We start from the raw sequence: 57,671 nt of genomic DNA, 5'->3' as shown, positions 1-57,671 counted from the left end.
GGCGGAAGCCTTTGCCGAACGCATGCACGAGCGGGTGCGAAAGGAGTTCTGGGGTTATGCAACCGATGAGAACATGGCGAACGAAGACCTGATCCGCGAACGTTATCGCGGTATTCGCCCTGCCCCCGGCTATCCTGCTTGCCCTGATCACACCGAAAAGGCCACACTGTTCAGTCTGCTGCAAGCGACAGAGAGCACCGGCATAGAGCTGACTGAAAGCTTCGCGATGTTCCCCACCGCGGCAGTATCCGGCTGGTATTTTGCTCACCCGGAGGCGAAGTATTTTGCGGTCGGGAAGATTGGCGTAGACCAGGTTGAGGACTATGCTGAGCGCAAGGGTATTTCGAAGGCAGAAGCGGAGCGCTGGCTGGCGCCAAGTCTTGCCTACGATCCGGCGGAGTGATCTAAGCCGCCGGACAAACTGAAGCGGGGAATGAAATGGCAACCGAGAACCGGCAGGATCAGAAACCCAAGAGCCCGGGCGTGCTTAAGATCATGCAAAGTATTCTCGCCGGCGCCTTCGGCGTGCAGTCCGACAAGCGCCGGCAGGAGGATTTTTCGAGCCACAGCCCGCTTCCCTATATCGTCGCGGGCCTGCTGTTCACCGCGGGCTTCGTAATCACCCTGGTGATTGTTGTGAACGTGGTGCTGTCAGGGCAGTGACTACTGCCCGCTAACCCAGACCACGGCAAACACCACCACCAATGCCACCAGCAGAACCGATGCGATGGCGTCAACACTGCTGTCAGAGTGTGTGGTCTTCTTCATTACAGCTTCCTCCTGTCCGGTTTTTATTATTCAGACCTCGGCGGCTTACCCAAGCCGGGAACGTCTGCCCTCTATAGTTAAGCACGAAATTGTCCGGCGTCCAGTCTGATTGTCATTTCTTTATCGCCCTAATCGATAAACATATTTGGAAATAATCATTTTAAGAATATATGCACGGTGATATTCTGGCCGCCTCAAAAAGGCCTCCGTGCCTGTTACCACGCGTTATTGCAGGACGTTTTACTATGTACGTATACGACGAACACGATCGGCAGATAGCGGCCGAACGGGTTGCCCAGTTCCGAGACCAGACCGAGCGCGCCCTTGCCGGTGAACTGAGCGAGGACGAGTTTCTTCCGCTCCGCCTCCAGAATGGCCTTTACGTTCAGCGTCTTGCTCCCATGCTGAGGATCTGTGTTCCCTACGGCATGCTGCGGTCTGACCAGCTGCGTCGTCTGGCGCGCATCACGCGGGACTACGACAAAGGCTACGCTCACTTTACAACGCGACAGAACGTGCAATTGAACTGGCCGGCGTTGGAAGACGTTCCGGATATTCTGGCCGAGCTGGCGGAAGTGGAAATGCACGCCAACCAGACCAGCGGCAACTGCATCCGCAATACCACCACGGATCAGTTCTCCGGCGTGCAGGTCGATGAAGTGGTCGACCCGCGTCCATATTGTGAAATCATTCGCCAGTGGTCCACCTTTCACCCTGAGTTCGCGTTCCTGCCCCGTAAATTCAAGGTCGCGGTCAACGCCTCGGAGAAAACGGACCGGGCGGCCATTCAGGTTCACGATATCGGCCTGCAAATGGTCCGCAATGATCAGGGCGAACTGGGCTTTCGGGTGCACGTGGGCGGCGGCCTCGGCCGTACGCCGATGGTCGGCCCGGTCATTCGCGATTTCCTCCCTGAGTTTGATCTGCTCACCTACCTGGAAGCCGTGCTGCGGGTATACAACCGCTACGGACGCCGTGACAACAAGTTCAAGGCGAGGATCAAGATCCTGGTCAAGGCACTGACGCCGGAAGGGTTTGCCGAAAAGGTGGAAGCGGAGTGGTCGCACATCAAAGACTCCCCCACCCGCCTGACCCGCGATGCCATCGAGCGTATTCAGGGCTACTTTACCGAGCCTGCGTATGAAGCACTGGATAACGCCTCCGAACTGCTGGCCACCCAGCGCTTCGAGAACCGGCGCTTCGACCAGTGGCTGAGCCACAACATCGACAGCCACAAGAAGCCTGGCTATGCGATTGTCACGCTCACCATGAAGGAAACCGGCACACCGCCGGGTGATGTGTCTGACACCCAGCTCGAACAGATTGCCGAGCTGGCCGATGCCTACAGCTTTGGCGAGGTTCGGGTAACCCACCAGCAGAACGTGGTGCTGGCAGACGTGCGCCAGGATCAGCTGTTTGAACTGTGGCAGCGTATTGAGCCGATGGGCTTTGCTACCGCCAACCTGAACACGCTGACCGACGTTATCTGCTGCCCCGGTGGTGATTACTGCGCGCTGGCCAATGCCAAGTCCATTCCGGTCGCTGAATCCATCCAGCGCCGCTTCGATGACATGGATTTCCTCTACGATCTGGGCGAAATCGACCTCAACATTTCCGGCTGCATGAACGCCTGCGGTCATCACCACGTCGGCAACATCGGCGTTCTGGGGGTCGACAAGAAGGGCGAGGAGTTCTATCAGGTGAGCCTGGGCGGTTCGTCACACCACGATGCCACCATCGGCAAGATCCTGGGCCCCTCCTTCGCACAGGATGACATGCCGGAGGTGATTGCCAAGATCATCGACGTGTACGTCAACAACCGGAAAGAGGAAGAGCCTTTCCTCGAAACCTATCGTCGAATTGGAATTGAGCCTTTCAAGGAGCGGGTCTATGCCTGACATTATTAGCAAAGACGGGGCGATCACCTCTGACGCCTGGGTAGTGGTTCCCCGCCCTGCGGATGGTGAGTCTCTCGACATTCCGGATCAGCCCGCCCTGATTCCCGCGGATTTGTGGCTGGCCGGCAAAGAACACTTTGAGGGCCGTGACGACATTGGCGTCTGGTTTGACAGCCACGACGAACCGGAACTTCTGGAAGGCCTAGTGAATGAGCTGAAGCTGATTGCGGTAAACTTTCCTAAATTCAGCGATGGGCGCGGTTACAGCATTGGCCGCCTGTTGCGGGAGCGCTTCGGATACCAGAACGAGTTGCGTGCCATTGGCGATGTGCTGCTGGATCAACTGCAGTTCATGAAACGCTGTGGGTTTGACAGCTATGCCTTGCGGGAAGACAAGGATGCTTCCAAAGCTGCCCGCTCTCTGACGTTTTTCAGCCAGGGCTATCAGGCCGCTACCGACACCGACGTGCCGCTGTTTCGTCGTCGGGCTTCCTGAGCGAGGCTTCTACGCAGTCGATAAAAAAGGGGAACCGGTTCGGTTCCCCTTTTTTTTCTGGCTGACTTCTGCCCTGCTACGACTGAACAGGTCTGCTAGAGCGCGTGGTCCAGAACAATCTTGCCCGATGACTCTCCCTTAAGGAACGCTTTAAGGGCACCGTCCAGTTGGCCCCGCCCGATGTCACGGGCAGTGCCTTCGGTTTTCGGGCAGGCCCATTCCCCGGCAAATTTTTCCCAGACCGCCGCTTTTTCCGCCAGCGGAATTTCCACGGAGTCGACACCGAGCAGGTTGACTCCGCGAAGGATGAACGGCAACACCGTCGTTTCCAGCTGCGGACCGGCGACCAGGCCACAGCAGGATACCGAGCCGCCCGGACGGATCTGCTTCAGCAGCTCAGCCAGCGGCTGCCCGCCCACCGTATCCACCGCGTTGGCGAAAACCGGCTTGAGCATTGGCTTTTTACCGGCAGCCAGCGCATCGCGGCCAACCACGTCGGAAGCGCCGAGGACTTTTAGATCATCGGCGTGATCCTGTTTACCACTGATGGCGACCACCTCAAAGCCAAGTTTCGCCAGCAGCTCTACCGCCACACTCCCTACGGCGCCGCTGGCGCCAGACACCGCCACCGGGCCCTGATCCGGGCTCGCACCCATTCTGAGGAGCTTCTGCACACACAGACCGGCCGTCAGGCCGGCGGTACCATAGATCATCGCCGTGCGGGCATCCCAACCCTTGGGCATGGCGACGCACCAGGATGCCGGTACACGGATGAACTGACCAAAACCACCCGCAGTGTTCATGCCCAGGTCGTAACCGGTGACGATCACGAGGCTGCCCACGGCGGGCTCTCCAGTCTGGGACTCCACAACTTCGCCCACCGCATCAATACCCGGTGTATGGGGAAACTCCCGGGTTACGCCTTTGTTCCCGGACGCAGACAGTGCATCCTTGTAGTTCAGGGACGAATAATGAACCCTGATCAGCACTTCATTTGGCGGGAGATCTGCAGTGGTCAACGTCTGCTCGCTACCCTGATAGTCCCCGTTGTGTTCTTCAACTCGCCAGGCTTTGAATTCCGTTGCAGTTGTCATGGTTGGGTTCCATATTTACCTGTCAGCTACTGGATTTTCTGGTTCCTGAACGCGCTCAACACCCGCCATACGGTATGTTCGAGAGCCGCGCTGGTTGCCAGACCTAGTTTTTCCGGCAGTGTTCGCTTGCGCTGGAATGCTACCGAGATTACGTCGGCATTGTCGCAGGCTTCAATGAGATATTCGTCGGAGGTCTGGATCTGGTCGATCAACTTGACCTCCAGGGCACGGCGGCCAAACCAGATGTCGCCATTGGCGACCGCTGCGATATCGAGGCCCGGGCGACGCTCGCTGACGTACTCCTTGAACAGCACGTGGGTGTCTTCAAGGTCCTCCAGGAACTTCTGACGACCTTTTTCGGTGTTCTCTCCGAAAACCGTCAGCGTTCGCTTGTGTTCGCCCGCAGTCAGCACCTCAAAATCCACATTGTTCTTTTTCAGCAACCGATGAAAGTTCGGCAGCTGGGCCACAACGCCAATAGACCCCAGAACGGCGAAGGGCGATGCCACGATCCTGTCCGCCACGCAGGCCATCATGTAACCACCGCTGGCCGCTACTTTATCGACACAGGCGGTCAGATGGATGCCCTTGCTGCGTATGCGGTCGAGCTGCGCGGCGGCGAGGCCATAGGAATGCACCAGCCCTCCGCCGCTTTCCAGGCGAATCACCACTTCATCCTGATCAGGCCGCGCGAGACTCAGAACGGCGGTGATAGCACGGCGCAAGGGATCGGTGTCACTCGCCTTGATATCCCCGTCAAAATCGAGAACAAAAACCCGTTTTTTAGCTTCTTCTGGCGTGTCCGCTGCCTTGTGCTTCGTTTTTTCAGCTTTGGTGCGGGCTTTGTCTTCTTTCTTGCGCTGTTTGGCCCAGACCTTACGTTCGTGCTCGGAAAGCAGGCGTGCCTGCAACGACTCCCGCAGCTTGCGGTACTTGTCATTCAGTTTTCGTGCCCGAAGTTCACCATCACTATGATCTTCGCCCTTTTCCTTCTGAGCAGCCGACAGCATGACCGAGATAACGACGATCAAGGCGATAACCAGTGTCACGGCTTTCGCGACGAACAAACCGAACTCTGTCAGAAATTCCAAAATGCTTCTCCAGGCAGATTTTTGAGACGGTGATTGTAACTTACCGGATTGGTCGTAGTAAGCGAACCGGATTTTTAAACAAGCGTTCGATAGAGGTTGACACTGTCGATATGTCACCCTAAAGTCGGATTGCTAGGTCGGCTCTCCTTCGGTCCGGAACAGGCTCAAACCGGACATCTCACAGCCGCCGACAAGCCAAGACAATCATCAAAAAGGGTAAAATAATGTCTGTAGCTCAGGTATTTGAAAAGCTCGAACAGAATTTCAACGCAGACGCAGCCGAAGGCCTGGATCTGGTGTTTCAGTTCGACATCGAAGATGACAAAACCTATCACCTGGTCATCAAGGATGGCACCTGCAAGCTTCACGAAGGTGCGCATGACGATCCTTCCGTCACCCTGATCATGAACTCAGAAACCCTGCAGGGCATTGTTTCCGGTGAAACTGACGGTATGCAGGCATTCATGGCCGGACAGCTGCGCGCCGAAGGCGACATGATGCTGGCGACCAAACTGGGCGAGCTGTTCAAGATGGGCTGATCCTGCCCCGAGGACATCGTTCCGAAGAAACCCTGCCCCGCGGCAGGGTTTTTTTTCGCCTAGAGCCCCACGTCATCCAGCGAGGATTCGGCAAGGCGCAGCAGATCCGCGTTCCGCTCTTCCCGCTTGCCAATGCTTTCGATGTAATACTCCAGCGAGGTCAACGCATCCGCCAGCGCTTCCAGCACCTGGGATGCCGGTGCTTCCCGGGCATCAAGCAGGCGATCCTGGATCGATGCAGCGACCCTGGCCAGCACATCCGCCGCCGCAGGGTCATTCACCATCTGCAGTCCGCCCCAGATGCTGTGGAGGGTCGCAGGCAGGTTGGCCAGATGTAGCTTGTCGTAATCGGATTCGATGAATGCGGTTATCGCACGCTTCGCGAGGGTCAGTGCCCCCCGGGCTTCGTCGGCGACAACATATAGGGCTTCCTGGAGGTACAGGGATTCTTCCTGTTTCCGATCCCCGGTTGCCATGGCGTCGGTTTCCGAGGTTATACCGCGGGTGACGATCTGCAACACCGCATCCTCGATACCCAGAACAGAATCTGCCAACGCGTAAAGCTCGTCGTCCGCCGGAAGCCGCGACTCGGACTCCCAGGCCCGCAGTCGGTCAGCTTCTTCACGACAGCGGCCCGCCAGCTTATTCAGATCCAGCATCAGCAAGGTGTTGCCAAGGCGTTCAAGGGTATCAGCGATCGAAGCCAGCTCCGCAAGATCCGGTTCGATCCCGCGCTCGATGATATCCAGCTTGTCCTTGAGCTGATTCAGCTCGTCCTGCAGCGCGTCGGAGAGCGATTTCAGAACATCCGAGCCCGGGCCGTAGAGACGGCGCGCGTGGGCCGCCATCATGGAATCAGGGTATTCCGTCGGCGCCAACCGATAGGTGGCCAACAGGTTGGTCACTTCGGGGTTGCCGGAGCCGCTGCGGTAAAGCAGATAGACCAGGTCACGGATCAGCGAATCAGGAGCATCCTTGGCGGTCGCAACCTTGCCTACATACACCACTTCCCTGGCGTACTTCTCTACCCGCATGAACATCCGCTTGCGCGCTTTGGTGAACGGCATGGCCCGGTCAAGCATGGTGTCGGCGACGATGGCGACGAGACACCACATCTGCCCCATGGGTGCGCCATGGCAAAGGCGCGCCAGACCACGGGCTGCGCGTCCGAAGAGTTTTTTGCTGACCACTTCATTACGTTCACGCAGAATTCCCAGAAGCGCGACCTGAAAGGTCAGCCGCATGCGACGCCCAAAAATTTCGTACTCCGCCTCATTACCTTCGAATGGCTCCAGAGAGAGGTTGGCGCAGAAATCTGGCCGCTCCTTCAGATCGATTTCAAAGAAACAGGATTCGGGGTAAGGCTTTTCCTTGCGGGCTTCGCGCAGTTCGTTAATGACCGGCAACAGCAATTCGGGATGGTCCGCGCGCTGTTGGTGGTAATACTCCACGTAGCGACGGAGGATAAACAGTGCACTGTTCAGGGTGGTGAGAAGGATGTTCTTGTCATCATTGGCGCCGACAGGAACGTCGTTGGCCATGCTGACCGCTTCCTGGCAAAGGAGGGTTCCGCCCCGCAGCTCGACAAGAATGAATATGCCGCGCAGCTGGTTCAGGAAGTCGAGGCAGTTTTGAAGATCTTCCCCGCTCTCACGGTTTTCCTGGAAGCGTTCGAGGCTCGATTCTGCCTGCTTTATGGTCTGCTCAATTTCACTTTTGACCAGATCAAAAGACTGCGATTTCGTCGCCAGAGACGATTGAACCATAAACGCTTCCTGTTAATGTTGCGGAGACTACCGCGTCCTGTTCTTGTTGCTGTTCCAGTTGCTGCTCGCAAAAAACTGGCGAACTTATCATTACTTATAACACAAAACTCAAGCTGCTCAAGAAACCCGGAATGTAACAAATGGTACAGAAAGATCCAGTTCTCACTTCCGCTTCCAGCGGTGTCGGGCCGCCCTCAGCTCCCCGGGTTCTGGATACGATCCCAAACCGTGCCGCCTGCCTGCTTCGCCAGGGCTTCCATGAACTCATCATGGGCGCTGTTCTCGTCTGACGTGGCCCTCAGCACTCTCAATGACGGCCTCTCAGCCGCCAATCGGCGAATGCCGCCGGACTCGCCACCCTCTTCACTGCCGGCATCAAGAGACAACGCGGTCTGTCCGCCCGTGAGCAGCAGATACACGTCGGCAAGGATCTCCGCATCCAGCAATGCACCGTGGAGTTCCCGGTTGCTGTTGTCAACGCCATAGCGTTTACACAGTGCATCCAGATTGTTTTTCTGGCCCGGGTGTTTTTTGCGGGCAATGGCCAGAGAATCGACAACGCCACAATGATCAGCGGTTTTGCGGACCGGCTTGAGGCGAGCGAATTCGGAATCCATGAATCCGATGTCGAATGCCGCGTTGTGGATGACCAGCTCGGCGCCTTTGATGAACTCGAAAAATTCGTCGGCGATTTCAGAGAACACCGGCTTGTCCGCCAGGAACTCGTTGGTAATACCGTGAACGGTAATCGCCTCGGCTTCCACTTCCCGCTCAGGGTTGATATAGACATGGTAATTGCGGCCGGTAAGCTGGCGCTCGACCATTTCAACACACCCGATTTCGATGATCCGGTGGCCTTCGTTCGGGTCAATGCCCGTGGTTTCTGTGTCCAGTACGATCTGTCTCATGCCCTGCCTTCTGCTGACTAAGCGTTCGCCAATTCTTCCACGCCCCGGTTCGCCAGCTCATCCGCCAGCTCGTTGTCGGGTACGCCGGAGTGTCCTTTTACCCAGTGCCAGTTCACACTGTGCCGGGCAACCTCCTCATCCAGTTCCCGCCAGAGGTCCTCGTTCTTGACGGGCTTTTTGGCGGCCGTTTTCCAGCCGTTGCGCTTCCATCCCGCCATCCACTCGGTGATGCCTTTTCGGACGTACTGCGAATCGGTGTAGAGCTCGACGTTGCAGGGTCGCTTCAGTGCTTCAAGGCCACGGATCGCAGCCATCAGCTCCATTCGGTTATTGGTGGTTTGCGATTCGCCACCATGGAGCGTTTTTCTGACATCGCCATAGCGAAGCACGACGCCCCATCCGCCGGGCCCGGGGTTGCCTTTGCAGGCACCGTCAGTATAAAGAACGACCTTACCGGCCATGACCACTCCCATGATTTGATGTTTCAATGCAGGTCCGGCTGACACTTCCACGGGAGGCGCTCACAGCGCCGGTTCCAGGTAATGGAATGACTTTCTGCTGCCGCCAGACCGGCCGCCGGGGTATGCGTGAACATACGCGTTTTTTGGCAAGGATACAGTAATAGGCGCCAACAGGCAGAATTCCATTGCCGCTGAGCGAGTCCATAAAGGCCACGCTTCGGTCGCTCACGGGCCGTTGCAACGGCAACCGGTTGAAGCAGGAGCGGGAGTACTCCACAGAGAAATCCAGCAGCCGCAGCCAATCCTCCATTCGGCTTCTCATCAGAAACCGACCGCCCCATGGCCCGCTTCGAGATCGCGAAATAGCCCGTCGAAGCCCCCACAAACTGAGCGGGTTGAAGCCAATCAACAGTATTGACCCCTCTCCCCTTAGCACCCGCGACGCCTCCCGCAGCACCTGGTGAGGGTGCGGCGAAAAGTCAGCCGTGTGGTGCAGAATGACCAGATCCATGGAATCCCCGGGAAACGGAAGTTCATCGGCATCACACACGGTGACCCCATCCGGAATCGCCGGGCTCCAGTGGGGCGTAGTGACGATTTTCTGGGAGAAGTCGGTGCCGCTGGCCAGCGGGAAGCGGTGGCTGATGCCCACCTGCAGCTGGCGTGCGCCCGTCAGGTTGCTCAGATGCGTGTCGACACAGGCACGTTGATCTGCCAGCAAAGCCCGGCCCAGAGGCGTCTGGTACCAACGCTCGAAGCTGTCGTGCCGAATTGCGTAATCCACGGGTACATGGGAAGGCATCTTTCTACACCCCTGAGCGTTCTGGGTCACCCTTGGGGGCAACCAGTGTAATGCACTATGATAACAGGGACATTCCATCGCTACATGTGAGGCCCCATGCTGACCATTACGCCGATTCCTGCGTTCAATGACAACTATATCTGGTGCCTTGAGGACCCGCAGTCGGGCAAAGCCCTGATTGTCGACCCGGGCCAGGCTGAACCGGTGCGGGAGCACCTGAGCCAGAAAGGTCTCACTCTCGATATTATCCTGGTTACCCACCACCATCCTGATCACGTTGGTGGGGTCAGCAGTCTCGCTGCCGACGCCGGTGACTGCCGGATCGTCGGCCCTGCCGGGTCGCCCTTCAAGGGGATTACCAATCCCGTTCACCCGGGCGATGAAGTTGTCTGGAATTCGCTCACCTTCAGTGTGTTGGCGGTACCCGGCCACACCCTGGACCATATCGCGTTCTTCTCCGAGACCCCGGTTGCCGGGCATCCACTGCTGTTCTGCGGAGACACCCTCTTTGTCTGCGGTTGCGGCCGGCTTTTCGAAGGTTCCCCGGCACAGATGCGGGAGTCGCTCGAAAATCTGCGGCAATTACCTGACGATACCCGGGTGTACTGTGCCCACGAATATACCCTGGCAAACCTTCGCTTCGCCCGTCACTGGTTACCGGAAGATGAGGCCCTGAGACAATTCGAGAGTCACTGCCAGAGCCTGCGCGACAACGGCAAACCTACAGTGCCCTCGGTGCTGGGCGAGGAAAAGCAAATGAACCCGTTTCTGCGCTGGGACGACCCGGAGGTCATCGCGGCAGCGGAAACCTACTGTGCCGACAACGGCTTGCCAGCGAACTCCGCGAACGATGTGTTCGCAGCGGTGCGTCATGGCAAAGATAACTTCCGGAGTGGTTAACAAATCCTCTCAATGACGTAACGAGAGGTTTCTTGACCCTTTTCGAACGCTTCCCATAGAATCCGTTCGAATTCAGCGCCATAACTCACTAAATATGCCGGGCTTTTCTACACACCCCGGCATTGTCAGCCAGCCGGAAGTACAACTATGTCGGTCAGACGCCTTTCCACTCTGTTACTCGCCAGCGCCGTCGTAAGCGCCTGTACAACACTGGAAAACACCACGCCAGACTGGATGAATCCGGCAAGTTATTTCGACGACGAACAGAGCGGATCGGGATCAGACAACCCGCTCGAAAGCCGAACGCTGACGGTGGCCGCCGGTGATGACGAGCTCAAGGAATCGGTGGAATCCGGCAACCCCGACGGCGAAGATGCCCGCACGGAACTTGATGACGCTATTTCGCCGGGCCTCAAGGCCGCAGCGGAAGGCGCCCGCTCCCGGCTCGATCAACCCTCGGATCGCAGCAAGGAGGAAGCAGACGCGACGCCAGACCTGTGGCACCGCCTGCGAGCCGGTTTTGCCCTGGACCATGAGGTGACCGATCCCCGGGTCAAGACGCAACTGGACTGGTACCGCAAGCACCCCCGGTACATCGATCGGGTGGTCGAGCGCGGCAGTCGATATTTGCACTACATCATTACCGAAACCGAAAAACGGGGGCTGCCCACCGAGCTTGCCCTGCTGCCGATTGTCGAGAGCGCGTTTGATCCCTTTGCCTACTCACACGGCCGAGCCGCCGGTTTGTGGCAGTTCATCCCGAGCACAGGCAAGTATTTCGGGCTGACCCAGAGCTGGTGGCACGATGAGCGCCGTGACGTTATTGCGGCGACCGATGCCGCCCTCACCTATCTGGATCGCCTGGCCAACCGTTTCGATGGGGATTACACCCTGGCTCTGGCGGCCTATAACAGTGGTGGCGGAACCGTATCGATTGCCATGCGTCGCAACCGGAATGCTGGCAAACCCACGGATTACTGGTCGCTGAAACTTCCCCGGGAAACCACTCATTACGTTCCCAAGCTGATTGCACTGGCCAAGATATTCGACAATCCCGAAGCCTACGGCATCGACCTCCCACCCTTGAACGACGAGCCCTATTTCGAGGTGGTCGAAACCGGCTCCCAGCTCGATCTGGCGCAGGCGGCCAAGCTCGCCAGTGTGGATGTGGACGAAATCTATCTGCTCAACCCCTCATTCAACCGCTGGGCGACCTCTCCGGACGGCCCCCATCGTCTGCTGGTTCCCAAGGAGAAAGCCGCTATTTTCAGCGAAGCTCTTCGAAACATTCCAGCCAATGAACGGGTGGCCTGGCGAAATTATGAGGTTGAATCCGGAGACAGCCTGAGCACGGTTGCCCGCAAATTTTCCACAACCGCAGCGGTGATCCGCCGCGTCAACAATCTCGACGGTGACATGATCCGGATCGGTCAACGGCTGATGATTCCTTCGGCCAGCAAGGATTCTGAGCAGTATGCCCTGAGCGCCGGCCAGCGCCTGGAACGCAAGCAGTCCCGCAACCGCAGTGGCACCCGCGTGGACTACACCATCAAGCGGGGCGATACCTTCTGGGATATCGCACGGGAGCACCGGGTCTCCGTACGCCAGGTGGCGGCGTGGAACAACATGGCGCCGGGTGATCCGCTGATGCCCGGAAAGCAGATTGTGATCTGGTCCAAGTCCGGACAGGCCACGTCTGTTGCCTCCTCCGGACGGAACAAGGCCATGGTTCGAAAAGTGGGCTACCGCGTGCGCAAGGGCGATTCCCTGTCAGTCATTGCCAATCGCTTTTCCGTGAATGTGAGCGATATCGCAAGCTGGAATGACCTGAACTCAGCACGTTATCTGCAGCCGGGTCAAAGTCTGGTACTCTACGTGGACATCAGGAACAGCCCCTGAGAAATTCGCCTGTGGCGGGAACTCCGGGGAACAAAAACAATCACTGACTCCTGGACGATTCATCAAAACGTGCGAGATCTATGACAAAAACACGGATAGCCTCATACCTTACGTCGTTTTGTTCACTGGCTTTTCTGATGACCGCCGCTCCGGCTACCGTTTCGGCGGCTGACACCGGAGCGGAACCCCGCCACGCCATTGCCATGCATGGCGAGCCGAAATACCCCGAGGGTTTCAGCCATTTTGATTATGTGAATCCCCAGGCGCCCAAGGGCGGGACCTTGCGGATAGCCGTGGTCGAGAATGGCTATGACTCATTCAACCCCTTCGTCATCCGGGGCATTGCTGCCTCGGGTATCAATGGGTACGTTTATGACACGCTACTGGAATCCTCGGATGATGAACCCTTCAGTGCGTATGGACTGATTGCTGAATCTCTGGAGACTCCCGAAGACCGCAGTTTTGTTATCTTCAACCTGCGGCCGGAAGCCCGCTTTCACGATGGCGAGCCGATTACCGCCGAGGACGTCAAATTCTCTTTCGAGATCCTCACCACAGAAGGCCACCCCTTTTACCGCAATTACTACGCCGACGTCAGCAAGGTGACAGTAGAGGACGAACACCGGGTGCGCTTCGATTTCAGCGACACCACCAATCGCGAATTGCCTCTGATCCTCGGCCAGATGCCAATCCTTCCCGCCCATTACTGGCAGGACCGGGAATTCGGTGGCAACGGGCTGACCCCTCCCGTGGGAAGTGGCCCCTACCGTATTGGCGCGTTTGAGGCCGGCCGCTCCATTACTTTTGAGCGTCTGGGGGATTACTGGGCAAAGGATCTGGGGGTCCGCAAAGGGCGCTTCAATTTTGGCAAGGTTCGTTACGACTACTATTCCGATGACACCGTCGCCCTGGAAGCTTTTAAAGCCGGTAACTTCGATTTCCGCGTGGAAGGGTCCGCCAAAAACTGGGCCACGGCCTACGTCGGGGAACGCTTCGATGATGGCACCATCATCACCGAGGCGATTGAGCATCAACGTCCCGCCGGCATGCAGGCGTTTGCCATCAACACCCGCAAACCAATGTTCTCCGACCCCCGTCTGCGCGAGGCGCTAGCCTACGCCTTTGATTTCAAATGGGCCAACAAGAATTTGTTCTATGGTCAATACACGCGAACACAAAGCTACTTCGACAACAGCGAGCTGGCGTCGAACGGTTTGCCAGAAGGTCGCGAATTGGCGATTCTGAACGATTACCGCGACCAGCTACCACCGGCAGTGTTCAATGAAGTCTACCAACCACCCGAGATAGAAGGCGAAGGCGGACTCCGGGAGAACCTGCGCAAGGCCATGGGCCTGTTGAAAGCGGCGGGTTACGAAGTCCGCGATGGCAAGATGGTTCACGGCGAAACGGGCACCCCCCTGGCCTTCGAGGTGTTACTGCATCAGAAGAACTTTGAACGGGTTGTGCTGCCCTGGAAAAACAACCTGGCCCGCCTCGGGATTGAGGTGTCCATCCGGCTGGTCGACACCAATCAATACATACAACGGGTACGCCAGTTTGACTACGACGTAATTACCCAGGTGTTGCCCCAATCCGACTCCCCCGGCAACGAGCAGCGTGAATACTGGCACTCCTCAAACGTGGAAGTAACTGGCTCCCGCAACTACATGGGCGTAAACGATCCGATCGTTGATGAACTCATCGACAAAGTGATCCAGGCACCGGACCGTGAGGAACTAATTTACCGAGTTCGGGCTCTGGACCGGGTCCTGCTGCACGGGCACTATGTTGTACCCCATTGGTACCTCCCCCGTGACCGGGTTGCTTACTGGGCCTTTCTGAGGAAGCCCGAGAACACGCCGAAAAATGGCTTTGATATCGATAACTGGTGGATCCAGCCCTGACCCCCAGGTTGTGGGTAACGCAGTAACGGTGAAGGGAAGCCATTAAATGGGCGTGTACATACTCCGCAGGCTGGCGCTGATCATTCCGACCCTGATCGGCATCATGCTTCTGAATTTTGTCATTGTGCAGGCCGCCCCCGGCGGGCCGGTGGAGCAGCTGATTGCCGAAATGGAGGGCCACGGCGGGGGCGCTCTCGCCCGGGCAACTGGTGGCGGCACCGGCGGTGAGGTCGCCTCTGGCGGCGGTTCCCGTGGCTCCCGTGGCATTCCTGATGAGCTGCTAAAGGAAATCGAGGTCATGTACGGCTTCGACAAGCCCGCCCATGAGCGTTTCCTTCAGATGCTCGGGGATTACGCCACGTTCAATTTTGGCGAATCCTTGCTGCGCGACCGCACCGTACTGGAACTGATCGTCGACAAAATGCCGGTGTCCATTTCCCTGGGTCTCTGGTCAACCCTGATCATCTATCTGATATCCATCCCGCTGGGCATACGCAAGGCAGTAAGCGACGGCTCCCGCTTCGACGTCTGGAGCAGTTCCGCGATCGTGGTCGGCTACGCCATACCGGGTTTCCTCTTTGCGATCCTGCTGATCGTGTTGTTTGCCGGCGGCAGCTATTTCGACTGGTTCCCCCTGCGCGGCCTGACCTCATCCAATTTCGACGAACTGAACTGGTATCAGAAAATCGGCGATTATTTCTGGCATCTGGCGTTACCGGTGACCGCCAACGTCATCGGCGGATTTGCCACCCTGACGCTACTGACCAAGAATTCGTTTCTCGACGAGATCAGCAAACAGTATGTGGTGACGGCCCGTGCCAAAGGGCTGGAAGAGAAGCAGGTGCTCTACGGTCACGTTTTCCGTAACGCCATGCTCATTGTCATCGCCAGCCTGCCCGGGGTTCTGGTGACCCTGTTTTTCACCGGCTCGTTACTGATTGAAGTGATCTTCTCCCTGGATGGGCTCGGCCTGCTGGGATTTGAAGCCGCGCTCAACCGCGATTATCCGGTAATTTTCGGCACGCTCTACATCTTCACCCTGATGGGACTGGTGCTGAAACTGATCAGCGACATCACCTATGTACTGGTGGACCCCCGCATCGACTTTGAAAGCCGGGAGGGTGCCTGAGTCATGGCCACACTCACCCCCATCCAGCGTCGCAGACTGAAGAACTTTCGCAATAACCGGCGGGGCTTCTGGTCACTGTGGATTTTCCTGGCGCTGTTCGGGCTTTCCCTGCTTGCCGAAGTGATAGCCAATGATGCACCACTGGTGGTGTCCTATAAGGGCGATTTTTATTTTCCGGTGGTGGAGGCGGTGCCTGAGGAAACCTTCGGCGGCTTCCTGCCCTCGGAGGCGAACTATCGCGACGCTTTCATCGCCGACGAGATCAACGCCAACGGCTGGATCATCTGGCCGCCGATCAGGTTCAGTTACGACACCATCAACTACGATCTCGATGAGCCCTCGCCTGCTCCGCCGACCCTCGAGAACTGGCTGGGGACAGACGATCAGGGTCGGGACGTCGCCGCGCGCGTCATCTACGGCTTCCGGATCTCGGTGTTGTTCGGGCTCACGCTGACCTTCGCCAGTTGTATCGTCGGCGTTATGGTTGGCGCCATCCAGGGGTTCTATGGCGGAAAGGTGGATTTGCTGGGGCAACGGTTTATCGAGGTGTGGTCAGGCCTTCCGGTGCTGTACCTGCTGATCATCCTGTCCAGCATCGTGCAACCCAACTTCTGGTGGCTGCTGGGCATCATGCTGCTGTTCAGCTGGATGGGGCTGGTCGATGTGGTGCGGGCGGAATTCCTGCGGGCGCGAAACTTCGAATACGTGCGAGCGGCTCGGGCGCTGGGTCTGGGCAATCGCAAGATCATGTTCCGCCATATTCTGCCAAACGCCATGGTCGCAACCCTGACCTTCCTGCCGTTCATCCTTACGGGGGCGATTACCGGGTTGACCTCGCTGGACTTCCTCGGCTTCGGGCTGCCGTCCGGCTCACCCTCCCTCGGCGAGCTGATTGCCCAGGGCAAGGCCAACCTGCACGCGCCCTGGCTTGGCATCTCCGCCTTTGTTTCCCTGTCCGTCATGCTGACCCTGCTGGTGTTCGTTGGCGAAGCCGTGCGGGATGCCTTTGATCCGAGAAAGAACTGATATGGCAACACTGCTGGAAATATCCGACCTGTCCATCAGCTTTGATTGCGGCGATCCGGTCGTCGACGGGTTATCCATCGACATCAGTGCGGGTGAAACTCTGGCGCTGGTTGGCGAAAGTGGCTCCGGCAAATCTGTGTCGGCGCTGTCGATCCTGCGATTGCTCGACGAACGTCACGCCCGCTACCCCGGTGGACGCATTTTGTTCCACGGGGAAGATATGCTGCAGGCCAGCGACAAGCGCCTGCGCCAGATCCGTGGCCGCCGGATCAGCATGATCTTTCAGGAGCCCATGACCTCGCTCAATCCACTGCACACCGTGGAAAAGCAGATCAGCGAAACCCTGTCGCTCCACAAAGGGCTGCGCGGCCCCCAGGCACGCCAGAGGTGTATCGAACTACTGGATCTGGTGGGCATTGCAGCGCCGGAGACCCGGCTGGCCAGTTATCCCCACCAGCTTTCCGGCGGCCAGAAACAGCGGGTGATGATTGCCATGGCGCTGGCCAACGAACCGGAGCTGCTGATTGCCGACGAGCCCACCACCGCACTGGACGTGACGGTGCAGAGGCAGGTCCTGGAATTGCTCCGGGACCTGCAGCACAAACTGGGCATGGCGATTCTGCTGATCACCCACGACCTGTCGATAGTGCACCGTTATGCCGATCGCGTCGCGGTAATGGAGCGGGGCAAGCTGGTGGAACACGCCAACACAGAGCGGCTGTTCAGCGCACCGCAGCATCCCTACACCCGCCGTTTGCTTGACGCCGAACCGCCTGCTGCACCAGAGACGACGCCTGCCTCAGGAAGCCCGCTGCTGGAAGTGCGCGATCTCAACGTGCGCTTCACGACCCGGAAGAGCCTGTTCGGTCGCTCGTCGCGGTTCTTTCAGGCGGTGCGGAACACCAGTTTCAGTCTGGGCCGCGGAGAAACCCTCGGAATCGTTGGCGAAAGCGGCAGTGGCAAGACCACCATCGGCCATGCGCTGCTGAAACTGACAGCCTCTACCGGCAGTATCCGGCTGGATGGCGAGGAAATCGGCAGCCTCGATCAGAAACGTTTCAGACCATATCGCAGCAGAATCCAGATTGTTTTCCAGGATCCGTTTGGCAGCCTCAGTCCGCGCATGTCCGTTGCCGAGATTGTCCGGGAGGGTCTGGAAATCCATAACCCGGGGGATGCCGCCGAACACGATCGCAAAGTCATCAAGGCCCTCACCGACGTCGGCCTCGACCCCGACGCCCGGCATCGCTATCCCCACGAATTTTCCGGGGGCCAGCGACAACGCATCGCGATAGCTCGGGCACTGGTACTGCAACCGGAAGTGATCATTCTGGATGAACCCACCTCCGCCCTGGATCGCACGGTACAAAAACAGGTGATCGGACTGCTGCGGGATATTCAGGCACGTTATCAGCTAAGCTATATCTTTATCAGCCACGACCTGGCAGTGGTCCGGGCGCTGAGCCACAAGCTGCTGGTGCTGCAACACGGCGACGTGGTCGAATACGGTGACGCCGGCGAGGTGTTCCGTTCGCCACAACAGGGCTACACTCAGGAGCTGCTCAACGCCGCCCTTTTCTACCAGAAGCCTACGACCAATTGAGCGTTACCCCCGTTCTGACAGTTCGGGGATAATGACTGGAAATCAAGAACGCAGGGAGAACATCTATGGGATTACTCAGTGGCAAAAAAGCACTGATCGTTGGCGTCGCCAGCAAACACTCCATCGCTTATGGCATTGCCGAGGCGTTTGCCCGCGAAGGCGCCGAACTGGCCTTTACCTTCCAGAACGAAAAACTCCAGTCCCGGGTAGAGAAATTCGCCGAAAGCTGGGGCAGTAAGCTCACCTTTCCCTGTGACGTCGCCAGTGACGAGCAGATCGACAATGTGTTCCGGGATCTGGCCAAGCACTGGGACAAGATCGACATCATCATCCATGCCGTTGGCTACGCACCGGCCCACGAACTTGACGGTAACTACGTCGACGTGACCACCCGGGACGGCTTCCGTATCGCCCATGACATCAGCTCCTACAGCTTCGTTGCGCTTGCCAAAGGCGCCCGCAGCATGATGCACGAGAACAGCTCGCTGCTGACCCTGAGCTACCTCGGCGCCGAGAAAGTCCTGCAGAACTACAACGTAATGGGGCTGGCCAAAGCTTCCCTCGAGGCGAACGTTCGCTATATGGCGGCAAGCCTCGGTCGCGATGGTATTCGCGTGAACGGCATTTCCGCCGGGCCGATCAAGACCCTCGCCGCCTCCGGCATCAAGAGCTTCCGCCGCATGCTGGCCGAGAACGCCAGGCGGGCACCTCTGCGTCGTAACGTCACCACCGCGGAAGTCGGCAATGCGGCCGCATTCCTCAGCTCCGACCTGGCCAGCGGTATTACCGGGGAAATTATGTATGTGGATGCCGGCTTCAACATCACCGGCATGGGCGAACTCGAAGACTGACCGGGACATCCGCCACCGGGTGGCGTAAACAGCCCCGGTGGCGGATGGCCCTAATCCTCGGTCATGACTCTGGCAATGGCTTCCACCCAGTCAACGTAGGAGGTGTCGTCAGAGTCCTGAATTTCCACCCCGACCAGCCAGTGCCCGCGGTCACCTGCCCGACACCATTTCACCTCGACCGCCAGGGAGAACTCTTCCGCCCCGTCATGCAGCGTCACTTTCGCCGGCAACAACGCTTCTGTGGTTAACGGTTGTGGAACAACGAGGCACAACCCCCGCGCGGACAGGTCGCGAATGCGGCACTGTAGCGTACAGGGCCCATCCGCTCCTTCGCCGCTGGCTTCCGGCAAACCGGATTCCAGCTCCAGTGTCACCGATGCCTGGCCCGCGAGCCGGTAATCCTCACGTTTGTTACCGGTCCCGGAATCCCTGTCGTCGCTCCCGGCCGCGCTGCCAAAACTGTAATCCACGTTATTCATACGCTGTCCCGTTCCACTCAATTGCGCCCGACTCTGATGCGCCCCACCACCCGGCTCAGGGTATCATCGAATTCCGCCGAACTGCCGAGGATCCGGACTTTGCCCGCCAAGACTTCCTCGACCAGCTGATCGATCAAAAATTCGCGACGGTTCAGACCAAGGCGATCGACAAAAACCAGTTTGCTGGAGGCATTGATGCGCACCGCGAGCTTCAGCCTCAGCGGATCCACGCCGGCGTCATCACTGGACAGCACGATCCAGCCCCCGAGCTTGATACCGTCCACCAGTCCATAGGCGGCAAGGCGTTTTTCCTCCGCCACCCGCTCCTGTTCTGCCTTCTCATCGGCCTGGCGTTGCTCCCGCTCCTGCTGCTGACGTTTCTCGAACTCCGCCAGCCGTTGCGCCTCCTCGACCCGTCGTCGCTCGGCGGCGGCTTCCTTTTCCTGGCGCAGCGCTTCGGCCCGGGCACGGGCTTCCGCAGCGGCTTTCTGTCGCAATGCTTTCTGGCGATCCAGGACCACTGAGAGCGCGCCCAGGGTGTCTGTCAGTACCCGACCAAACGGGGTCAAGGGGGGGAGTGGCCGGATCGCCCCACTGTCCCTGGCCTGGGTGAACGCCTGCCAGGGCTGAACGCCCAGTTTCACGCCGGCGCCATTGGTCCAGAGGATCTCGGCGCTGTCGACCAGCAAGGCGAAGAAATACCGGCGCTGTTCCTGGGCACCCTCACCTTCAACAAACCACTCACCCTGCAGACCCTGAAGAGCCTCAGGCTCCGGCCCGGCGAATGACAGCCAGGCTGAGTCCCAATCAAATCCGGGAGCGTCAGACAGCGCTGGCGCAAGCTCAGGGGTCTCGCCCCGAAGTCGGGCGACGAGCACCGATTCAATACCTTCAAGCGCGGACGGCTCAAGCGGCTCACCGTGGACACGGCGCCACACATCCAGAATCCGGTCACCGATCTGCTCACCCACGTGGTACAGCCGGTTACGGTCCTGATCCGACAACGACGGATCGCCGATCCACACCAGCCATTCCAGCAGCTTGCTGCCGTGACGACCGTTCTCCGCTTCCAGATCCCCCGCCCAAACCACCTGTTTAAGCAGCGGCATCCAGTAGTTCAGAATGAACCGGGAAATGGGCGGCGGCAGTTGGCGGCCGCTCAGAGCGCGCCCGACCAGCGCCCGTGCCGTCTGATCGGCCCGGCGCTGCCGCGCGGCACCCTGTTCGGTTTCCAGCAGCCGCTGACGGAACCGTGAAACCTGTTGTCGGCGTTTGTCGGAATCCTGCTGCCACTCCCGGCAAAAGGCATTGAACGGTTCGCAGGTATCGCGCTCGAAACAGGCGGAGACAGAGATCACCAGGGAATCCAGCTGATCCAGTAGCACTCTTGCAGAACGCCCCCCGGAATCACTCCAGCCACGAAGCTCCTGCAGTCCGTCAAGCCACCCGAGCAGTTCGTCACTGAAGGCCTCCGCTCCGGACTCATTGAGCCTCCAGGCAAGAAAGAATCGCAGGCGGGCGACCCGCCGGGCGAGCTCCGGATGCAGCCCGCTTGCCTGGAGAAACACATCCATGATGCGGTCGGCAACGTAGGCGGAGTTGATCTGTCGCACTGACCAGGTCAGGGAAACGGACTGGATGAGCTGAATCACCCGCTCATCCCGCTGTTCGGTCCAGCAGGAGAATAATACCGGGTTCCAGTCACTGACCGACTCGTTCCCGGGCTTACCGACCGGGTACGGCAAATCCGGCACGCGGATCCCTGAGAGGACATCGTCCACTCTTGCCATCACCTGTTCCGGGGGCAGCACTGCAGGCTTTTTCTGCCGCTTTTCAGACATCCGTTTTCCGCACGTTAGAAGCGTTGAAATGGTCTATCAAATAACGCAGTATAACCAACTCCCCGGGGATTTCTTGATTAAAACCCCGCCGGGAATCGTTATAACTGGCACGGTCTGCAGGGTATCAGAAACCCGGGGCAGCCGCTGCATCGTTCAGGACCAGGGAAAATAAAAGCATGTCGGGCACCAAACTTGAGAACCTTAATGTGGCGAGTCAGGAACCGCTGATCACCCCCGAAGCGCTGAAACAGGAAATGCCGCTTTCGGGCGCTGCCGCAGAAACCGTCCAGAATGGCCGACAGGCCATCTATGACATTATGGATGGTAAGGATCATCGCCTGTTTGTGGTGGTTGGGCCCTGCTCTATTCACGACGTCGAAGCCGCGCGGGATTATGCCGCGCGCCTCAAGAAACTGGCCGACGAGGTCAGCGATACGCTGCTGATCGTTATGCGGGTTTACTTTGAAAAACCCCGCACCACCGTTGGCTGGAAAGGCCTGATCAACGATCCTCACCTGAACGATACCTTCGATATCGAGCAGGGCCTGCACATTGGCCGCAGACTGCTGCTGGATATCGCTGAGCTGGGCCTGCCGACGGCCACCGAGGCGCTTGACCCGATATCGCCGCAGTATTTGCAGGACACCATCGCATGGTCCGCGATCGGTGCGCGAACAACAGAATCCCAGACCCACCGCGAAATGAGCAGCGGTCTTTCCATGGCAATCGGCTTCAAGAATGGCACCGATGGCAGCCTGGACGTTGCGGTGAACGCCATGAAATCGGTTTCCCACCCACACAGCTTCCTCGGCATTGACCAGAAAGGTCAGGTCGCGGTTATTCGCACCAAGGGCAACCGTTACGGTCACGTGGTGTTGCGTGGCGGCGGGGGAAAGCCGAATTACGATTCCGTCAGTGTCGCCCTGTGCGAACAGGCTCTTGATAAAGCCGGGCTGCGCAAATCCATCATGGTGGACTGCAGCCACGCCAACTCCAGCAAGGACCCGGCTATCCAGCCGCTGGTGATGCAGGATATCTCCCACCAGATTCTGGAAGGCAATCGGTCCATCCAGGGCCTGATGGTGGAAAGCAACATCAACTGGGGCAACCAGTCCATCCCCGAGAATCTCGCCGACCTGCAGTACGGCGTGTCCGTCACAGACGCCTGCATCGACTGGCCAACCACCGAGAAAGCCATCCGCGACATGCGCGACAAACTGAAAGACACCTTGCCGAAACGCCAGGGCTGATTGGGTACTACAAAAAAGGGGAGCCGAAGCTCCCCTTTTTTTATTGCCTGAGTCATGGCGTCGGCACGGCGCCTATCCAGTCAAGGCGGCTTCGCAGGCCCACCACCTGGCCGATGATCACCAGGGTGGGTGGTTGCACCTGCCGCTCGCTCACCCGCTGGACGATGTTCGACAGGTCTCCGCAAATCACTTCCTGATCCGGTGTGGTGCCCTTGGACACCAGGGCGACCGGCATTGAGCTGTCCATCCCGTGGGCGACGAGCTCCCGGCAGATGATCGGCAAGCCGACCAGCCCCATGTAAAAAACCAGGGTCTGATTGTTCTGCACGAAATCCTTCCAGGGCAGATCGCAGGTGTCGTTTTTCAGATGGCCAGTGACAAACCGCACCGATTGCGCATGATCCCGGTGAGTCAGCGGAATACCCGCGTAGGCGGCGCATCCCGAAGCGGCCGTAATGCCGGGCACCACCTGAAAACGGACGCCGGCATCGGCGAGAGTTTCAATTTCCTCGCCGCCGCGACCAAAGATAAACGGATCGCCGCCTTTCAGGCGCACAACCTTTCGCCCCTGCTGCGCCAGCTCCACCAGACGGCTGTTGATCTGGTCCTGGGGCAAGGTGTGATTGGCGCGCTGCTTGCCCACATGGACCAATTCTGCGGTTTCCGGAATGAGTGCCAGAATTTCCGGTGACACCAGGCGATCGTAAAGCACCACCTCGGCCGACTGAATCAGGCGCCATGCCTTTAGCGTCAGTAATTCCGGGTCGCCCGGACCGGCCCCCACCAGGGCCACCTCGCCACTGGAGCTGTTGGGGTTATCGGTAACCGGATTGGCCCTGTACCGAACCGGTGCAGGCCATGCCTTTATGCCCTTCCCTGGTGCACTACTGCGCTCGCTCATTGAATCTTTTCCAAACCTCCCATGTACGGCTTCAATACGTCGGGAACGAGGATACTGCCGTCGGCCTGCTGGTAGTTCTCCATGACCGCAATGAGTGCACGGCCCACCGCAAGGCCGGAGCCATTCAGGGTATGAACGGGCTCGGGCTTCCCTGTTTCCGGGTTACGCCAGCGTGCATGCATGCGGCGTGCCTGAAAATCACGGGTGTTGGAGCATGATGAGATTTCCCGGAATTTATCCTGTCCTGGCAGCCAGACTTCCAGATCATAGGTTTTCGCCGCGGAGAACCCCATATCGCCGCCGCACAGTGCAACCACGCGATAAGGCAGCTCCAGCAACTGCAGTACCTTTTCGGCGTGGCCGGTCAACGCTTCCAGGGCGGCTTCGGATTCCTCCGGACGCACCACCTGAACAAGCTCAACCTTGTCAAACTGGTGCTGGCGAATCATGCCGCGGGTATCCCGCCCGTAGGAGCCGGCTTCACTGCGAAAGCACGGCGTATGGCAGACCATCTTCAGGGGTATTTCCCTGGCGTCCAGGATGGTGTCTGACACCATGTTGGTGGCCGGAACCTCGGCCGTGGGAATCAGGTACAACGGATGATCGCCCCCGGTTTTGAACAGATCCTCTTCGAACTTTGGCAGCTGTCCGGTGCCGTAGAGCGTATCGGCGTTGACCAGATACGGTACGTAGGTTTCCGTGTAACCGTGCTCCGCGGTATGCAGGTCGAGCATGAACTGGGCAAGCGCCCGGTGCAGCCGCGCGACCGGGCCACGCATGACCGCGAAGCGGGAATGAGCCAGGCGGCTCGCGGTTTCAAAATCCAGGCCCTTGAGGTCGTCGCCCAGGGCGACGTGGTCTTTCGGCTCGAAATCGAAGGACTTGGGCGTGCCCCAGGTGCGTACCTCGACGTTATCGTCTTCGCTGTCACCTGCCGGCACGTCCTCATCCGGAAGATTCGGGATGCCCGCCAAAAAGCTGTTCAGTTCTTCCTGAAGTGCGCGCAGTTCTTCCTCCGCTGCGGACCTCTGGGATTTCAGGTTCTCCACCTCATCCAGCAGTGGCTGGATGTCTTCGCCTGCGGCCTTGGCCTTACCGATGGATTTCGAACGTTTGTTCTGCTCGCTTTGCAAAGTTTCCGTACGAACCTGGAGGGCGCGTCGGCGTTCCTCAAGCTGTTCGAAAGTGGCGGTATCGAAGACAAAATTCTTGATGGCCAGCCGACGGGCGATCTCTTCAGTCTGGGTACGGACACGTTTGGGATCGAGCATGGTTATCCTGAATCTTCCGGTTAGCGATGTGTTTCGATTGACTCGCCATTATACCCGCACGGACGCTGCTGGCTACCGTGCGAGGCGGCTCAGGAATAGCGTTTGCGGGAACTCTGGGCATTGAGCGCATCAAGGCGCTGGCGTTTTTCGCCAAGCTTGATTTCAAGACCCCGATTAACGGGCTGATAATAACGGCGGCCATGGACGGCTTCGGGCAGGTACGACTCCCCCGCCGCAAACCCATCGGGCTCATCATGGGCGTAGCGATAGTCATCGCCATGACCCAGGCTTTTCATGAGCTTGGTGGGGGCATTGCGCAAATGCACCGGTACCTCGTAATCGGGATCGTTGCGGATATCGGCCATGCACTGGTTGAAGGCCTTGTAGACGCCATTGCTTTTCGGTGCCAGAGCCAGATAGGTCACTGCCTGCGCCAGTGCCAACTCGCCCTCGGGCGAACCTAGGCGCTCCTGGGCATCCCATGCGTCCATGGACAGCTGCAGGGCACGCGGATCGGCGTTACCAATATCCTCACTGGCAATCCGCACCAGCCGGCGTGCGACATAGAGCGGGTCGCAGCCACCGTCGAGCATGCGACACAGCCAGTACAACGAGCCATCCGGGTCGGAACCCCGCACCGATTTGTGCAATGCGGAGATCTGGTCATAGAACACGTCGCCGCCCTTATCGAATCGGCGCAGACTGGTCTGCAGCACCTGTTCGAGATGCGCCTCGGTGATCCTCGGCTGGCCTTCTCCGCCGTCTTCCGCCAGATCCGACGCCACCTCCAGGATGTTGAGCGCCCGGCGAGCATCACCGCCCGAGGCGGAGGCGATCAATGCCAACACCGAATCGTCCACCACCAGACGGCCATCCAGACCTTCCGACGCCATCAGAGCGCGACTGAGCAGACGCACGACATCGGCTTCTTCAAGATTCTTGAGAACGTAGACACGGGTTCGGGACAGCAGCGCGCTGTTGAGTTCGAAGGAGGGATTCTCGGTGGTGGCGCCAACGAAGATAAAGGTGCCATCCTCGATGTGCGGCAAGAAGGCATCCTGCTGCCCCTTGTTGAAGCGGTGCACCTCATCCACAAACAGCAGAGTGTCGCGGCCTTCCATCTTCTTGCGGTGTTTGGCCCGCTCGACGATCTCGCGGATATCCTTGACGCCGCTGAGCACCGCCGACACGGTCTCAAAGGAAAGGTCACTGAGGTTGGCAAGTAACTGAGCAAACGTGGTCTTGCCTACTCCGGGCGGCCCCCACAGGATCATGGAGTGAAGCTGGCCCTGCTCCACCGCTCTGCGCAGCGGTTTTCCCGGGCCGACCAGGTGAGCCTGGCCGACATAGTCATCCAGGCGAAGAGGCCGCATACGCGCTGCGAGAGGACGAAACCCTTCAGTCGCCTGGAACAGGCTGTCCTGCATCAGGCGCCGTCCCGGATCACATCCACGGTGTCGGGATAATCAAGGGAAAAGGCACTGTCTTCTATGGCCTTGTTCAGCTGGATGTCATCAAAACTCAGAACGCTGATCTGCGACAGGGAGTCTTCCATCCGCATTTCCTGCAGCTCACCCTTATAGAAGGTCAGTCGCAATGACACGAACAGCGAATCGGCATCGCGAGGCTCGAGCTTGAATTCTTTGGTGTGCTCGCCTTTGTGATTCCCGGAGACCTTGTAGGTTTCATTGAGGTTACCCACCTCCCCACTCAACAGGAGTGCCGGGGTTGTCTGGATTTGCTCGTCCAGATTGTGAATCGTCACCTGCTCCAGATCCGGGTCATAGACTTCAACCGTTTCGCCATTACTGACGATAAACTGGGAATGGGGCTGACGAGTCTCCCAGTAAAACAATCCCGGGCGCTTGGCTTTCAGGGATCCGCGCGACTCCTGCACACGACCGCCATCGTCACCGACCACGATCTGGATGAAGTCGGCCTGGTAGGATTGGTAATTTCTCAGGGTGCTGGCGAGTTCCTCAGCATCTTGCTCACTTGCGCTCTGGGCCTGCGCGGCGAATGGCAGCAGCGCCGCCAGCACAAAAGGCACCCACGAGGCACGTACGAAGTGTTTGATCATCAGCAGACTCCTAATCTCTTGGTGGTGGCGGTGCCAGCACTTCACGGGCGCCGTTGTGCCCCGCTGCACTGACCACACCCGATGCTTCCATGGCATCAACCAGATTTGCCGCCCGGTTGTACCCGATCTTGAATTTACGCTGCACTGAGGAGATCGATACCCGACGCCCCTCAGTTACAAAGGCCACAGCCTCATCGAAGAGCGCATCGCCTTCACTGTCACCGCCGCCTTCCGACAGGGTGGGCACACCCGGCAGGTTCTCGCCTTCGGCACCGTTCAGCACATCATCGACATAAACCGGCTCGCCCCTGGCTTTCCAGGCGCTGACCACACGGTGCACCTCATCATCATCCACAAATGCCCCATGTACCCGCACGGGGAGGCCCGAGCCAGGCGGCAGGTACAGCATGTCGCCGTGCCCCAGAAGCTGTTCCGCGCCGCCCTGATCCAGAACCGTCCTGGAATCGATCTTGGACGAAACCTGGAACGACATGCGGGTCGGAATATTGGCCTTGATCAGGCCGGTGATCACATCCACCGATGGCCGCTGCGTGGCCAGAATCAGGTGGATGCCGGCAGCACGCGCCTTCTGGGCGATCCGTGCGATCAGTTCTTCCACTTTTTTGCCGACGATCATCATCATGTCGGCAAACTCGTCAATCACCACGACGATAAAGGGCAATGTTTCCAGCTCCGGACGTTCCTGCTCGTCGTTCGCCAGATACTCATCCGGCTTCCAGAGTGGGTCGAGAATCGGCTCCCCCGCCTCGGCCGCGTCGCGAATCTTGCGGTTATAGCCGGCGATGTTACGCACACCCAGGCTGGCCATCAGCCGGTAGCGGCGTTCCATCTCGGCCACACACCAGCGCAGGGCATTGGCCGCCTCCTTCATGTCAGTGACCACCGGCGCCAGCAGGTGCGGAATACCATCGTAGATGCTCAGCTCCAGCATCTTCGGATCCACCATGATGAAGCGGACTTCTTCCGGAGAGGCCTTGAGCAGCATGCTCAGCAGCATCGCGTTGACACCGACCGACTTACCGGAACCGGTCGTACCCGCCACCAGCAGGTGCGGCATCTTGGCCAGGTTGGCCACCATGGGGTTGCCGCCGATGTCATTGCCCAGAGCAAACGTCAGCGGCGACGAGGATTCTTCGAACACGCGCGCACCCAGCACCTCACTGAGGCGGACGATTTCCCGCTCTTCGTTGGGAATTTCGATGCCCACCACCGATTTGCCGGGAATAACCTCAACCACCCGCACGCTGAGGACCGCGAGAGAGCGTGCCAGGTCCTTCGCCAGGTTCGAGATCTTGCTGACCTTGACGCCGGCTGCGGGCTTGATTTCGAACCGGGTGATGACCGGGCCAGGGTTTACCTCGACAACCTCGACGCTGACCCCGAAATCCGCCAGTTTTTCCTCCAGCAGCCGGGACATGTGTTCCAGCGACTCTTCCGAGTAACCCTTTTCCTTATGCTCTTCAGGGGGATCGAGCAATGAAATCGGCGGTATCGGGCTTTCGACATCTTCCAGCAAGGACGCCTGACTGCCTTTACCCTTGCTCTCGTTCCTCGCGGGTTCATCGCGTTTGAACGGAGAAATCTTCAATGCCCGCGACACCGCGCCCTGGCCAGCCGGCTTTTCCTTCGACTCGCCCTTCATGGCAACCGTGTCGGTCCCGTCCCCGCGATCGTCCCGTGAGCTGAAACTTTCAAGGCGTGCCGGCTCGTCGTCAGACATAGCGGCCAGACCATCCAGGGCCGGCTCCCGGCGTTTACCAGCCGGATCGCTGTCCGGCACGCCCTTCGGCTTAACCTTTTTCGGGCCGAAACCGGGAAGTTTATGCCACCAGCGCTGCGAGTCAGCAGTTCGCGCCTTCGGCGATTCCACCCGGTCTTTGACTACCGGTGGCTCGGCAGGCGCCTTGGCCTTTGGCTCAGGCTTTGCGGGTTTCGCGGGCTTGGGAGCTTTGCCGTCGGAACTGAAGGTATTTTTCAGCCACGCGCCGGCCCGGATGGTTGCCAGCCCAAGTTGATCCATCAGCCAGAACCACGAGAGCCCGGTGGTGACGGTGATTGCAAACAGGAAAATGGCGATCAGCAGCAGGGTGGTGGCCGGCAGGTTGAAAAAACGCACCATGGCTTCGGACACGGCCGAGCCCAGAACGCCTCCTGACGAAACGCCCAGGCCGAACACCGAATACAGCGACAGCAGACTGGTTGCCGACAGCAGAATCAGCAGGAAGCCGCCAAATCGCATGGTCAGCAGTGGCCAGTGCAGGTCCATTGGATCGTTTCGGCGACGGATCAGCATGATGGCGTAACCCGCGATCATCACGGGGAACAGAAAGGCGACGTGGCCAAAAAAGTCCATCAGCAGGCTGGCAATCCACGCCCCGGTGCGCCCCGCATAATTCTGAACGCTGGTGTCATGCCCGATGCTGGCCCACCCCGGGTCCGATGGACTGAAGGTGACCAGAGCCATTGCCAGGTAGATACACAGCGCAATCAGCGCAATAACCGCACCCTCGCGGGTACCTTGCGCAGCAAGACGACGGAACCGCTCTTGTTTCTCAGTCAGTTGCTGTGTTTTTTGTGCTTTTGCCGACTCTGCCATGAATACCCAGACGTTTCCGTGACGGTTATGTTTCCAGAGCGCTGAAACCGCGTTGAAGATCGGTTTTCAAGTCTCCGACTGCCTCAATACCGACTGAGATCCTGATAAGGTTCTCAGTGATCCCGGCCTGGACCTTGTCCTCCGGCGACAGACGACCATGGGTGGTGGTTGCCGGATGGGTGATGGTGGTTTTCACATCCCCAAGGTTTGCGGTGATGGAAATCATCCGTGTTGCATCGATAAATGACCAGGCCTCTTCCCTGCCCCCTTTGACCCGGAACGATAGCACGCCGCCAAAACCGGACTGCTGCCGGCCTGCCAGCTCATGCTGAGGATGGCTCTTGAGCCCGGCATAGAATACCTCGGCAACCGCAGGTTGCTGCTCCAGCCAACGGGCCAACTCTAACGCATTGTCGCAATGGGCTCGCATACGGATTGGTAAGGTTTCCAACCCCTTAAGAAACACCCACGCGTTGAACGGGCTCATGGTCGGGCCTGCCGAGCGCAGGAAACCGTAGACTTCGTCCATCAGGCGCGCAGGCCCAACGGCGACACCACCGACACAACGCCCCTGACCGTCCAGATACTTGGTCGCGGAATGGATCACGATGTCCGCACCATGCTCAAACGGCCGCTGCAAGACGGGCGTGCAGAAGCAGTTGTCCACCACAAACAGGGCATTATTGGTGTGAGCAAGTTCCGCCAGCGCCGCCATATCCGCCACTTCACACAGCGGATTGGACGGTGTTTCGATAAACAGCATTCGGGTTTCCGGGCGCATCGCGCTCTGCCACTGCGCCTGATCCGTCAGATTCACGAAGGTGGTTTCGACCCCGAACTTGGCAAGGTACTTCTGAAACAGCACATTGGTGGTGCCGAATACCCCGCGGGAACAGACCACATGGTCACCAGACTGAAGCAGCGCCATGCAGGTACTGAGGATGGCCGCCATGCCCGAAGCGGTGGCAACGGCCTTTTCGCCCCCTTCCATCGCAGCGATGCGCGCCTCGAACGCCTGCACGGTGGGATTGGTGAAGCGGGAGTAGATGTTCCCGGGCTCCTCCCCCCCGAACCGGGCGGCCGCCTGGGCGGCACTGCCGTAGACGAAACTGGAGGTGGGGAAAATCGGGTCGCTGTGCTCCAGCTGACCGGTCCGTATCTGACCGGCGCGGACCGCCAGCGTGTCAACGGACATGCCTTCAAGGTCCGATTCCGGAATCCAGACCTGCTCGTCACGGCAAAATGTCATGATACGCTCCTGAAACTGGCCACCTGCCGTTTAATCTTCATCGTTGTACAGGTCAATGATGCCGTTGTCGGCCGAGTCCACATTACCACCCTCAAACCGGTTCTCCTCGTTACGCAGGGCCTCCAGCCGGTTGAGGTAGGCCTCGTCCACATCGCCGGTGACGTAGTTGCCGGTAAATACCGAGCATTCCCAGCCTTCAATGTCCGGGTTAACGTCATTGACGCAGGTGATGAGATCCTCCAGATCCTGATAGAGCAGCCAGTCGGCGCCAATCAGATCACGGATCTGCTCCACCGAACGGTCGTGGGCGATCAGTTCGCTGGCCGAGGGCATATCGATGCCATACACGTTGGGGTAGCGAACCGGGGGCGCAGCGGAGGCAAAATAGACTTTGCGGGCGCCGGCATCCCGGGCCATCTGCACGATTTCCTGGCAGGTGGTGCCGCGCACAATGGAGTCATCCACCAGCATGACGTTCTTGCCACGGAACTCCAGATCAATGGGGTTCAGCTTCTGGCGAACCGATTTCTTCCGCATTTTCTGACCCGGCATGATAAACGTCCGGCCGATGTAGCGATTCTTGATGAACCCTTCGCGGAATTTCACACCCAGCAGATGGGCCATCTGCATGGCGGATGTCCGGCTGGTGTCGGGAATCGGCATGACCACATCGATATCGTGGTCCGGCCACTCTCGCAGCACTTTCTCCGCCAGCGTTTCCCCCATCCGCAGCCGCGCCTTGTAGACGGATACCTTGTCAATGATTGAATCAGGACGGGCGAAATACACGTGCTCGAAGATACAGGGGTACAGATGCGGTTTCTCTGAGCATTGCTCGGTGTAAAGCGTGCCGTCGGTTTCGATATAAACGGCTTCGCCCGGCGCAATATCCCGCACCAGAGTAAAGCCGGCCGCGCTCAGGGCAACGCTTTCCGAGGCAATCATGTACTCCTTGCCCTCGTCGGTTTCACGGACGCCGTAACAGGCCGGACGAATGCCATTGGGATCGCGGAAGCCGACGATGCCGTAACCGGTGATCATGGCGATGACCGCGTAGGCGCCACGGCAGCGTTGATGAACCGCCCGCACCGCGGAGAAGATTTCGTCTTTGGTAGGGTCCAGTTTGCCCAGCTTCTGAAGTTCGTGAGCAAACACGTTCAGCAACACTTCTGAATCGGAGTTGGTGTTGATGTGGCGGAGATCGGTGCGGAACAGATCCTTGCTCAGGTCGTCCGCATTGGTCAGGTTGCCGTTGTGAGCGAGCGTGATGCCATAGGGGCTGTTGACGTAAAACGGCTGCGCCTCCGCCGAGCTTGAGCTACCGGCGGTCGGGTAACGCACGTGCCCAATTCCGACATTACCCACCAGACGACGCATGTGCCGGGTACGAAACACGTCCCGCACCAGGCCGTTGTCCTTGCGCAGAAAAAACCGATCATCCTGAAAAGTAACAATACCCGCCGCGTCCTGGCCCCGGTGCTGTAATACGGTCAGCGCATCGTAGAGCGACTGATTTACGTTGGAAGTACTGACTACGCCGACAATGCCACACATGGATACGGTTATCTCCGAAGCGTTAAAACTGAATGTTAGCGGGACACGGAACCGGGTTCCATGCCTTCTTGCTGTTGCGGGTCCGCAGAACCGGCGGGGTTCTCACCTGCCGGTCCCAGAAACCGGGCAAATTCATCCCCCAGGGTGCGTCTGGACCAGTCTTCGACGACTGCCAGCCTGTTGATCATGACCGAGCTCTGCCACCAGGTATCCTGGGCGAGCGGCGTATACCGGGTGAACGCAATCCCGACGATGACGACCACCACGCCGCGGAGCAGCCCGAACCCCATACCCAGCACGCGATCCGTGGCGGAGAGCCCGGTTGCCTTGACCAGGTGACCAATCATGTTGTTGATGATGGCGCCTACAATCAGCGTGCCGAAAAACAGAATGGCGAACGCTGCAATCAGGCGGACCATCGGCGTTTCGACAGTGCTTTCCAGCAACGCCTGCATCTGGGGGTGAAAGGTTCGCGCAATGATGAACGCGCCAACCCAGGTGACCAGAGACAGGGCCTCTCTGACAAAACCCCGTTTGAGGCTGATAAGAGTGGATACAGTGATTAGGGCAATGATGACCCAGTCAATCCAGATCAGCGCTTCCATGAAAAACCCGGTGGTAATATTGAAGCGCGAATTCTAACAGGAAACGCACGCGCACCAAACTGCCGGTTTGGCACAAAGAGAATGACGCGGTGATCTACTTACCGCCACTGGTAACCAGGCTGTTGAGCCCGAACTCCCGATCGAGAGACTTTTTGGCGCGCTCAGCTTCGGCTTTTTCGGCGAACGGGCCGCTGAAGACCCGGGTCAGAGTCGTATCGCCGCGCTGAATTTCCTGCAGATGGGAGCTGTAGCCGGTATCCCGAACCTTGTTGCGAAGATTGCGGGCATTCTCCGCACTGCCGAAGCTGCCAAGCTGCACCACCCAGGCGCCTTCCAGTGCGCCGGTGTACTCAGCGGGATCACTTTCGTCTTCGTCAGCGGCGGTTACTTCCGGTTCATCGCGGGGCTGCGGCTTTTGCTCGGGCTCGGCAACAACTGGCTGAGCTGCCGGCTCGGGCTCTTCGGACGCAGATTCATTCCGGTCCACGGTTGTTTCGGAGGGTGCAGGTTGCGGGGATTCTGACTGCATTGAACTCGAAGAGGTTTGTGGCTCTTCCGGCTCCTCCAGGCGGTAGGCCGGGGCATCGTTCACCTCCGGCGCTGGAGCATCCACTTCGGGAAAAGGCGGCTCCTCGGGAATTTTGATGGAGCTGGAGGTTCGTTCAGAGTGGGGCTCATCAAACAGCATGGGTACAAAAATGACTGCCAGCGACACCAACACCAGTGCACCGATGATTCTCTGTTTCAATCCGTCCACGTTCTGATATCCCCTGTTTTAATACCGTGTGGCCATGATAGTGACAACCAAGCCAGATACTAACTGCCCTCTAGCGAGAACTCAAAGCCCCCGTCGGGCCATGACCAAACTTTAAGCCGGCTCGCCCCCGGCGCCCTGCTTTCCCAGCAGCCGCTGTCGTGCTTCGGCCACGGTAAAAAAGGATCCGAAAGCGATCACCACATCGTCCGGGCTTGCCTGATCAAGGGCCGCCGCCAGCGCTTCCGACACGGTTGGGTATGCCTGGGGCGGTGAGGATGAGACCAGGGACTCCATTCGCTGTTTCAGTTGGTCATTACTCAGCCCCCGGGGAACATCAAGTCCGCCCAGGAACCACTCGTCGACCGTCGGCGCCATTGCGCGGACAACGCCCTCAACGTCCTTGTCGGCCAGTGCGCCGTACACCGCCAGCACACGCCCCTGGCCGGAACGCACGGTTGCCAGCCGTGTAGCCAGCCAGCGTGCGGCATGGGGGTTATGGCCCACATCCACGTAGACTGCCGGGGTACCCCGGACTTTCTCAAACCGGCCTGGAATTCCAACCTCAGCGATGATCTGAGAGATAACCGCCAGAGGAACATCCGGCTCCAGTTCACGAAACGCGACCGCAGCCGCGGCCACGCTATTGAGCGGCAGCGGGGTGGCAGCCGGTATGAAAACGGATCCGCCGTCAGACAACTCCAGCCAATGGTCACCGCCTTCGGGCCTGAGCTGATAATCCTCACCCAGTCGCTTCAGGTGCACCCGCTGAGCATGAACCTGCTGAAGCACCGAACGTGGTGGGTCAATATCCGCGTAGACCGCAAAGATTCCCGGCCGTAGTATCCCGGCCTTTTCGAACCCGATCACTTCGCGGTTATCGCCAAGAAACGCCACGTGATCAATGTCCACCGAGGTGATGATGGCAACGTCCGGATCCAGCACATTCACCGCATCCAGGCGACCACCCAGCCCCACTTCCAGCACCCAGTCTTGCACACCGGCTTTGGCAAGCACCACAAACGCTGCCAGGGTCCCGAACTCGAAATAGGTCAGCGAGGTGTTGCGGCGGGCCGCCTCTACTTCCACGAAGGCCTCGATCAACGCCTCGTCGCCGACATCCCGCCCGTTTACCCGGATCCGCTCGTTGTAATCCTGCAGGTGTGGCGACGTATAGGCCCCGACGGTGCGTCCGTGGGCCCGCAGCAACGCGTCCAGGCACGCCACTGCACTGCCCTTGCCATTGGTGCCGGCAACGGTAATCACCCGGGCTGAGGGTTTGCGTGGAAACAATCGGCGCAACACCAGCAGCACACGGTCCAGGCCGAGGTCAATTTCCGAGGGGTGAATGGATTCCAGGTAAGTCAGCCACTGATCCAGTGTGGCTCCGGCACCCGGGGCTTGCGGGTGCCGGGCAGTGCCTTCAGGTTTCAGAGACATCGCTTTCCGGTCTTTCCGTCACTTCGAACTCGATCGGTGCCTCGGTGGCCGGCTTTTCCTGGCCGGTGAACTTGGCAAGGACATGGGTGATGCGCTCTCGCATCTGATGACGGTGCAGGATCATGTCAATGGCACCATGCTCCAGCAGAAACTCACTGCGCTGAAATCCTTCCGGGAGCTTCTCGCGAACCGTCTGTTCAATAACCCTCGGGCCGGCGAAGCCGATCAGGGCATTCGGCTCGGCAATATTGAGATCACCGAGCATGGCCAGGCTTGCCGACACACCCCCGAATACCGGATCGGTCATCACCGAAATGTAGGGAATGCCTTCCTGCTTCATGCGCTCGAGCACGGCGGCTGTCTTGGACATCTGCATCAGCGAGAGTATCGCTTCCTGCATGCGCGCACCGCCACTGGCAGCAAAGCACACCAGCGGAATCCGCTCTTCGAGACAAACGTTGGCAGCACGCACGAATTTCTCGCCTACCACCTGGCCCATGGAGCCACCCAGAAAGTTGAACTCGAACGCGCAGGCGACCAGCGGAAGGCCCAGCGTGGTGCCTTTCATCGCCACCAGTGCGTCTTTTTCGCCAGTACTCTTCTGCGCGTGGGACAGGCGATCCTTGTAACGCTTGCTGTCCTTGAACTTCAGGCGATCCCAGGGTTCCAGCTCAGCGGCGATTTCCTCGCGACCGTCCTCGTCGAGGAAAATCGCGAGACGCCGCCGGGCATCTACCCTCAGGTGGTGATTGCATTTGGGGCAGACATCCAGGTTTTTCTCAAGCTCCGGCTTGTAGAGAAACGCGCCGCATTTCGGGCACTTCTTCCACAAGCCCTCCGGTACACCAGTACGCTGCTTGGATTCCGAACGAATTTTGCTCGGCATGATTTTGTCCAGCCAGTTACTCATGATCTCATCCTATCCTTTGATGCCTGCCCGCCCGGCCAACCTGTGTTCAGGACGCCAGGCCGTCCAGTGCTTCACGCATTGGGTGGAGCAAATCTGTCAGCGCCCGCTTGAGCTGATCAGAATCTGCCTGATTTCGGGCTATTGTATCGACCAGCACGCTGCCAACAATTACACCATCGGATACCCGGCCTATGGCCGCTGCGGTTTCAGCATCACGAATGCCGAAGCCAACTCCTACCGGGAGTGCCGTGATCTCATGAATATGAGCCACCTTGGCAGCCACTTCATCCACGTTTATCTTGCCAGCCCCCGTAATACCCTTAACTGAAACATAGTACACATAACCGGAAGAGTGCTCGCTAATTGAACGAATCCGGTCATCCGTAGTGGTGGGAGCCAGCAGAAAAATGGCGTCAAGATTGCGGGCGGTGAACAGCGGGGCCACTTCGTCGGCCTCTTCCGGGGGCAGATCGACCGTCAGTATGCCGTCGACACCCGCATCGGCGGCTGCGTCGGCAAACGCCTCATAGCCCATGGCTTCCATCGGGTTCAGGTAGCCCATCAGCACCACTGGCGTGGAATCGTTGGTGCTGCGGAATTCCTTGATCATGGCAATGACCTGGCGCAACGAGGTGCCATGCTTCAGTGCCCGTTCACAGGCCAGCTGGATAACCGGCCCGTCTGCCATTGGGTCCGAGAAAGGTACACCCAGCTCAATGATATCGGCGCCCGCCTCCACCAGAGTGTGCATCAGTTCGACGGTCTGGTCCGGGTGAGGATCACCCGCGGTGATATAGGGTATCAAGGCCTTGCGTCCCTGCCCTTTCAGGGTTTTCAGTACCCCTTCAATTCGACTCATGCCTGCTCCTGTTTCCTGTGCTGCTTACCTGCCATTGATCAGGCCTCAATGCCATCCAGCTGTGCGATGGTATGAATGTCCTTGTCGCCACGGCCGGAGATGTTGATAACAATAACCTGGTCCTTATCCATGGTGGGGGCCAGTTTAAGCGCGTAAGCCACTGCGTGCGCGGTTTCCAGCGCCGGCATGATGCCCTCCACCCGGGTCAGCTTGCGGAACCCGTCCAGCGCTTCGTCATCGGTTACAGACACGTACTGCGCACGACCGATGTCCTTTAACCAGCTATGTTCCGGACCCACGCCCGGGTAATCCAGGCCGGCGCTGACCGAATGGGTTCCGGCAATCTGACCGTTCTCGTCCTCCATCAGGTAGGTCCGGTTGCCGTGGAGTACGCCCGGACGGCCGGCGCACAGGGGCGCCGCATGCTGACCGGAGTCAATACCGAGACCACCAGCCTCAACACCGTACATCTGCACCGATTCATCGGTCAGGAACGGATAGAACATGCCAATGGCGTTGGAGCCTCCCCCCACGCAGGCAACCAGGGCGTCCGGCAGCCGGCCGGCCTGGGCCAGGGACTGCTCCCGGGTTTCACGACCGATCACCGACTGGAAATCGCGAACCAGCAACGGATAGGGATGCGGGCCGGCGACAGTACCAATGATGTAGAAGGTATCATCAACATTCGACACCCAGTCTCGCATGGCATCGTTCATAGCGTCTTTGAGGGTTTTGGTACCACTCTGGACGGCGTGCACTTCCGCACCCAACAGTTTCATCCGATAGACGTTGAGCGACTGACGCTTGACGTCTTCCGCGCCCATGAACACGTGACACTCAAGGCCGAGCCGTGCGCAGACCGTTGCCGTTGCCACACCGTGCTGACCCGCGCCGGTTTCCGCAATCACCCGCTTCTTGCCCAGAAAACTGGCCAGCAATGCCTGGCCAATGGTGTTGTTCACCTTATGGGCGCCGGTGTGGTTGAGATCTTCCCGTTTCAACCAGATCTGCGCTCCGCCGGTTTCGCGGGTCAGTCGCTCAGCGAAATAGAGAGGGCTGGGGCGCCCGACGTAGTGCGCCAGATCTTCATCGAAGGTTCTCTGGAATTCCGGATCCTTTTTCAGCCGGAGGTACTCTTTCTCCAGCGTCATCAGTGAATCCATCAGGGTTTCCGACACGAACCGGCCGCCGTAGGCACCGAAGTGACCCCGTGCATCCGGAAGTGCGCTCAGCATTTCTTCAGTCAGTTTCATCGACACGGTGAACCTCGTTAATAAAGTCGGAAATTTTTGCGCGGTCTTTCACGCCCTTGCTACGTTCAACACCACCACTGACATCAACCGCCCATGGCCTGACCTGCTCTACGGCGCTGGCAACGTTATCAGAAGCCAGGCCGCCGGCCAATATCAGAGGCATCGGCCGCTCAGCGGGAATCAGCGCCCAGTTAAAGGACTTGCCAGTACCACCATAACGCTCGGGATCCCAGGCATCCACAAGCAGACCACTGGCGCCCCGATACTGCTCAAAAGCCTTTTCGATGTCACCCGCCTGACGAACCCTCACTGCCTTGATCCAGCGCTTGCCGAAACTGGCGCAGAAGTCCGCAGTCTCGTCGCCATGGAACTGAAGCAGGTCCAGAGGCACCGTCGCGATCACCTCTTCAACCCAGTCCCGTTCGGGATTGACGAACAACGCCGTTGCCCCCACGAAACAGGGTGTCACCGCCACCAGAGCCGCTGCGTCCCGGGGGGAGACATAGCGCGGGCTCGGCTCGTAGAACACGAAGCCCAGAGCGTCCGCGCCCGCCTCTGCGGCAGCGCGGGCATCTTCCGGGCGAGTGATTCCACAGATTTTGACTCGGGTTCTCATAGGCCTAAAGATCAGTTGGGTCGATGGGTCCAGCTCGGCGGCCTGGGGGCATTACAATCACGTTCAAACCACGGACGGACAAAGCCCGGGCCACACAGAGCTGACGGAATCTGAAAACGATCGGGATATCCGACGTCCACCAGATACAGGCCGAACGGCGGCGCGGTGACACCCGCCACCTTGCGATCCCTGGCCTCCAGTATCTCACGAATCCATGATACCGGACGCTCGCCGTTGCCAACGGCCATCAGCGCACCTGCTATGTTCCTCACCATGTGGTGGAGAAAAGCGTTGGCCTGCACATCAATTACGACAAAGTCGCCCTTTCGGCTTACCGTCACATGCTCCATGAAACGGTGCGGCGAGCGGGACTGGCAGCCGGCCGCCCGAAACGAGGAAAAATCATGTTCCCCGCACAGGTCCTGGGCCGCCTCGTTCATCCGCTCCGCGTCCAGGGGCCGGAAGGTCCAGCTTACCTGCCCGCGTTGTATCCCTGGCCGTACAGGACTGTTGTAGATCACATATCGATAACGGCGATAGGTTGCCGAAAAACGGGCGTGAAAATCGCCCACGCCATTTCCGGCCCAATGCACGGCAATGTCATCCGGCAGCGCGGTGTTGATACCCATCACCCAGGAACGGAGGTTTCTGACGGCCGGGGTATCGAAATGCACTACCTGGTAACCGGCATGAACGCCCGCATCGGTACGACCCGCACACACCAGGTCGACAGGCTGGTTGGCCACCCGCGACACAGCCCGGGTAAGCTCGGCTTCGACGGAGCGGACGCCCGACTTTTGCAGTTGCCAGCCATGAAAGGATCGGCCGTCATACTCCAGAGCCAGTACGACGCGACCATCGCCGATGGCATTATCTGTGGTGAGTGCTAGCGCGTTAAGGAACAAGTGACAATCCGACTGACCGTGGAAACAAAACGCCGGCTCTGGCCGGGAATTACCCGGGAGCCGGCGCTGTGGATGCGATGAGCCTGATTATAACGAATCAGGACAGATTTTTAAGAAGATCCTGCGCTTCTGCCTTCTGCTCATCATTTCCTTCCAGGGACACCTCTTCGAGAATATCCTTGGCACCGTCAACATCGCCCATTTCGATGTACGCTCTTGCGAGATCGAGTTTGGTGGCAGCTTCGTCGGTACCGGCGAGGAAATCGAAGTCATCGTCATCGCCCAGATCGGACTCATCAATATCATCGACAGCCGATTGGCGGGCACTCTTGTCGAGCGCATCTGAGGCCAGCGGAGGCTCAGCGATTTCTTCGTCCTGATCCGAGGCCTCGTCAGCCAGATCCGGCAGCTCTTCCTCAAGGCCTTCGACGGCTGACAGATCCTCGGCTTCGGCAGAAAGCTCTTCCGGCGATTCGCTGCTCTCATCCTTCAGTGCATCTTCCAGATCCAGCTCCTCGTCGAGATCCGGACCGACGGCTTCCTGTGCTTCCGGATTGGCAGAATCACCCGAGTCGGCGAACTCCTCCATCAGCGCCAGGTCTTCATCGGATACGTCGAGCTCGAGATCGTCCAGGGATGAGCCTTCGCCTTCCGCAGAAACGTTGTCTGCGTCCTCTCCAGCCACCTTGTCGAGTTCGGCATCCAGTTCATCCAGGAAGGACTCATCAAGATCACCGAGGTCCTCGTCGGATTCCGCGAGTGCCTCACCTGACAACGCCTCGCCCTTCGCGTCGCCATTGTCCTCTGTGGCCAGGTCGCTCTCTGTCTCCAGATCGTCAAAACCTTCGAGCGACAGCTCGTCGGCCAGGTCTTCTTCCGCCTCGCCTGTGCTGGTTTCAGAATCGGAGGCAAGATCGCTCTCGTCGAAATCGAAACTGAGATCGTCCTCTTCCGGCTCGGCAGCTTTCGAATCAGAATCCGCTGCCGGGGCTTCGGACGCTTCTTCCGTGCTTTCCGTTTCCAGGCCTGACAGATCGTATTCGATCATGTCGCTGTCAGCGGATTCCTCACCAGCGTCCGGTTCAGACTTCTCCTCGGTGGCGGTATCCCCAAGGTCAAACTCCGAGAAATCAGTCTCGAACGTTTCCTCGGAGGAACTCGCCTCGCTGGTTTCGAACTGGTCTGAGAGGCTTTCATCAGTCAGATGGCTTTCGGCCTGATCGGTCGACTCAGACGCCGACGTTTCCTGACCAAAGGAATCCGAGCGCAGCTGAGACTCCAGATCATCGATACTGGGCATCGCCTCTGCTTCGTCCAGACGATCACGCAACACGTTGGCTTCGGCCATCGCCTGCTCATCATCCAGCGCCTCTATCTCGCTGTACTGTTTCTCGAAGGAGGCCCGATCCTGGGTATCGGCGTACACGCCCAGCAGTTTCAGACGCAGATCCGTGCGGCTCGGTTCCCGCGAGATCGCAGCTTCCAGGGTTTCGACCGCCTTATCGGTCTGACCATAGGCAATGTAGGTTTCTGCCTCGGCCAGAGGTTCATCGGCGGACGCCTCCCCTGCTTCGCTCTCTTCCAGATCCAGGTCAAAAGAATCAGAGGTGTCGTCACCCTCGGCGTTCAGTTGCTCATAGAACGCCTTCTCGCGGTTGGCGCTGCGGCGTGCCAGCAGCAAAAGAATCAACAACAACAGGACAAGGCCACCGCCCAGTGCAATCTGGTACATCGGATTGTTGGTGATGGCATCGATGACGTTACCAGGGAAGCCTTTGTCCTGTTGCTGGGCCGGTGTTGCAGGTTGCGCTGCAACCGGCGCGGGTTCAGGCTGTTCCTCAGCTTCCGGCTCCGGCGCGTCGCTGGTTTCCTCAGAGGCTGAGTCAGCGATTGCCTCCTCGCCAGCTGTAGCGTCAGCGTCGGCTACGGGTTCAGCGCCAGATTCCACATCCGCCTCAGCTCCCGTCTCAGCAACGGAAACGTCCTCACCCTCAACGGCCGGCTCGCCGCTCTCACCTTCCTGCTGCGCCGCATCGGCAGCCTGGTCGCCTTCCGCCTGCGCAACGTCCGATGGCTCGCCGGCTTCATCGGCCTCAAGCGATGTATCCGGCTCTGCAACGGCGGTTTCCTGATCAGCAGACCCGCCTGCCTGTTCAGCAGACTCACCTTGCGAGGCCGCGGATTCTTCTCCAGCAAGCTGCGCCTCAGTTCCGGCCTCTTCAGACTCCGGCATTTCGGCCTCAGGTGTATCCTGATCGCCCATTTGCTGCATTTCGGCCAGCTGGTTGTCTTTCAGCTCCAGCAGGCGCTGCAACGTTTCCACCTGATCCTGCAAGTCTTCAACGCGGCTATTCAGTTCCTGGTTTTCACGGCGCGCGCTGTCGAGCTCTTCCATCGCGACCGCGGAACCCGCATCTGCGCCGCCTGCGGTCTGGCCATCGCCACCGGCGGAGCCACCCTCATCGCTTGTGCGGCTGCCGGCGTCGTCGGCGGCAATCAGGCGCAGCTCATCGCCACCGGCACTTCCGGCGTCACGCTCGGGAGCGTCCGGCGCTGCCGTTTCTGTTGCGTCGACGGTACGGCGGGGGCTGGCAATGGCTTCGTTCTGAGCAGCAACCTGACGGTTCGCTTCCGCCGCACTGCGAGTGCGAATCTGATCAAGCTCCGGAATTCGCAGCACCTCACCGCGTTTCAGGCGATTGATGTTGCCATCCATGAAGGCATCGGGGTTCAGGTCCTGGATCGCGAGCATAACCTGCTGCATGGAGACCGAGCTGTCCGGACGCACGCTGGCTGCAATCTGCCACAACGTATCAGAGGCATTGGTTGGACCAAAGGTTCGCGGACCGCTATCGGAACGCGAAGCAACCCCGGCATCGGCTGGGCGCTGCGCACTGCGTGCCGGCTGCTGACGGGACTCCGGCGCCGGCTCAGAACGGGTTGCGGGGGCGGCTACGCGCTCCTCCATCCCCGATTCCTCGGCGTAAACCGGCGGGTCAACCAGCACAGCGTATTCGCGCATCAGACGCCCGCTGGGCCACGTGACTTCCAGAAGGAAATTCAGGTACGGCTCACGAAGGGGTTCTCTCGAGGAAACGTTGACAATCAGGCTGCCATCGCGGCTGGTTGTCACCTCGAACTGAAGCTTGGTAAGGAATTGGTTACGGTCGATACCGACCCGTTGATAATCGTTCTCTGAGGCGATATTGACGAACACATCGCCCGGCTCTACCCCCTGGCTTTTGCGCAGGTTGATCTCTGCGTCCAGAGGCTCATTGAGATAGGACTGCAATTCAATTTCACCCAGCCCCAGGGCCTGTGCGACACCGGAACCGAGCCCTCCCGCCAGAGCCAGGGCAACCGCAAGCTTGCGTACCTTCATGCTTTTTCCTTACCAGTCTCCGTTATTCGTTACTGCTTTTTCAAACAGAATCGGACGAGGTTGGATGACTTCCGTCTGGTTTTCTATAGTTATTATGTAATCTTTTTAATATTCAGTGGGCCAAGTATTGTTGATAAAGCCCGCTTTATCAATCAATCAGCTGCAGTCGTTGCACCATTTGTTGATAAATGGCTTGGAACTTACTGTTACCGAACGATGATCAGCTCGCGCTCTTTCGAATCTTTGGCCCATGAAAAATAACAGGGGCGGAGGCTGATTTCAGCCTCCGCCCCGTACCGGTTATCTGAAACCGGACACAGTTGGCAATAAATACCGACTGTTACAAAGCCACTAGCGTTCCTGCAGAATTCGCAGCATACGACGCAGCGGTTCGGCAGCGCCCCACAGCAACTGATCACCCACGGTGAAGGCCGAAATGTACTCCGGTCCCATGGTCAGTTTGCGGATGCGACCGATCGGCACGCTCAGTGTTCCGGTCACTTTGGCCGGCGTCAGCTCCTCGATGGTGGCGTCACGGTCATTGGGAATCACTTTGACCCAATCGTTGGCCTTGGCCAGGATCGACTCGATTTCCGCGACCGGCAGATCCTTTTTCAGCTTGATGGTCAGCGCCTGACTGTGGGAGCGCATGGCGCCGATCCGCACGCAGATACCATCAATCGGGATCGGGTTATCCGAGCGCCCGAGGATCTTGTTGGTTTCAACACCGGCTTTCCATTCTTCCTTGCTCATGCCGTTGTCGAGCTGTTTGTCGATGAACGGAATGAGACTGCCCGCCAGCGGGACCTGGAAGTGCTCGGTCGGGAAACCGTCCGACCGCATGGTTTCGGTCACCTTGCGGTCAATTTCCAGAATCGCGGAAGACGGATCCTCAAGCTCGGAACGGACGCTGTTGTTGAGCTCGCCCATCTGATTGAGCAGTTCACGCATATTCTGCGCGCCGGAACCGGAAGCGGCCTGATAGGTCATGGGTGATACCCACTCAATCAGATCCTGCTCCAGCAGGCCACCGAGGGCCAGCATCATCAGGCTAACGGTGCAATTGCCGCCGATGTAGTCTTTCACGCCCTTGTCGAGCGCGGCATCAATCACGTTGCGGTTGACCGGATCCAGAACAATTACTGAATGGTCCACCATGCGAAGCGTGGATGCCGCATCGATCCAGTAGCCTTCCCAGCCCGCGTCTCGGAGTTTCTGATAAACCGCACCGGTGTAATCGCCACCCTGACAGGTCACAATCACGTCCATGGTCTTCAGAATCTCGACGTCGAACGCATCCTGCAGTGGTGGAACGCCCTCTTTCCCTACATCCGGTGCCGGCTTGCCAGCCTGGGATGTGGTAAAAAAGACCGGTTCGATGTCAGCGAAATCGTTTTCTTCACGCATGCGCTGCATGAGGACCGAGCCCACCATGCCACGCCAACCTACAAGTCCAACTCGCTTCATGTGCGACCTTTGAACCTCGTTTTATGCCCGCCCGCTACCTTTATCGCTGGCAGGGACAGGATGGGTGATCCCGCGGTAACTGCGTCGCGTTACCGTCGGGTCTCAAATACACTGGGAGGGATTTGCCGGTTACAGCGCCGCCAGAACCGCTTCACCCATTTCCCGGGTGGAGACTTTGCTGGCGCCTTCGGACATGATGTCCGCTGTTCGCAGCCCCTGATCCAGAACCTTGCTGACCGCCGCTTCAATAGCTTCGGCGGCTTTCTCCTCGTTCAGGCTGTACCGCAGCATCATGGCGGCACTGAGGATGGTGGCCAGCGGATTGGCGATGCCCTGCCCGGCAATATCCGGCGCAGACCCGTGACAGGGCTCATACATCCCCTGCTTTTCGGAGTTCAGCGACGCCGAGGGCAACATACCGATGGAGCCGGTGAGCATAGCCGCTTCGTCCGAAAGAATATCACCAAACATGTTGCCAGTCACAATCACATCGAACTGCTTGGGCGCACGCACCAGCTGCATGGCCGCATTATCGACATACATGTGGGACAGCTCCACGTCCGGATATTCACGGCGCAGGTCGTTCATGATTTCCCGCCACAGCACGGTCACTTCCAGCACGTTGGCCTTGTCCACAGAACACAGCTTCTTGCCCCGCTGTTGCGCGGCTTCGAAGGCCACGCGGCCAATGCGGCGGATCTCGGATTCAGTGTAGGCGTAGGTGTTGTATCCCTGGCGCTCACCGCTCTCCAGTTCACGCACGCCCCGGGGCTGCCCGAAGTAGATGCCGCCGGTCAGTTCCCGCACGATCATGATGTCCAGACCGGATACCACCTCGGGCTTCAGCGACGACGCGGACGCCAGTTGCGGATACAGAATCGCCGGGCGCAGATTGGCGAACAACTCCAGATTGGAGCGCAGCCCCAGCAACCCCTTTTCCGGCCTCCTCGCCATGGGCAGGTCGTCCCACTGCGGTCCGCCGACGGCGCCCAGCAATATGGCGTCCGCCTTGCTGGCTTTCTCCAGGGTTTCATCGGGCAACGGGCTGTCGGTCTGATCAATGGCAGCGCCACCGACCAGGCCCGACTCAAAACTCAGCCCCAGATCGAACTGCTCGTTAATCTTGTGAAGCACTTTTTCGGCTTCGGCAACGATTTCCGGACCGATGCCGTCGCCGGGCAACATGAGTACTGTTCTGGACATAGCCTTTCCTTGCAGATTTTGAATGTAATGAATTACGACGTCGGACAAACCGACGCTCGATCAGCTACCGGCACCAAATAACCAGGGCGCGGTTTTGCGACGGCTGTCTTCATAGGATTTGATCAGGTCGGCATCTTCCAGGGTCACGCCGATATCATCCAGACCGTTCAACAGGCAGTGCCGGCGGAAGTCATCAACCTCGAACCCGAAGGACTCTCCCGATGGCGTGGTAACGGTCCTGGCTTCCAGGTCCACGGCCAGCTGGTAACCCACCTCGGCTTCCGCTTCCTGAAATAGACGATCAACAATACTTTCTTCAAGAACAATGGGTAACAACCCATTCTTAAAGCAGTTGTTGTAGAAGATGTCGGCAAAACTCGGTGCGATGATTACCCGAAAACCGTAATCGTCCAGCGCCCAGGGTGCGTGCTCACGACTTGAGCCGCATCCGAAATTGCTGCGAGCCAGCAGCACACTGGCGTTCTTGTAGCGATCCTGGTTAAGCACGAAATCCGGATTGATCGGGCGCTCGGAGCAGTCCTGATCCGGCTTGCCTTCATCAAGGTACCGCAACTCATCGAACAGGTTCGGGCCGAACCCGGTGCGCTTGATGGATTTCAGGAACTGCTTGGGAATGATCATGTCCGTGTCCACATTGGAACGGTCCATGGGGGCCACCAGGCCCTGATGTTGCGTAAATGCACGCATGGTTGTCTCCTGTGGATCAGTTCATCAGTTCGCGGACATCAACGAAATGGCCGGATACCGCAGCGGCGGCCGCCATCGCCGGGCTGACCAGGTGGGTGCGGCCACCGAACCCCTGACGCCCTTCGAAATTACGGTTCGACGTGGAGGCACAGTGTTCCCCCTGCCCGAGCTTATCGGCGTTCATCGCCAGGCACATTGAGCAACCCGGGTCGCGCCACTCCAACCCTGCCTCCAGGAAGATCTTATCCAGGCCCTCTTCTTCGGCCTGGGCCTTCACCAGACCGGAACCCGGCACGACCATGGCCTGCTTGAGCGTGGGAGAAACCTTGCGACCCTTGACCACGGCCGCCGCTTCCCGCAGATCTTCGATACGGCTGTTGGTACAGGAACCGATAAATACGCGATCCAGCTGGATATCGGTGATCGCCTGGTTGGGCGCCAGCCCCATGTATTTCAGGGCGCGGACGATGCCTTCACGCTTGATCGGATCGGACTCCTGCTCCGGGTCCGGCACCCGACCGTCGATACCGGCCACCATTTCCGGCGAGGTTCCCCAACTGACCTGAGGTTTGATGTCCGCACCGTCAAGCTCGACCACTTTGTCGAAGACCGCGTCGTCATCACTGTGAAGCGTACGCCAGTATTTGACCGCCGCCTCCCAGCTTTCGCCGGTCGGCGAGAATGGCCGCCCCTTGACGTAATTGATGGTGTTGTCGTCAACGGCGACCATACCCACCCGGGCACCGGCCTCGATGGACATGTTGCAGATGGTCATGCGGGCTTCCATGCTCAGCCCCCGGATGGCATCGCCCCCGAATTCAATCGCATAACCGGTGCCGCCAGCGGTGCCGATCCGGCCGATAATTGCCAGCACCACGTCTTTGCCGGTCACACCCGGACCCAGCTTGCCATTCACTTTTACCAGCATGTTCTTCATTTTCTTCTGGACCAGGCACTGGGTCGCCAGCACGTGCTCCACTTCGCTGGTTCCGATACCGTGGGCCAGACAGCCAAAAGCGCCGTGGGTAGACGTGTGGGAGTCGCCACAGACAATGCTCATCCCGGGCAGCGTCGCACCCTGCTCCGGCCCGATAACGTGCACGATGCCCTGGCGCTGATCCTTGATCTTGAACTCGAGGATACCGAACTCATCGCAGTTCTTGTCCAGGGTTTCCACCTGGATGCGGGATACCGGATCGACAATGCCCTCAACGCCGCGGTCGCGGTCCGTGGTGGGCACGTTATGATCAGGCGTTGCCAGGTTGGCGTCCAGCCGCCAAGGCTTGCGGCCTGCCAGCCGAAGACCCTCAAAGGCCTGCGGTGAGGTCACCTCGTGGAGAAGTTGTCTGTCGATGTATATCAGCGCGGAGCCGTCATCGCGCTGTTTGACGAGATGGTCGTCCCACAATTTGTCGTATAAGGTCTTGCCCGCCATGATCTCTCTCACTCTCTGGGGGTTTTGGTTTATCACTTGGATGTGCTCAGTTTACCGCCTTGAACCCAATAACCTCAATTCATGTTTTTCATTCGTTGCATTCCAGGCAGGCATACTTTAGCGTTATGCTTTAGTAGCAACACCCATCCCAAGCGCCGGGCCGAAGCAGCATGGAATCAAATTCTCTAAAAGCATTCCTGACCATTGTCGATCAGGGCTCGTTTTCCGAGGCCGCCGACACTCTCCATCTAACCCAGCCGGCGATTTCCAAGCGACTGGCGGCGCTCGAGAATCAGTTGGGTGCAACATTGATCGACCGCAGCCATCGTCAATTGCGGATGACCGATGCCGGCGCCCGGCTGCTGCCCCACGCCCGCAGGATCGTTGATGAAATCCACAACGCGCGAATGGCGCTGTCGGCGGACTCCGCTACCGTGGAAGGGGAACTGCCCATTATTGCCAGCCACCACATTGGCCTGCACCATCTGCCCAACTGGTTGCGGCGATTCACCCGGAACTTCCCCGACGTCGCACTGAGCCTGCAATTCATGGAGTCCGACGCGGCCTACGAGCAAATGCGCAAGCGCAACGCGGAACTGGCGTTTGTGACGCTCAGCGACAGCATGGACCGGCATTTCAGGGTGTATGAGCAATGGGCGGACCCCATGGCCTTCGTTTGTGGACCGGAACATAGCCTGGCCACCCGGGAAGCCCTGACCCTGGCGGACCTGGCCCAGTACCCCGCGCTGCTTCCTGACACCACCACCGCCACCTACCGCGTGGTCAGTCGACTGTTCCTGGAAGCCAACCTGCCACTACACCCTCAAATGCCCACAAACTATCTGGAGACGATCAAGATGATGACCAGCGTTGGCCTGGGCTGGAGCGTACTCCCCTTGAGCATGGTGGATAACAGCGTGCAGCGTCTCGATCCGGGCATTCCGGTTACCCGGGTGCTGGGGGCGGTCGGATTAGCCGGACGCCAGCTGTCCAGCGCCGCGAGGGCACTGATTGATGTGGTTCAGCAGGAAGAACAGCAACCGGTCATCCGCTAGCGGTCAGCCGGCAAGTCCTTCGTCGCCGGAAGGCGGAGGGCGCAAGCCGCGCCAGGTGATGACAATGGCGACCAGCATGGCCGCCGCACCGCCCCAGAACGCGGCCGCGGTACTGAAGCCTTCCACCAGAAAGCCGGAAAGCCAGGCACCCAGGGCACCGCCGGCGCCAAACGTCAGACCGCTGTACAGCGCCTGTCCCTGGCCATGGTGATGTTTACCGAAGAAACCCTGAACATACTGAACCGAAATGGCGTGCAGCGCGCCGTATGAGGCGGCATGCAGCAGCTGCGCAAAGACCAGCACAACCACCGAGCCGGTGAGCTCGGCAATCAGGATCCAGCGAATCATCGTGAGGGTCAACGCACCGATTGCAATCTGACGCACCGACAACCGCCGGGTCAGTCTGTGCATGATAAGGAATAGCCCGATCTCCGCCAGCACCCCAAGTGACCACAACAGGCCAATAGAGAGCTTGCCGTAACCATGCTGCTCCAGATGAATACTGAAAAAGGTGTAATACGCCCCGTGGGAGACCTGGAGCAGGAAGTTCATCAGGAAGAACGCCACCACCGCGGGGTGGGTCACAATCGCCCTGAGACTGCCTTCGGGCGCGGGCGGTTTTTGCTCCCCGCGCTCTGACGGCACCAGAAACGCGGATACCGCGATCCCGGCAAACACCGGCAGCAGCAGCCAGGGCAAGGTCTGGATCGGCACCCACTCCAGAATGCCGCCAACCAGCGCTACGGCACCGATGAACCCCACCGACCCCCACAGCCTGACCTTGCCGTACCGGTCTTTCTGTTGGCCGAGGCTTCGCAGGGTGATGACCTCATACAAGGGCAGAATGGCATTCCAGAAGAAGGTAAATGCCAGCATCACCAGCAGCAGGCCCCAAAAACCCGGTTCCAGAAAAACTCCGGCAAAGAACAGCGATCCGGTGATGGCGCCAAACCGAACCAGCCGCACCCGCTGGCCGGTCCGGTCACCGAGCCAGCCCCAAACGCTGGGTGCCACGATTTTGGTGAGCTGGATGGTCGCCATCAACGTGGCAATCTGAAGATAGGAAAAGCCCTGCCCCTCCAGATAGAGAGACCAATACGGCAAAAGCCCCCCGAGGAGGGCAAAAAACCAGAAGTAGAGGTTAGAAAGCCGCCAGTAAATAGACAATCCTCACTCAGGGCGTATCAGAGCTGACCGAGTACCGGGGTGGAAACCGATACATCACCGTTCTGCCCCCGGTGGCGCAGGTAATGGTCCATCAGCACGATGGCCATCATCGCCTCGGCGATGGGCGTGGCGCGGATCCCGACACAGGGGTCGTGGCGGCCGGTGGTAATCACCTCCACCGGATTGCCGTGCACATCGATACTCCGCCCCGGCAACCGCAGGCTGGACGTGGGCTTGAGGGCAATGCTCGCCAGGATCGGCTGCCCTGAGGAAATGCCTCCCAGCACTCCGCCCGCGTGGTTGGAGAGAAAACCCTCGGGGGTCATCTCGTCCCGGTGCTCCGTGCCTTTCTGGTCGATACAGCCGAACCCGGCGCCAATCTCCACGCCCTTAACGGCATTGATACTCATCAGTGCGTGGGCGAGATCCGCGTCCAGGCGGTCGAAAATGGGCTCGCCAAGACCGGGAGGAACGCCCTCAGCCACCACATTGATGCGCGCACCGATGGAATCGCCCTCTTTGCGAAGCGCGTCCATGTACTCTTCCATTTTCGCTACCTTGTCGGCATCCGGGCAGAAGAACGGGTTCTGGTGAACCTGATCCCAATCGAGCTTCTCCGCTCTGATCGGCCCCAACTGGGAAAGGTAACCCCGAATGGTGATGCCCAGGCGCTGCTCGAGAAACTTTCGCGCCACCGCGCCGGCGGCGACCCGCATCGCAGTTTCCCGTGCGGAGGAACGGCCACCGCCACGGTAATCCCGAACCCCGTACTTATGGGCGTAGGTGTAATCGGCATGCGCCGGGCGGAACTGTTCCGAGATCTTGGAATAGTCCTTGGAGCGCTGATCGGTATTCTCGATCACCAGACCAATCGGCGTTCCGGTGGTTCGGCCCTCGAATACCCCGGACAGAATTTTCACTTCGTCCGCTTCACGGCGCTGGGTGGTGTGTCGGGATGTCCCCGGCTTGCGACGGTCCAGATCCCGCTGCATGTCCGCTTCGGACAGCTCGAGACCAGGAGGGCAGCCATCGATAATACAACCAAGGGCAGCCCCGTGACTTTCACCGAAGGTGGTGACCGTGAACAACTTTCCGAACGTATTTCCCGACATGATTCAATATCTTATAAAAGGTTTATAAAGTAATTCTCAGGATCTGCCCTGCCACTGGCGCAGGTCATCGGCGGTAATAACAAACACACCGTCTCCACCATTCTCGAAATCCAGCCAGGTGATCGGCAGATCTGGGTACGCCTGATCAAGGGCTACCCAGCTATTGCCCACCTCCACGATGAGTAAGCCACCCGGATTCAGATGATTTGCCGCTTCCGCAATGATCCGGTGCGCTATGTCCAGACCGTCAACGCCGGCTGCCAGCCCCAACTCCGGCTCATGGCGAAACTCATCCGGCATGCCGGCCAGGTCGTCAGCGTCCACATAGGGCGGATTACTCAGGATAACATCGTAGCGCCCCTCAATACCGCTGAACACGTCGGATTGTACGGTGCGCACCCGGTCCTGAAGTTCGTGCAAGGCGATATTGGAAGCCGCCACCTCAAGCGCGTCGGCGGAGATATCCGCCAGGTCGACATTGGCGCCCTCGAACACCGTTGCCGCCCCTATGCCGATGCACCCGCTGCCGGTGCACAGGTCAAGAATACGCTCGACCGGGAGATCCCCAAGCCATGGCTGCAAGCCACGCTCGATCAGCTCACCGATCGGCGACCGTGGCACCAGAACTCGTTCATCCACGTTGAAAGGCAGCCCCATGAACCAGGCCTCGCCCAACAGATACGCCAGCGGTACCCTTTCCTCAATCCGGCGGCGCATACGGCTGATGATCAGCTCCCGTTCTTCCCGGGTCAGGCGAGCGTCGAGAAACAGGGTATTGTTCTCCAGCGGCAGGTGCAGAGAACGCATGACCAGTTGAACGGCCTCATCCCACACGTTGTCCGTGCCATGACCGTAGTACAGGAGCGATGCAGAAAACTGTGAGGATACGTACCGGAGGTAATCCCTCACGGTCACCAGATCATCGATAGGGCTGGTCACGGAATTGCGGTTCCTGTGTAAGTGCGTGTGAGGTGGGCATTATACGCTGATTGGCCAACGCTCTGCAGCCCCGGGGCCGGAACCGTCAAATGGCCAGCGGCCCGGAGCTGGTACGGCTGTCTTCGTACCGGTCCAGGGCCGCCGCCATGCGTTCGCGACCCAGCTGAATCAGTTCCGGCGCTTTGTGGTAATCGTAACTGCGGCAGGCGTTTTTGGGCACGTTGACCAGAAGATCCGGCGGATAGCCGGCGATCTTGTATTGCACCAGGGCGCTTTGCATCGTCTCAATGGTCAGGTTCATCACGTCGAACTTGCCAATACCCAGCTTGTCCCAGTCGATCGTTTCGGGAAGCGAGATAGACGCCTCTGCTTCTTGCTCCACGGCTTTGCTGATCTTTTCCTCGGGCGTGTCCTCGTCAGCGCCAACGGCTTTCTTACCGGTAAACGTTTTTATTGCGTCCCAGTCGAACCAGCGCGAGGCCTTCTCCCGCAGCACATCGACCCATTCGTCGCCTTCGGCGGCCTCGCTGAACGCTGCATCGGGAATGCGGCGCCGCCGATCGTCTTCACCACTGAGATTCACCGCCACCACCATGTCCGCGTGGGAGGATATGGTCGGGTTGATCGGCAATGGATTCAGCACCGCGCCGTCAACCAGCACGCGGCCATTCAGCACCAGCGGCGTCACCACGCCCGGGATCGCCACAGAGGCACGGATAGCCTGATCCAGCGGGCCTTCCTGAAACCACACCTCCTTGTGGGCGAGCAGATCGGTCGCCACCGAGGTGTAGGCGATAGACAAGTCCTCGATACGGGTATCGCCGAGCATTTCCCGCACCACCGAAAAGATTTTTTCCCCGCGAATGGCACCAACGGCGCTGAACGTAACATCGAGCAGCCTGAGCACGTCGAACTGGCCTAGCCCGGTTACCCAGTCCTTGTAGTCCTTCATTTTGCCGGCGCCATACATCCCGCCGATCAGCGCACCCATGGAGCAGCCGGAAATCGCGATGATTTCGTAACCGCGCTCCTGCAGGATCTCGATGGCGCCAATATGGGCGTAGCCACGGGCACCGCCGCTGCCGAGGGTCAGGGCAACGGTCTTTCCCTTGCCGGGTCTGGTGGTTTTTTTCTCCGTGCTTGCGGGCGCCTTGGCGGCCGAGAGATCGGAGCTTTTCATGACGGCAGAAGCGCCGTCGGAGGTGGCCTCATCCGGGGCGGAGTTCGGCACGCCGTTCTTGTCGTCCGTGGGTTTGTTCACCAGCCTCACCTCGTAATCACAACGATTTCTATGCGGTCGCCCTGGCGATCCGGCGACGGTACAACCACCGCCGGGCCCACCGTAATCAGAGTCTGCAGGTCTTTCGACACACCGCTCTTATCGAGGACCTGCGACATGGACTCCAGGGCCTGCGCTGCCCGTTCCATGGCATCGCTGAAACTTTCGCCCTCCGTCAGCGACGAGTAACCGGTCAGCACGACGTGAACGCCCTCTTCACCTGTCCAGTTAGTGAGCATCCGACGATCCGTGGCGCTCCAGTCAAAGCGGTAGGTGATACCACCCTGCCAGGGCACGATGATCGGGCCCCGGATCCTGGCGTTGGCGGAATCCAGGCCGGGCACCGCGGCCCCCTCACCCACGTCGAGGTGCTCGACCCAGACGTATTCGCGCTGATTGCCCCGGGTCACCGTGTATACCAGGGTAAGCCAGGTGTTACCGGCGCTGTCTGTCACTGCGGCTACCAGATAGTCCTGCTCCGTATCCCGCCCGTAGAGCGTCGCCTGATCGAATATCTGGTTGGCCCACACGTTGCTGCGCCCGCAACTGCGACCACTGCATTCGAAAAGGACCTGAGCACCCCGAGCCTGCAGAGCGCGCTGGTAATGTTCCCGGGCGGCCTGGCGGCTGGAATCGCGGCGGATCTGGTACAGCTGCCCGACACCGTTCACCGGGATTCTGGCCATTTTCTCGGAACGAATCTGGTTATTCACTTCCCTCACCGGGCTGAACAACACCAGATGCCCGGACGAAACGATCGGAACCTCGGCCTCGAGGGACGAGTTGGGGAACGACTCCGGCACGGCGCCCGGGTCTGCTTCGGCGGCATGGGCGCTGGCCGGATACCAGCAGAGCGCGGCGGCAAAGAACAGGTAGGCAAGGTTATGCTTCATGGTTGATGAACGCCTTGATCGCATGGCTGACCGGCGCAACATCGCCGTCAAGGTGACAGTGGTGTCCACCGGGCACAGTCACTGTTACCAGGTGAGGAATCGCATCCAGTCGCGGCTGCCAACCCTTACGGTAGGCCAGCAGGCCCTCCTCGGCACGAATAAACAGCGTCCGGGTGCTGAGCTCACCAAGGGACGCGAGCACCTGGGACTCTTCCAGCATCATCGGCGAAGGGTGCCGTAACCGGGGATCGGTACGCCAGACGAAACCGCCCTCAACGGGCTTCATGTTGCGGGGAATCAGCGTCATGGCCGCTTCGGTGGACAGCGGGCTGAGACCACCCTCGCGGGCCTTGCCGGCGGTGCGCGTGTCCGGATAGACCACCGGTTTGCCGGATCCGGCCAGCCGTTTCTTTATGGCCTTACGCAATTGTGGAATGGTCTCCGCGGGTGGGCGACTTATCGGTCCGAGACTGTCGATCATCACCAGGCTGCGGACATGCTCGGGAAACGCCGCTGCATAAAGCACACAAACGATACCGCCGAGAGAGTGCCCCACCAGATCCACTCTGGGATCATCCCGGTCACTGAAATGTCGCTCCACCAGTTCCGCCAGATCGGCCACGTAATCCATCAGCAGGTAACTCTGCCCAGATGGGCGATGGCCGGAATGCCCATGGCCGGCCATGTCAACGCTGAATACCTCCCGCGATTCCGCAAGCTCAGGGGCGAGACGAGCAAACGTCAGGCTGTTGTCCAGCCAGCCATGGAGCATCAGGATCGGGCAGGCCTCGCCGGACGGCTGCGCCGCCGGCCAGTGGAGGCCCGCCAGCGTTATATCTCTCAGCGGCCAGATAATCTCGTTACAGCGAGTCTCGGCGGCCTTGTCAGGGGGTGACGCAATATCATTCATTAAGGGGCTGGTTCGCTTCCGGTTACATGGTGTGGGTTGGTCGGTCTGAACTCAGTGACCCGGCCAGATAGGATTCAATTTTGGTTCTTGCGGTTTCGTCGTCGCCGTTGAATTGAACGCCGATCCCAGCCGCCCGGTTGCCCTGTGCGCCTTTCGGCGTGATCCACACGACCTTTCCCGCCACCGGGATTTTTTCAGGCTCATCCATCAGGTTCAGCAGCAGGAACACCTCGTCGCCAAGCTGATACTGCTTCTGCGTCGGAATAAACAAGCCACCCTGACGGATATAGGGCATGTACGCCGCGTACAGCACGGCCTTATCCTTGATGGTGAGGGTCAGTATGCCACTGCGTGCGCCAAAACCGGGGCCCATAAATCACACCTTTTTATTTTGCTATGTATCTGTTTGTTTTCAGGAATCGAAAAAATTCCACGTTGTGTCCCAATGATAGCAGCCGTCGCCCGGAATCGCTCTGCCTGAGCGGCGTCGCAACACGATTCAGGCCGAGGTACGCTGGCGGGACGGCATCAGCGCCTGCCAGGCTATCAACAGGCGACTGGCTTCCAGTTCCGGGTTGACATTGTAGACCGCCGCAGAGCGGGCTTCGTGGATGCTGTCGAGCAACTGATGAGCTCGCCACGGCGGATTGTTCCGGGCCAGATACCCCAGCATGTCTACCGCATCCGGATCCTGCGGCTGGCCACCGACGCCGATTCTCGCAAGATCCGCGGCCCAGCGTTCAAACAGCCACAAGGCGGCATCCAACCCCATCGCCTTGAAGGGTTTCGCTGCCTCTCCCACGGTGATCTGGCCTTTCATGAACTGGCGGAAGCCGTCCAATGCCTGGTCCCGCTGCGCCAGGAACTCACCGCTCAGGTATTCCAGTGCTAACCGTGGCGCATTGGCCGCCAGCGACAGCGCCCGGGCGCATTGCTCGGCGGTCGGGCGCTCCTGTTCATCCAGCTTCATCACCTCGGTGCTCAGCCAGCGTGCCGCTTCCTCTTCCTGCGGGGACTGTATAAGCAGCGACTGACAGCGGGATCGTATGGTTGGTAACACCGGGCGCCCGCTCTCCTGCAGCAGAATCAACACCACATCGTCGGAGGGCTCTTCGAGCGTTTTCAGCAGCGCATTGGCGGAGTTGATGTTGAGCTGGTCCGCCCGGTCAATGATGGCAATCTTTCTGCGCCCGACCTGAGGCGACGAAACTGCGAACGCCGACAGCGCCCGAATCTGATCAATTTTGATCATCCGAGACTTTTCAGGGGTATAGAGGCGGATATCCGGGTGTGTTCCCGCGCCCACCAACTCGCACTGCTTACACTCCCCGCACGGCTGATTGCCCTGGTTGCCGCTGCCCACAAGCGCATCGCATATCAGCAGCGATGCCAATGCATCTGCAAACCGGCGTTTGCCCACACCTCGCTCACCACACACCAACAGGGCGTGGGGCAGCCGGTTTTCAGCGATCCGCTTTTGCAGGCTGGCCCAGGCTTGCTCAAGCCAGGGCATTGATAAATCGTCTATGTTCAACCTTTTACCCTTACAGCAGTTTCCCGGGGCGGGCCGGATCGACGGCCTGGCGGGCTGAGCTGTTTTCCCATGGTCGTCAGCAGGCGCCTCATGGCGTTGCGGACGACCCGCGGCGCCACATCGGATCCGCTGCCATAGTAATGCTTGTTGACCAGCCGGGCAAAAGAATGCGCCGTGTTTTCCGCACCGGGTCGCACCGCAGCGATGCGTTCTGCCAGCCGCGACGGCGTCTCGCCCTGGCGCACCGGTATACCGCTGCGCTCACACATCCGGTGCCACTGTCCTAACAGGCGGGCAACCGGATCTCTGGGTCCGCTGCGCCGGAGGTGCCATGCGGACACCAGGCCTGCAATCAACAGTGCAAAACCAACGACGGCGGCGGTGAAATAGCCCAGCTCCCGCAAACCCATACCGCCGGGTAAACGGGACATCAGATCCAGCTGCGACTGCCCCTGATAACCAACAACCCAACGCTGCCAATGGTAGTTGATGCGGTCCAGTTGCAGCGACGCCCATTGCAGCATGGCCAGATCTCCGTAGCGCTGGGGGGACGCCCAGTCATCTTCCAGAAATGACCCTTCCTCGGCGACGGCGTCTCGCAATCCGGACTCTATCCGCGAAGGCGCGATGGCCGCGGTGGGATCAACCCGCACCCAGCCTTGCCCTTGCAGCCACACTTCTACCCAGGCGTGGGCATCGTACTGACGGATGATCAGATACGCGTTGTCCATGCCGGGATCGCCGCCCTGATAACCGACCACCACCCGCGCCGGTATGCCCGCTGCCCGGAACACAAACGTCGCGGCACCTGCATAGTGGGCACAGAAACCTCGCTTGGCATCAAACAGTAGTGTGTCAATGCCGTTGT

49 protein-coding genes and 4 pseudogenes (2 of these 53 running past the window's edge) are annotated in these 57,671 nt (G+C 59.2%); 15 read left to right on the top strand and 38 right to left on the bottom strand.

The window, feature by feature from the left end; translation table 11 throughout:
• The 4 genes from metH to DYI22_RS00985 all read left to right on the top strand — a co-directional run.
• Positions 1 to 403: the final stretch of a methionine synthase gene (gene metH / locus DYI22_RS01000; protein ID WP_213476168.1), read on the top strand. 3,296 nt of this gene lie to the left of the window's left edge; the window shows 403 of its 3,699 coding nt (coding positions 3,297-3,699); the start codon falls outside the window, past its left edge; it ends in the stop codon at positions 401 to 403.
• Positions 404 to 438: 35 nt separating this feature from the next.
• Complete coding sequence (locus DYI22_RS00995; protein ID WP_213476167.1) at positions 439 to 663, top strand: DUF2970 domain-containing protein; 225 nt, start codon at positions 439 to 441, stop codon at positions 661 to 663.
• A 350-nt stretch (positions 664 to 1,013) separates the two neighbouring features.
• Positions 1,014 to 2,666: a nitrite/sulfite reductase gene (locus DYI22_RS00990; protein ID WP_213476166.1), complete on the top strand. Its 1,653-nt coding sequence runs from the start codon at positions 1,014 to 1,016 to the stop codon at positions 2,664 to 2,666.
• Complete coding sequence (locus DYI22_RS00985) at positions 2,659 to 3,162, top strand: DUF934 domain-containing protein (RefSeq protein ID WP_213476165.1); 504 nt, start codon at positions 2,659 to 2,661, stop codon at positions 3,160 to 3,162. Before DYI22_RS00990 ends, DYI22_RS00985 begins: the two co-directional genes overlap by 8 nt.
• Positions 3,163 to 3,257: 95 nt before the next feature.
• Here the strand turns inward: DYI22_RS00985 and DYI22_RS00980 are convergent, their stop codons facing one another.
• Both DYI22_RS00980 and sohB read right to left on the bottom strand, forming a co-directional pair.
• Positions 3,258 to 4,256, bottom strand: coding sequence for a YhdH/YhfP family quinone oxidoreductase (locus tag DYI22_RS00980; RefSeq protein WP_213476164.1), 999 nt, complete (start codon positions 4,254 to 4,256; stop codon positions 3,258 to 3,260).
• A gap of 26 nt (positions 4,257 to 4,282) precedes the next feature.
• A complete protein-coding gene (gene sohB, locus DYI22_RS00975) occupies positions 4,283 to 5,347 on the bottom strand; it encodes a protease SohB (protein WP_213476163.1) in 1,065 nt (354 codons plus the stop codon).
• A gap of 224 nt (positions 5,348 to 5,571) precedes the next feature.
• On the opposite strand from sohB, the gene DYI22_RS00970 reads away from it, so the two are divergent.
• Complete coding sequence (locus tag DYI22_RS00970; protein WP_213476162.1) at positions 5,572 to 5,886, top strand: SCP2 sterol-binding domain-containing protein; 315 nt, start codon at positions 5,572 to 5,574, stop codon at positions 5,884 to 5,886.
• 59 nt (positions 5,887 to 5,945) lie between these two features.
• Here DYI22_RS00970 and DYI22_RS00965 read toward each other — a convergent pair whose 3' ends face one another.
• The 4 genes from DYI22_RS00965 to DYI22_RS00950 all read right to left on the bottom strand — a co-directional run bounded on the left by DYI22_RS00965 (position 5,946) and on the right by DYI22_RS00950 (position 9,823).
• On the bottom strand, positions 5,946 to 7,652 hold the full coding sequence (locus DYI22_RS00965; protein WP_213476161.1) for a chemotaxis protein: 1,707 nt from the start codon (positions 7,650 to 7,652) through the stop codon (positions 5,946 to 5,948).
• 194 nt (positions 7,653 to 7,846) lie between these two features.
• The gene (dnaQ, locus tag DYI22_RS00960; RefSeq protein ID WP_213476160.1) at positions 7,847 to 8,560 is read right to left on the bottom strand and encodes a DNA polymerase III subunit epsilon; all 714 of its coding nucleotides are present in this window, start codon (positions 8,558 to 8,560) and stop codon (positions 7,847 to 7,849) included.
• Between the two features lie 17 nt (positions 8,561 to 8,577).
• Positions 8,578 to 9,021, bottom strand: a complete 444-nt coding sequence (rnhA, locus tag DYI22_RS00955) for a ribonuclease HI (RefSeq protein WP_213476159.1) — start codon at positions 9,019 to 9,021, stop codon at positions 8,578 to 8,580.
• Complete coding sequence (locus DYI22_RS00950; RefSeq protein WP_213476158.1) at positions 9,011 to 9,823, bottom strand: class I SAM-dependent methyltransferase; 813 nt, start codon at positions 9,821 to 9,823, stop codon at positions 9,011 to 9,013. The genes rnhA and DYI22_RS00950 overlap by 11 nt, the downstream gene beginning before the upstream one ends.
• A gap of 96 nt (positions 9,824 to 9,919) precedes the next feature.
• Here DYI22_RS00950 and gloB point away from each other — a divergent pair, with 96 nt between their 5' ends.
• From gloB to DYI22_RS00915, 7 genes are all read left to right on the top strand, one after another.
• Complete coding sequence (gene gloB, locus DYI22_RS00945; protein ID WP_213476157.1) at positions 9,920 to 10,723, top strand: hydroxyacylglutathione hydrolase; 804 nt, start codon at positions 9,920 to 9,922, stop codon at positions 10,721 to 10,723.
• Between the two features lie 147 nt (positions 10,724 to 10,870).
• The gene (locus DYI22_RS00940; protein ID WP_213476156.1) at positions 10,871 to 12,622 is read left to right on the top strand and encodes a lytic transglycosylase; all 1,752 of its coding nucleotides are present in this window, start codon (positions 10,871 to 10,873) and stop codon (positions 12,620 to 12,622) included.
• A gap of 137 nt (positions 12,623 to 12,759) precedes the next feature.
• A complete protein-coding gene (locus DYI22_RS00935; protein WP_228300723.1) occupies positions 12,760 to 14,526 on the top strand; it encodes an extracellular solute-binding protein in 1,767 nt (588 codons plus the stop codon).
• Between the two features lie 46 nt (positions 14,527 to 14,572).
• Positions 14,573 to 15,655, top strand: coding sequence for a microcin C ABC transporter permease YejB (locus DYI22_RS00930; RefSeq protein WP_213476154.1), 1,083 nt, complete (start codon positions 14,573 to 14,575; stop codon positions 15,653 to 15,655).
• 3 nt (positions 15,656 to 15,658) lie between these two features.
• Positions 15,659 to 16,681: an ABC transporter permease gene (locus tag DYI22_RS00925; protein ID WP_213476153.1), complete on the top strand. Its 1,023-nt coding sequence runs from the start codon at positions 15,659 to 15,661 to the stop codon at positions 16,679 to 16,681.
• Position 16,682: 1 nt separating this feature from the next.
• A complete protein-coding gene (locus DYI22_RS00920) occupies positions 16,683 to 18,284 on the top strand; it encodes an ABC transporter ATP-binding protein (protein ID WP_213476152.1) in 1,602 nt (533 codons plus the stop codon).
• A gap of 65 nt (positions 18,285 to 18,349) precedes the next feature.
• Positions 18,350 to 19,135, top strand: a complete 786-nt coding sequence (locus DYI22_RS00915; RefSeq protein WP_213476151.1) for an enoyl-ACP reductase FabI — start codon at positions 18,350 to 18,352, stop codon at positions 19,133 to 19,135.
• A 50-nt stretch (positions 19,136 to 19,185) separates the two neighbouring features.
• Here the strand turns inward: DYI22_RS00915 and DYI22_RS00910 are convergent, their stop codons facing one another.
• A complete protein-coding gene (locus DYI22_RS00910) occupies positions 19,186 to 19,614 on the bottom strand; it encodes a PilZ domain-containing protein (RefSeq protein WP_213476150.1) in 429 nt (142 codons plus the stop codon).
• A gap of 17 nt (positions 19,615 to 19,631) precedes the next feature.
• Positions 19,632 to 21,455, bottom strand: coding sequence for a DUF1631 family protein (locus DYI22_RS00905; RefSeq protein ID WP_213476149.1), 1,824 nt, complete (start codon positions 21,453 to 21,455; stop codon positions 19,632 to 19,634).
• Between the two features lie 176 nt (positions 21,456 to 21,631).
• Here DYI22_RS00905 and DYI22_RS00900 point away from each other — a divergent pair, with 176 nt between their 5' ends.
• Entirely contained in the window at positions 21,632 to 22,705 is a 1,074-nt protein-coding gene (locus tag DYI22_RS00900) for a 3-deoxy-7-phosphoheptulonate synthase (protein WP_213476148.1), read from the top strand.
• A gap of 52 nt (positions 22,706 to 22,757) precedes the next feature.
• Here the strand turns inward: DYI22_RS00900 and cobA are convergent.
• The 21 genes and pseudogenes from cobA to leuC form a co-directional block, all read right to left on the bottom strand.
• Positions 22,758 to 23,531 (bottom strand): annotated as a pseudogene (gene cobA, locus DYI22_RS00895) (uroporphyrinogen-III C-methyltransferase); the annotation flags it as partial.
• Positions 23,532 to 23,602: 71 nt separating this feature from the next.
• On the bottom strand, positions 23,603 to 24,877 hold the full coding sequence (gene serS / locus DYI22_RS00890; protein ID WP_213476146.1) for a serine--tRNA ligase: 1,275 nt from the start codon (positions 24,875 to 24,877) through the stop codon (positions 23,603 to 23,605).
• An 89-nt stretch (positions 24,878 to 24,966) separates the two neighbouring features.
• Entirely contained in the window at positions 24,967 to 26,304 is a 1,338-nt protein-coding gene (locus tag DYI22_RS00885) for a replication-associated recombination protein A (protein WP_213476145.1), read from the bottom strand.
• Positions 26,304 to 26,957, bottom strand: a complete 654-nt coding sequence (gene lolA / locus DYI22_RS00880; RefSeq protein ID WP_213476144.1) for an outer membrane lipoprotein chaperone LolA — start codon at positions 26,955 to 26,957, stop codon at positions 26,304 to 26,306. Before lolA ends, DYI22_RS00885 begins: the two co-directional genes overlap by 1 nt.
• A 10-nt stretch (positions 26,958 to 26,967) precedes the next feature.
• Positions 26,968 to 28,548 (bottom strand): annotated as a pseudogene (locus tag DYI22_RS17675) (DNA translocase FtsK); the annotation flags it as partial.
• A gap of 102 nt (positions 28,549 to 28,650) precedes the next feature.
• A pseudogene (locus DYI22_RS17670) lies at positions 28,651 to 29,574 on the bottom strand (DNA translocase FtsK 4TM domain-containing protein); the annotation flags it as partial.
• 25 nt (positions 29,575 to 29,599) lie between these two features.
• Positions 29,600 to 30,823: an O-succinylhomoserine sulfhydrylase gene (locus tag DYI22_RS00870; protein ID WP_213476142.1), complete on the bottom strand. Its 1,224-nt coding sequence runs from the start codon at positions 30,821 to 30,823 to the stop codon at positions 29,600 to 29,602.
• Between the two features lie 30 nt (positions 30,824 to 30,853).
• Entirely contained in the window at positions 30,854 to 32,377 is a 1,524-nt protein-coding gene (gene purF, locus DYI22_RS00865) for an amidophosphoribosyltransferase (protein WP_213476141.1), read from the bottom strand.
• Positions 32,378 to 32,412: 35 nt separating this feature from the next.
• Positions 32,413 to 32,982: a CvpA family protein gene (locus DYI22_RS00860; RefSeq protein WP_213476140.1), complete on the bottom strand. Its 570-nt coding sequence runs from the start codon at positions 32,980 to 32,982 to the stop codon at positions 32,413 to 32,415.
• Between the two features lie 94 nt (positions 32,983 to 33,076).
• Positions 33,077 to 33,739 (bottom strand): SPOR domain-containing protein, encoded by a 663-nt coding sequence (locus DYI22_RS00855; RefSeq protein ID WP_213476139.1) that lies wholly within the window; start codon positions 33,737 to 33,739, stop codon positions 33,077 to 33,079.
• Between the two features lie 111 nt (positions 33,740 to 33,850).
• Positions 33,851 to 35,176 (bottom strand): bifunctional tetrahydrofolate synthase/dihydrofolate synthase, encoded by a 1,326-nt coding sequence (gene folC / locus DYI22_RS00850; RefSeq protein WP_213476138.1) that lies wholly within the window; start codon positions 35,174 to 35,176, stop codon positions 33,851 to 33,853.
• A complete protein-coding gene (accD, locus tag DYI22_RS00845) occupies positions 35,160 to 36,086 on the bottom strand; it encodes an acetyl-CoA carboxylase, carboxyltransferase subunit beta (protein WP_213476137.1) in 927 nt (308 codons plus the stop codon). The genes folC and accD overlap by 17 nt, the downstream gene beginning before the upstream one ends.
• A 46-nt stretch (positions 36,087 to 36,132) precedes the next feature.
• Complete coding sequence (gene trpA, locus DYI22_RS00840; protein WP_213476136.1) at positions 36,133 to 36,945, bottom strand: tryptophan synthase subunit alpha; 813 nt, start codon at positions 36,943 to 36,945, stop codon at positions 36,133 to 36,135.
• A 38-nt stretch (positions 36,946 to 36,983) separates the two neighbouring features.
• Positions 36,984 to 38,198: a tryptophan synthase subunit beta gene (gene trpB / locus DYI22_RS00835; protein ID WP_228300722.1), complete on the bottom strand. Its 1,215-nt coding sequence runs from the start codon at positions 38,196 to 38,198 to the stop codon at positions 36,984 to 36,986.
• A complete protein-coding gene (locus tag DYI22_RS00830) occupies positions 38,185 to 38,814 on the bottom strand; it encodes a phosphoribosylanthranilate isomerase (protein WP_213476134.1) in 630 nt (209 codons plus the stop codon). The genes trpB and DYI22_RS00830 overlap by 14 nt, the downstream gene beginning before the upstream one ends.
• Before the next feature lie 11 nt (positions 38,815 to 38,825).
• Positions 38,826 to 39,719: a tRNA pseudouridine(38-40) synthase TruA gene (gene truA, locus DYI22_RS00825; protein WP_213476133.1), complete on the bottom strand. Its 894-nt coding sequence runs from the start codon at positions 39,717 to 39,719 to the stop codon at positions 38,826 to 38,828.
• A 97-nt stretch (positions 39,720 to 39,816) separates the two neighbouring features.
• Positions 39,817 to 43,101 carry a FimV/HubP family polar landmark protein gene (locus DYI22_RS00820; RefSeq protein ID WP_213476132.1) on the bottom strand — a complete coding sequence of 1,095 codons (3,285 nt, stop codon included), beginning with the start codon at positions 43,099 to 43,101 and terminating at the stop codon, positions 39,817 to 39,819.
• A 351-nt stretch (positions 43,102 to 43,452) separates the two neighbouring features.
• The gene (asd, locus tag DYI22_RS00815) at positions 43,453 to 44,568 is read right to left on the bottom strand and encodes an aspartate-semialdehyde dehydrogenase (RefSeq protein WP_213476131.1); all 1,116 of its coding nucleotides are present in this window, start codon (positions 44,566 to 44,568) and stop codon (positions 43,453 to 43,455) included.
• Positions 44,569 to 44,697: 129 nt separating this feature from the next.
• The gene (gene leuB, locus DYI22_RS00810; RefSeq protein ID WP_213476130.1) at positions 44,698 to 45,771 is read right to left on the bottom strand and encodes a 3-isopropylmalate dehydrogenase; all 1,074 of its coding nucleotides are present in this window, start codon (positions 45,769 to 45,771) and stop codon (positions 44,698 to 44,700) included.
• Between the two features lie 60 nt (positions 45,772 to 45,831).
• The gene (gene leuD / locus DYI22_RS00805; protein ID WP_213476129.1) at positions 45,832 to 46,479 is read right to left on the bottom strand and encodes a 3-isopropylmalate dehydratase small subunit; all 648 of its coding nucleotides are present in this window, start codon (positions 46,477 to 46,479) and stop codon (positions 45,832 to 45,834) included.
• 16 nt (positions 46,480 to 46,495) lie between these two features.
• Complete coding sequence (leuC, locus tag DYI22_RS00800; RefSeq protein WP_213476128.1) at positions 46,496 to 47,914, bottom strand: 3-isopropylmalate dehydratase large subunit; 1,419 nt, start codon at positions 47,912 to 47,914, stop codon at positions 46,496 to 46,498.
• 170 nt (positions 47,915 to 48,084) lie between these two features.
• Between leuC and DYI22_RS00795 the strand changes: the two genes are divergently transcribed.
• Positions 48,085 to 48,969: a LysR family transcriptional regulator gene (locus DYI22_RS00795; RefSeq protein ID WP_213476127.1), complete on the top strand. Its 885-nt coding sequence runs from the start codon at positions 48,085 to 48,087 to the stop codon at positions 48,967 to 48,969.
• Positions 48,970 to 48,972: 3 nt separating this feature from the next.
• Here the strand turns inward: DYI22_RS00795 and DYI22_RS00790 are convergent, their stop codons facing one another.
• Genes DYI22_RS00790 through prmB form a run of 3 tightly spaced genes read right to left on the bottom strand, consistent with a single transcriptional unit; the run spans position 48,973 to position 52,187 of the window.
• The gene (locus tag DYI22_RS00790) at positions 48,973 to 50,136 is read right to left on the bottom strand and encodes an MFS transporter (RefSeq protein WP_228300721.1); all 1,164 of its coding nucleotides are present in this window, start codon (positions 50,134 to 50,136) and stop codon (positions 48,973 to 48,975) included.
• Between the two features lie 17 nt (positions 50,137 to 50,153).
• Positions 50,154 to 51,248, bottom strand: coding sequence for a chorismate synthase (gene aroC / locus DYI22_RS00785; RefSeq protein WP_213476126.1), 1,095 nt, complete (start codon positions 51,246 to 51,248; stop codon positions 50,154 to 50,156).
• Between the two features lie 36 nt (positions 51,249 to 51,284).
• Positions 51,285 to 52,187 carry a 50S ribosomal protein L3 N(5)-glutamine methyltransferase gene (prmB, locus tag DYI22_RS00780; RefSeq protein ID WP_213476125.1) on the bottom strand — a complete coding sequence of 301 codons (903 nt, stop codon included), beginning with the start codon at positions 52,185 to 52,187 and terminating at the stop codon, positions 51,285 to 51,287.
• A 2-nt stretch (positions 52,188 to 52,189) separates the two neighbouring features.
• On the opposite strand from prmB, the pseudogene DYI22_RS17665 reads away from it, so the two are divergent.
• Positions 52,190 to 52,237: pseudogene (locus DYI22_RS17665) on the top strand (4Fe-4S binding protein); the annotation flags it as partial.
• 35 nt (positions 52,238 to 52,272) lie between these two features.
• Here the strand turns inward: DYI22_RS17665 and DYI22_RS00770 are convergent.
• From DYI22_RS00770 to DYI22_RS00745, 6 genes are all read right to left on the bottom strand, one after another.
• Positions 52,273 to 53,367, bottom strand: a complete 1,095-nt coding sequence (locus tag DYI22_RS00770; protein ID WP_213476419.1) for a patatin-like phospholipase family protein — start codon at positions 53,365 to 53,367, stop codon at positions 52,273 to 52,275.
• A gap of 86 nt (positions 53,368 to 53,453) precedes the next feature.
• Positions 53,454 to 54,359: a DUF4892 domain-containing protein gene (locus DYI22_RS00765; RefSeq protein ID WP_213476124.1), complete on the bottom strand. Its 906-nt coding sequence runs from the start codon at positions 54,357 to 54,359 to the stop codon at positions 53,454 to 53,456.
• Positions 54,349 to 55,269: an alpha/beta fold hydrolase gene (locus tag DYI22_RS00760; RefSeq protein WP_213476123.1), complete on the bottom strand. Its 921-nt coding sequence runs from the start codon at positions 55,267 to 55,269 to the stop codon at positions 54,349 to 54,351. The genes DYI22_RS00765 and DYI22_RS00760 overlap by 11 nt, the downstream gene beginning before the upstream one ends.
• Positions 55,270 to 55,291: 22 nt before the next feature.
• The gene (locus DYI22_RS00755) at positions 55,292 to 55,642 is read right to left on the bottom strand and encodes a PilZ domain-containing protein (RefSeq protein WP_114333655.1); all 351 of its coding nucleotides are present in this window, start codon (positions 55,640 to 55,642) and stop codon (positions 55,292 to 55,294) included.
• Between the two features lie 126 nt (positions 55,643 to 55,768).
• Entirely contained in the window at positions 55,769 to 56,782 is a 1,014-nt protein-coding gene (gene holB / locus DYI22_RS00750; protein ID WP_213476122.1) for a DNA polymerase III subunit delta', read from the bottom strand.
• Positions 56,783 to 56,799: 17 nt separating this feature from the next.
• Positions 56,800 to 57,671 carry the end of a transglutaminase TgpA family protein gene (locus DYI22_RS00745; protein ID WP_228300753.1) on the bottom strand. The gene runs 1,234 nt beyond the window's last position, so the window shows 872 of its 2,106 coding nt (coding positions 1,235-2,106); its start codon lies beyond the right edge, outside the window; its stop codon occupies positions 56,800 to 56,802.

The organism is Marinobacter lipolyticus (assembly GCF_018424605.1).
GTDB lineage: Bacteria > Pseudomonadota > Gammaproteobacteria > Pseudomonadales > Oleiphilaceae > Marinobacter > Marinobacter lipolyticus_B.
This window is presented reverse-complemented; position numbering and strand designations above follow the sequence as displayed.

Bases quoted from the DNA above. Each gene is read 5' to 3' on its own strand.
- DYI22_RS00995 (WP_213476167.1), top strand. From the start codon at position 439: ATGGCAACCGAGAACCGGCAGGATCAGAAACCCAAGAGCCCGGGCGTG.
- DYI22_RS00990 (WP_213476166.1), top strand. From the start codon at position 1,014: ATGTACGTATACGACGAACACGATCGGCAGATAGCGGCCGAACGGGTT.
- DYI22_RS00985 (WP_213476165.1), top strand. From the start codon at position 2,659: ATGCCTGACATTATTAGCAAAGACGGGGCGATCACCTCTGACGCCTGG.
- DYI22_RS00980 (WP_213476164.1), bottom strand. From the start codon at position 4,256: ATGACAACTGCAACGGAATTCAAAGCCTGGCGAGTTGAAGAACACAAC.
- DYI22_RS00970 (WP_213476162.1), top strand. From the start codon at position 5,572: ATGTCTGTAGCTCAGGTATTTGAAAAGCTCGAACAGAATTTCAACGCA.
- DYI22_RS00965 (WP_213476161.1), bottom strand. From the start codon at position 7,652: ATGGTTCAATCGTCTCTGGCGACGAAATCGCAGTCTTTTGATCTGGTC.
- dnaQ (WP_213476160.1), bottom strand. From the start codon at position 8,560: ATGAGACAGATCGTACTGGACACAGAAACCACGGGCATTGACCCGAAC.
- rnhA (WP_213476159.1), bottom strand. From the start codon at position 9,021: ATGGCCGGTAAGGTCGTTCTTTATACTGACGGTGCCTGCAAAGGCAAC.
- DYI22_RS00950 (WP_213476158.1), bottom strand. From the start codon at position 9,823: ATGCCTTCCCATGTACCCGTGGATTACGCAATTCGGCACGACAGCTTC.
- gloB (WP_213476157.1), top strand. From the start codon at position 9,920: ATGCTGACCATTACGCCGATTCCTGCGTTCAATGACAACTATATCTGG.
- DYI22_RS00940 (WP_213476156.1), top strand. From the start codon at position 10,871: ATGTCGGTCAGACGCCTTTCCACTCTGTTACTCGCCAGCGCCGTCGTA.
- DYI22_RS00935 (WP_228300723.1), top strand. From the start codon at position 12,760: ATGACCGCCGCTCCGGCTACCGTTTCGGCGGCTGACACCGGAGCGGAA.
- DYI22_RS00930 (WP_213476154.1), top strand. From the start codon at position 14,573: ATGGGCGTGTACATACTCCGCAGGCTGGCGCTGATCATTCCGACCCTG.
- DYI22_RS00925 (WP_213476153.1), top strand. From the start codon at position 15,659: ATGGCCACACTCACCCCCATCCAGCGTCGCAGACTGAAGAACTTTCGC.
- DYI22_RS00920 (WP_213476152.1), top strand. From the start codon at position 16,683: ATGGCAACACTGCTGGAAATATCCGACCTGTCCATCAGCTTTGATTGC.
- DYI22_RS00915 (WP_213476151.1), top strand. From the start codon at position 18,350: ATGGGATTACTCAGTGGCAAAAAAGCACTGATCGTTGGCGTCGCCAGC.
- DYI22_RS00910 (WP_213476150.1), bottom strand. From the start codon at position 19,614: ATGAATAACGTGGATTACAGTTTTGGCAGCGCGGCCGGGAGCGACGAC.
- DYI22_RS00905 (WP_213476149.1), bottom strand. From the start codon at position 21,455: ATGTCTGAAAAGCGGCAGAAAAAGCCTGCAGTGCTGCCCCCGGAACAG.
- DYI22_RS00900 (WP_213476148.1), top strand. From the start codon at position 21,632: ATGTCGGGCACCAAACTTGAGAACCTTAATGTGGCGAGTCAGGAACCG.
- serS (WP_213476146.1), bottom strand. From the start codon at position 24,877: ATGCTCGATCCCAAACGTGTCCGTACCCAGACTGAAGAGATCGCCCGT.
- DYI22_RS00885 (WP_213476145.1), bottom strand. From the start codon at position 26,304: ATGCAGGACAGCCTGTTCCAGGCGACTGAAGGGTTTCGTCCTCTCGCA.
- lolA (WP_213476144.1), bottom strand. From the start codon at position 26,957: ATGATCAAACACTTCGTACGTGCCTCGTGGGTGCCTTTTGTGCTGGCG.
- DYI22_RS00870 (WP_213476142.1), bottom strand. From the start codon at position 30,823: ATGACATTTTGCCGTGACGAGCAGGTCTGGATTCCGGAATCGGACCTT.
- purF (WP_213476141.1), bottom strand. From the start codon at position 32,377: ATGTGTGGCATTGTCGGCGTAGTCAGTACTTCCAACGTAAATCAGTCG.
- DYI22_RS00860 (WP_213476140.1), bottom strand. From the start codon at position 32,982: ATGGAAGCGCTGATCTGGATTGACTGGGTCATCATTGCCCTAATCACT.
- folC (WP_213476138.1), bottom strand. From the start codon at position 35,176: ATGTCTCTGAAACCTGAAGGCACTGCCCGGCACCCGCAAGCCCCGGGT.
- accD (WP_213476137.1), bottom strand. From the start codon at position 36,086: ATGAGTAACTGGCTGGACAAAATCATGCCGAGCAAAATTCGTTCGGAA.
- trpA (WP_213476136.1), bottom strand. From the start codon at position 36,945: ATGAGTCGAATTGAAGGGGTACTGAAAACCCTGAAAGGGCAGGGACGC.
- trpB (WP_228300722.1), bottom strand. From the start codon at position 38,198: ATGAAACTGACTGAAGAAATGCTGAGCGCACTTCCGGATGCACGGGGT.
- DYI22_RS00830 (WP_213476134.1), bottom strand. From the start codon at position 38,814: ATGAGAACCCGAGTCAAAATCTGTGGAATCACTCGCCCGGAAGATGCC.
- DYI22_RS00820 (WP_213476132.1), bottom strand. From the start codon at position 43,101: ATGAAGGTACGCAAGCTTGCGGTTGCCCTGGCTCTGGCGGGAGGGCTC.
- asd (WP_213476131.1), bottom strand. From the start codon at position 44,568: ATGAAGCGAGTTGGACTTGTAGGTTGGCGTGGCATGGTGGGCTCGGTC.
- leuB (WP_213476130.1), bottom strand. From the start codon at position 45,771: ATGTCCAGAACAGTACTCATGTTGCCCGGCGACGGCATCGGTCCGGAA.
- leuD (WP_213476129.1), bottom strand. From the start codon at position 46,479: ATGCGTGCATTTACGCAACATCAGGGCCTGGTGGCCCCCATGGACCGT.
- leuC (WP_213476128.1), bottom strand. From the start codon at position 47,914: ATGGCGGGCAAGACCTTATACGACAAATTGTGGGACGACCATCTCGTC.
- DYI22_RS00795 (WP_213476127.1), top strand. From the start codon at position 48,085: ATGGAATCAAATTCTCTAAAAGCATTCCTGACCATTGTCGATCAGGGC.
- aroC (WP_213476126.1), bottom strand. From the start codon at position 51,248: ATGTCGGGAAATACGTTCGGAAAGTTGTTCACGGTCACCACCTTCGGT.
- DYI22_RS00770 (WP_213476419.1), bottom strand. From the start codon at position 53,367: ATGAAAAGCTCCGATCTCTCGGCCGCCAAGGCGCCCGCAAGCACGGAG.
- DYI22_RS00765 (WP_213476124.1), bottom strand. From the start codon at position 54,359: ATGAAGCATAACCTTGCCTACCTGTTCTTTGCCGCCGCGCTCTGCTGG.
- DYI22_RS00760 (WP_213476123.1), bottom strand. From the start codon at position 55,269: ATGAATGATATTGCGTCACCCCCTGACAAGGCCGCCGAGACTCGCTGT.
- DYI22_RS00755 (WP_114333655.1), bottom strand. From the start codon at position 55,642: ATGGGCCCCGGTTTTGGCGCACGCAGTGGCATACTGACCCTCACCATC.
- holB (WP_213476122.1), bottom strand. From the start codon at position 56,782: ATGCCCTGGCTTGAGCAAGCCTGGGCCAGCCTGCAAAAGCGGATCGCT.